General features: G+C 58.1%; 39 protein-coding genes and 4 pseudogenes. 17 read left to right on the forward strand and 26 right to left on the reverse strand.

Annotated features, from left to right (window positions below; translation table 11 throughout):
* A partial coding sequence (locus KUW00_RS10170) for a retention module-containing protein (RefSeq protein ID WP_222568980.1) occupies positions 1 to 3261 on the reverse strand: 3261 nt, incomplete at its 3' end.
* A 494-nt stretch (positions 3262 to 3755) separates the two neighbouring features.
* Positions 3756 to 4796: a dihydroorotase gene (pyrC, locus tag KUW00_RS10175; RefSeq protein WP_045993004.1), complete on the reverse strand. Its 1041-nt coding sequence runs from the start codon at positions 4794 to 4796 to the stop codon at positions 3756 to 3758.
* Between the two features lie 249 nt (positions 4797 to 5045).
* Here pyrC and KUW00_RS10180 point away from each other — a divergent pair, with 249 nt between their 5' ends.
* Positions 5046 to 5588, forward strand: coding sequence for a hypothetical protein (locus tag KUW00_RS10180; RefSeq protein WP_308812456.1), 543 nt, complete (start codon positions 5046 to 5048; stop codon positions 5586 to 5588).
* A 223-nt stretch (positions 5589 to 5811) separates the two neighbouring features.
* On the opposite strand, the gene KUW00_RS10185 is transcribed toward KUW00_RS10180, so the two are convergent.
* Both KUW00_RS10185 and KUW00_RS10190 read right to left on the reverse strand, forming a co-directional pair.
* Positions 5812 to 7053, reverse strand: a complete 1242-nt coding sequence (locus KUW00_RS10185; protein WP_222568981.1) for an NAD(P)/FAD-dependent oxidoreductase — start codon at positions 7051 to 7053, stop codon at positions 5812 to 5814.
* 136 nt (positions 7054 to 7189) lie between these two features.
* The gene (locus tag KUW00_RS10190) at positions 7190 to 7651 is read right to left on the reverse strand and encodes a TerB family tellurite resistance protein (RefSeq protein WP_261392090.1); all 462 of its coding nucleotides are present in this window, start codon (positions 7649 to 7651) and stop codon (positions 7190 to 7192) included.
* A gap of 135 nt (positions 7652 to 7786) precedes the next feature.
* On the opposite strand from KUW00_RS10190, the gene KUW00_RS10195 reads away from it, so the two are divergent.
* Together KUW00_RS10195 and KUW00_RS10200 are read left to right on the forward strand one after the other, a co-directional pair.
* Positions 7787 to 8254: a DUF3592 domain-containing protein gene (locus KUW00_RS10195; RefSeq protein ID WP_108447804.1), complete on the forward strand. Its 468-nt coding sequence runs from the start codon at positions 7787 to 7789 to the stop codon at positions 8252 to 8254.
* A gap of 131 nt (positions 8255 to 8385) precedes the next feature.
* Positions 8386 to 9006, forward strand: a complete 621-nt coding sequence (locus KUW00_RS10200; RefSeq protein WP_045993008.1) for a TetR/AcrR family transcriptional regulator — start codon at positions 8386 to 8388, stop codon at positions 9004 to 9006.
* Between the two features lie 72 nt (positions 9007 to 9078).
* Here KUW00_RS10200 and KUW00_RS10205 read toward each other — a convergent pair whose 3' ends face one another.
* The 3 genes from KUW00_RS10205 to KUW00_RS10215 all read right to left on the reverse strand — a co-directional run bounded on the left by KUW00_RS10205 (position 9079) and on the right by KUW00_RS10215 (position 12317).
* Positions 9079 to 9723 carry a lysozyme gene (locus KUW00_RS10205; protein WP_222517268.1) on the reverse strand — a complete coding sequence of 215 codons (645 nt, stop codon included), beginning with the start codon at positions 9721 to 9723 and terminating at the stop codon, positions 9079 to 9081.
* Positions 9724 to 10129: 406 nt separating this feature from the next.
* Positions 10130 to 11437 (reverse strand): ArgE/DapE family deacylase, encoded by a 1308-nt coding sequence (locus KUW00_RS10210; RefSeq protein WP_222568982.1) that lies wholly within the window; start codon positions 11435 to 11437, stop codon positions 10130 to 10132.
* Between the two features lie 181 nt (positions 11438 to 11618).
* A complete protein-coding gene (locus tag KUW00_RS10215) occupies positions 11619 to 12317 on the reverse strand; it encodes a GntR family transcriptional regulator (RefSeq protein WP_045993010.1) in 699 nt (232 codons plus the stop codon).
* 258 nt (positions 12318 to 12575) lie between these two features.
* Here KUW00_RS10215 and KUW00_RS10220 point away from each other — a divergent pair, with 258 nt between their 5' ends.
* From KUW00_RS10220 to KUW00_RS10245, 6 genes are all read left to right on the forward strand, one after another.
* On the forward strand, positions 12576 to 14273 hold the full coding sequence (locus KUW00_RS10220; RefSeq protein WP_261392091.1) for an ABC transporter substrate-binding protein: 1698 nt from the start codon (positions 12576 to 12578) through the stop codon (positions 14271 to 14273).
* 95 nt (positions 14274 to 14368) lie between these two features.
* Positions 14369 to 15349: an ABC transporter permease gene (locus tag KUW00_RS10225; protein WP_222568983.1), complete on the forward strand. Its 981-nt coding sequence runs from the start codon at positions 14369 to 14371 to the stop codon at positions 15347 to 15349.
* Positions 15346 to 16179 carry an ABC transporter permease gene (locus tag KUW00_RS10230; protein ID WP_045993012.1) on the forward strand — a complete coding sequence of 278 codons (834 nt, stop codon included), beginning with the start codon at positions 15346 to 15348 and terminating at the stop codon, positions 16177 to 16179. The genes KUW00_RS10225 and KUW00_RS10230 overlap by 4 nt, the downstream gene beginning before the upstream one ends.
* A gap of 3 nt (positions 16180 to 16182) precedes the next feature.
* Positions 16183 to 17955: an ABC transporter ATP-binding protein gene (locus tag KUW00_RS10235; protein ID WP_222568984.1), complete on the forward strand. Its 1773-nt coding sequence runs from the start codon at positions 16183 to 16185 to the stop codon at positions 17953 to 17955.
* Positions 17955 to 19385, forward strand: coding sequence for an FAD-binding oxidoreductase (locus tag KUW00_RS10240; protein ID WP_222568985.1), 1431 nt, complete (start codon positions 17955 to 17957; stop codon positions 19383 to 19385). The genes KUW00_RS10235 and KUW00_RS10240 overlap by 1 nt, the downstream gene beginning before the upstream one ends.
* A gap of 103 nt (positions 19386 to 19488) precedes the next feature.
* Positions 19489 to 20610 (forward strand): pyridoxal phosphate-dependent aminotransferase, encoded by a 1122-nt coding sequence (locus KUW00_RS10245; protein ID WP_222568986.1) that lies wholly within the window; start codon positions 19489 to 19491, stop codon positions 20608 to 20610.
* Positions 20611 to 20913: 303 nt separating this feature from the next.
* Here KUW00_RS10245 and KUW00_RS10250 read toward each other — a convergent pair whose 3' ends face one another.
* Entirely contained in the window at positions 20914 to 21741 is an 828-nt protein-coding gene (locus tag KUW00_RS10250; protein WP_222568987.1) for a 2OG-Fe dioxygenase family protein, read from the reverse strand.
* Positions 21742 to 22039: 298 nt separating this feature from the next.
* Here KUW00_RS10250 and KUW00_RS10255 point away from each other — a divergent pair, with 298 nt between their 5' ends.
* From KUW00_RS10255 to KUW00_RS10265, 3 genes are all read left to right on the forward strand, one after another.
* Positions 22040 to 23860: a putative bifunctional diguanylate cyclase/phosphodiesterase gene (locus tag KUW00_RS10255; RefSeq protein WP_261392093.1), complete on the forward strand. Its 1821-nt coding sequence runs from the start codon at positions 22040 to 22042 to the stop codon at positions 23858 to 23860.
* Between the two features lie 155 nt (positions 23861 to 24015).
* Positions 24016 to 24852, forward strand: a complete 837-nt coding sequence (gene waaZ, locus KUW00_RS10260) for a 3-deoxy-D-manno-oct-2-ulosonate III transferase WaaZ (protein ID WP_222568988.1) — start codon at positions 24016 to 24018, stop codon at positions 24850 to 24852.
* A gap of 218 nt (positions 24853 to 25070) precedes the next feature.
* Positions 25071 to 25874: a Wzz/FepE/Etk N-terminal domain-containing protein gene (locus tag KUW00_RS10265; RefSeq protein WP_222568989.1), complete on the forward strand. Its 804-nt coding sequence runs from the start codon at positions 25071 to 25073 to the stop codon at positions 25872 to 25874.
* Between the two features lie 201 nt (positions 25875 to 26075).
* On the opposite strand, the gene KUW00_RS10270 is transcribed toward KUW00_RS10265, so the two are convergent.
* Positions 26076 to 27419, reverse strand: coding sequence for a UDP-glucose dehydrogenase family protein (locus KUW00_RS10270; RefSeq protein WP_108447794.1), 1344 nt, complete (start codon positions 27417 to 27419; stop codon positions 26076 to 26078).
* Positions 27420 to 27578: 159 nt separating this feature from the next.
* Complete coding sequence (locus KUW00_RS10275; RefSeq protein WP_222568990.1) at positions 27579 to 28577, reverse strand: NAD-dependent epimerase; 999 nt, start codon at positions 28575 to 28577, stop codon at positions 27579 to 27581.
* 195 nt (positions 28578 to 28772) lie between these two features.
* On the opposite strand from KUW00_RS10275, the gene KUW00_RS22545 reads away from it, so the two are divergent.
* Positions 28773 to 29879 (forward strand): glycosyltransferase, encoded by a 1107-nt coding sequence (locus tag KUW00_RS22545; RefSeq protein ID WP_222568991.1) that lies wholly within the window; start codon positions 28773 to 28775, stop codon positions 29877 to 29879.
* 3 nt (positions 29880 to 29882) lie between these two features.
* Complete coding sequence (locus tag KUW00_RS10285) at positions 29883 to 30593, forward strand: lipopolysaccharide kinase InaA family protein (protein ID WP_222568992.1); 711 nt, start codon at positions 29883 to 29885, stop codon at positions 30591 to 30593.
* 27 nt (positions 30594 to 30620) lie between these two features.
* Here the strand turns inward: KUW00_RS10285 and KUW00_RS10290 are convergent, their stop codons facing one another.
* The 3 genes from KUW00_RS10290 to KUW00_RS10300 all read right to left on the reverse strand — a co-directional run bounded on the left by KUW00_RS10290 (position 30621) and on the right by KUW00_RS10300 (position 34130).
* Entirely contained in the window at positions 30621 to 31697 is a 1077-nt protein-coding gene (locus KUW00_RS10290) for a glycosyltransferase (RefSeq protein WP_222568993.1), read from the reverse strand.
* 152 nt (positions 31698 to 31849) lie between these two features.
* Complete coding sequence (gene galE, locus KUW00_RS10295; RefSeq protein ID WP_222568994.1) at positions 31850 to 32875, reverse strand: UDP-glucose 4-epimerase GalE; 1026 nt, start codon at positions 32873 to 32875, stop codon at positions 31850 to 31852.
* Positions 32876 to 32990: 115 nt separating this feature from the next.
* On the reverse strand, positions 32991 to 34130 hold the full coding sequence (locus tag KUW00_RS10300) for a glycosyltransferase (RefSeq protein ID WP_261392095.1): 1140 nt from the start codon (positions 34128 to 34130) through the stop codon (positions 32991 to 32993).
* Between the two features lie 252 nt (positions 34131 to 34382).
* Between KUW00_RS10300 and KUW00_RS10305 the strand changes: the two genes are divergently transcribed.
* Both KUW00_RS10305 and KUW00_RS10310 read left to right on the forward strand, forming a co-directional pair.
* Positions 34383 to 35570 (forward strand): glycosyltransferase, encoded by a 1188-nt coding sequence (locus KUW00_RS10305; RefSeq protein WP_222568995.1) that lies wholly within the window; start codon positions 34383 to 34385, stop codon positions 35568 to 35570.
* A complete protein-coding gene (locus KUW00_RS10310; protein WP_222568996.1) occupies positions 35554 to 36849 on the forward strand; it encodes a PIG-L deacetylase family protein in 1296 nt (431 codons plus the stop codon). The genes KUW00_RS10305 and KUW00_RS10310 overlap by 17 nt, the downstream gene beginning before the upstream one ends.
* Positions 36850 to 36862: 13 nt before the next feature.
* Here KUW00_RS10310 and KUW00_RS10315 read toward each other — a convergent pair whose 3' ends face one another.
* The 12 genes and pseudogenes from KUW00_RS10315 to KUW00_RS10370 all read right to left on the reverse strand — a co-directional run bounded on the left by KUW00_RS10315 (position 36863) and on the right by KUW00_RS10370 (position 49516).
* Entirely contained in the window at positions 36863 to 38224 is a 1362-nt protein-coding gene (locus KUW00_RS10315; RefSeq protein WP_222568997.1) for an O-antigen ligase family protein, read from the reverse strand.
* A 21-nt stretch (positions 38225 to 38245) separates the two neighbouring features.
* Positions 38246 to 39520 (reverse strand): sugar transferase, encoded by a 1275-nt coding sequence (locus tag KUW00_RS10320; protein WP_315901123.1) that lies wholly within the window; start codon positions 39518 to 39520, stop codon positions 38246 to 38248.
* A 44-nt stretch (positions 39521 to 39564) separates the two neighbouring features.
* Positions 39565 to 40677 carry a glycosyltransferase family 4 protein gene (locus KUW00_RS10325; protein WP_222568999.1) on the reverse strand — a complete coding sequence of 371 codons (1113 nt, stop codon included), beginning with the start codon at positions 40675 to 40677 and terminating at the stop codon, positions 39565 to 39567.
* Positions 40678 to 40936: 259 nt separating this feature from the next.
* Positions 40937 to 41100 (reverse strand): annotated as a pseudogene (locus tag KUW00_RS22395) (IS3 family transposase); the annotation flags it as partial.
* Between the two features lie 76 nt (positions 41101 to 41176).
* Entirely contained in the window at positions 41177 to 41983 is an 807-nt protein-coding gene (istB, locus tag KUW00_RS10335; protein ID WP_261392096.1) for an IS21-like element helper ATPase IstB, read from the reverse strand.
* A complete protein-coding gene (istA, locus tag KUW00_RS10340) occupies positions 41983 to 43164 on the reverse strand; it encodes an IS21 family transposase (RefSeq protein ID WP_222569002.1) in 1182 nt (393 codons plus the stop codon). Before istA ends, istB begins: the two co-directional genes overlap by 1 nt.
* A gap of 163 nt (positions 43165 to 43327) precedes the next feature.
* Positions 43328 to 43444: pseudogene (locus tag KUW00_RS22655) on the reverse strand (transposase); the annotation flags it as partial.
* 861 nt (positions 43445 to 44305) lie between these two features.
* Positions 44306 to 44947: a haloacid dehalogenase-like hydrolase gene (locus tag KUW00_RS22660; protein WP_222569003.1), complete on the reverse strand. Its 642-nt coding sequence runs from the start codon at positions 44945 to 44947 to the stop codon at positions 44306 to 44308.
* Positions 44937 to 46031, reverse strand: coding sequence for a glycosyltransferase (locus KUW00_RS10355; RefSeq protein WP_222569004.1), 1095 nt, complete (start codon positions 46029 to 46031; stop codon positions 44937 to 44939). The genes KUW00_RS22660 and KUW00_RS10355 overlap by 11 nt, the downstream gene beginning before the upstream one ends.
* Positions 46012 to 47244, reverse strand: coding sequence for an O-antigen ligase family protein (locus KUW00_RS22665; RefSeq protein ID WP_222569005.1), 1233 nt, complete (start codon positions 47242 to 47244; stop codon positions 46012 to 46014). Before KUW00_RS22665 ends, KUW00_RS10355 begins: the two co-directional genes overlap by 20 nt.
* On the reverse strand, positions 47238 to 48476 hold the full coding sequence (locus KUW00_RS10365) for a hypothetical protein (protein ID WP_222569006.1): 1239 nt from the start codon (positions 48474 to 48476) through the stop codon (positions 47238 to 47240). Before KUW00_RS10365 ends, KUW00_RS22665 begins: the two co-directional genes overlap by 7 nt.
* 77 nt (positions 48477 to 48553) lie before the next feature.
* The gene (locus tag KUW00_RS10370; protein WP_222569007.1) at positions 48554 to 49516 is read right to left on the reverse strand and encodes a CapA family protein; all 963 of its coding nucleotides are present in this window, start codon (positions 49514 to 49516) and stop codon (positions 48554 to 48556) included.
* Between the two features lie 314 nt (positions 49517 to 49830).
* On the opposite strand from KUW00_RS10370, the pseudogene KUW00_RS10375 reads away from it, so the two are divergent.
* Positions 49831 to 50073: pseudogene (locus tag KUW00_RS10375) on the forward strand (IS30 family transposase); the annotation flags it as partial.
* A 30-nt stretch (positions 50074 to 50103) separates the two neighbouring features.
* Here KUW00_RS10375 and KUW00_RS10380 read toward each other — a convergent pair.
* A pseudogene (locus tag KUW00_RS10380) lies at positions 50104 to 50310 on the reverse strand (IS30 family transposase); the annotation flags it as partial.

Below are 50310 nucleotides of genomic sequence, written 5' to 3' on the forward strand. Positions count from 1 at the left end.
CTCAGTGAGTTTCTCTTCGCCGCTGAGCGCCTGCACCCGCGGATCGTCGTTGTCGAGCTGATAGGTGTAGCTGCCGTCGCTGTTGAGCGTCAGCGTGCCGTACTCGCCGGCGCCTGTCGGCGCGTCCAGTGCTACGCTGGCCGGATCGGCCTCGGTGGTGTCGGCGCCGGTGGTGTCGTTGGACAGCACATTGCCGGTGATCGACGCGGTCTCCTCGGCAATGGTGTCGCTGTCATCACGTGCCGTCGGCACATCGTCGTTGACGTCGATGGTCAGACGGGCCGAGGCCTCGTCGCCATCGCTGTCGGTAACGACAATGGCGAACAGATCCGCCAGATCGTCGCTGCCGGTGCCCTGGCTGGTGTGATCCTGGGTGCTGCCGTCCAGGGTGTAGCTCCAGCGGTACTCGCCGTCAGACACACTGACGCTCAGGGTGCCGTAGTCGGCTTCCACCGTGCCGCCGCCCGTCACGTTCTGGCCGTTGATCACCAGCGAGGCCAGGCTGTCGCCGCCGGTGGTGATCGGCAGACTACCGCCGGTGCTCTGGCTGCCGTCGCCTGCCGCGCTACCGCCCGCGAGGCCCGCCTCGCTGACGCTGAACTGACCGTCTTCGGCATCGGGCGAATCGTTCGGCACGCTGACGGTCGGCGTGGAGTCCGCCGCCACGGTGACGGTGAACACCGCGTCGCTGGTGTCACCATCGGCATCGGTGATGGTGTAGTCGATGACCGCATCGCCCTCGAAACCCGCCGCCGGGGTGAAGGTCACCTCACCGGTGTCGCTATCGAAGGACACGCTGCCCTGGCTCGGATTGCGCAGGGTGGCGTCAGTAACACTGGCACCGTCCACGCCCTGGGTGTCGTTCGCCAGGACGTTGTAGGTGACAGGGGTATCTTCGCCGGTGTTGGTGGCATCATCCACGGCCACGGGCACATCGTCGTTGACGTCGATGGTCAGACGGGCCGAGGCCTCGTCGCCATCGCTGTCGGTGACGACGATGGCGAACTGATCCGCCAGGTCATCACTGCCGGTGCCCTGGCTGGTGTGATCCTGGGTGCTGCCGTCCAGGGTGTAGCTCCAGCGGTACTCGCCGTCAGACACACTGACGCTCAGGGTGCCGTAATCGGCTTCCACCGTGCCGCCGCCCGTCACGTTCTGGCCGTTGATCACCAGCGAGGCCAGGCTGTCGCCGCCGGTGGTGATCGGCAGACTACCGCCGGTGCTCTGGCTGCCGTCGCCTGCCGCGCTACCGCCAGGCAGTCCGGCTTCGCTGACGCTGAACTGACCGCCTTCGGCATCGGGCGAATCGTTCGGCACGCTGACGGTCGGCGTGGAGTCCGCCGCCACCGTCACGGTGAACACCGCGTCGCTGGTGTCGCCATCGGCGTCGCGGATGGTGTAGTCGATGACCGCATCGCCCTCGAAACCCGCCGCCGGGGTGAAGGTCACCTCACCGGTGTCGCTATCGAAGGACACGCTGCCCTGGCTCGGAATTCGTAAGCTCGCGCCGGTGACACTGGCACCATCAGCGCCCTGGGTGTCGTTCGCCAGTACGTTGTAGGTGACGGGGGTGTCTTCGCCGGTGTTGGCGGCGTCGTCCACGGCCACAGGCACATCGTCGTTGACGTCGATGGTCAGGCTGGTCTGTGCCGTATCGCCATCGCTGTCGGTGACGACAATGGCGAACAGATCCGCCAGATCGTCGCTGCCGGTGCCCTGGCTGGTGTGTTCCTGGCTGCTGCCATCCAGAGCGTAGCTCCAGCTGTACTCGCCGTCAGAGACACTGATGCTCAGGGTGCCGTAGTCGCCTTCGACCGTGCCGCCGCCCGTCACGTTCTGGCCGTTGATCACCAACGAGGCCAGGGTGTCGCCGCCGGTGGTGATCGGCAGACTACCGCCGGTGCTCTGGCTGCCGTCGCCTGCCGCGCTACCGCCAGGCAGTCCGGCTTCGCTGACGCTGAACTGACCGTCTTCGGCATCGGGCGAATCGTTCGGCACGCTGACGGTCGGCGTGGAGTCCGCCGCCACCGTCACGGTGAACACCGCGTCGCTGGTGTCGCCATCGGCATCGCGAATGGTGTAGTCGATGAGCGCCGCGCCCTCGAAGCCCGCCGCCGGGGTGAAGGTCACCTCACCGGTGTCGCTGTCGAAGGTCACACTGCCCTGGCTCGGATCACGCAGGCTCGCGCCGCTGACACTGGCGCCGTCCGCGCCCTGGGTGTCGCTGGTACCGTCTGCATTGACCAGCACGTTGTAGGTGACCGCTGTGTCCTCGCCGGTCGTGGTGGCATCATCCACCGCCTCGGGCGCATCGTCGAGGATCGCGATATCCAGAGTGCCACTGGTGGTACTGCCATCGCTGTCGACAGCACTGATCTCGATGCTGTCGACCACGCCATCGTCGGTTGCGCCATCGACGCTATCGTTGTCGACGTTGTCGGTCAGATCGTAGGTGTAGGCAACGCTACCACCGGTGTCATCGCCGCTATAGCTCGTCAGCGTCAGGCTGCCCAGGGGCGTCTCGATGGTCAGCGGATTGCCGGACAGGCCATTGAGCCGATCCAAGCTGATCGGACCACTGCCGCCAACGGTAATGAACGACAGGCCATCGGGAGCGGATACACCAAAACTGCCACTCGCTGATGTCGCGGCGGTGCCTGATGCACTACCGCCAGGAAGTCCTGCCTCACTGACGGTCTGTTCGGCAGAGGAAAAGCCGATATCGGCACTGCCTGCTGCTCCCGCAGGCCCATCGAGCCCCGTCAGGGTAACGGACTCGTCCTCATCGGCCGCGGTCCCGCCATCCTGCTCCTGAACGTCGTAGACCTCGCGCTGATAGCCGTACTCGAACGACAGCGGCGACACTTCTTCGACAATACGCAAAAGACGCACGAAATCGTGCCCGCCCTCGACGCCGGCGCCCCCCGCAGCGCCAGCGGCAGGAGCTTCCAACGCCTCGAGCAGATCTCCTTCGCCCTCTTCGAGCAGCGCCAGGACCCTGGCGACCTCGGCGTCTTCTATCACCTCGTCATCGGCCGACCCTTGCTCGTTGATCGTCTCGCTAATCGCCACCTCGACTTCGCCACCGAGCTGCGCCAGGCGGGTGCCGTCGGGTTGCACTAGGTTCACTCGAGCGCCGGTTTCGGTGATCACCACCTCGCCCTCAGTCAGGCGGTCGCCCTCGGCCAGGGGCCTCAGATTGCCTTCCGCATCTCTGGCCCAGGCTTGGCCGGTAACTTGTACGACGATGGCGATGATCATAGGGGGCGTCTCTCTTTTTTTGGATGACAGACCTAGGCCTTGTGAACAAAGGGATGACAAACCTAGTCCGGCAGCAACAAAACTGTGCTTATACGCACATTACATGCATGGGGTATAGGTCAATACTGTACTAGAGGACAATGAGCTACCTCTAATCCAACGGCCTAACTTTCCCATGCCTCTGCGCTACCCCTTTGATGCTTCACGTCAGTCCTTGTTGAGCCCTCCTCCAATACAGTGCCTCCTCCCCTGGCATTCCCCTCGCCCGCACCTCGGCGCTGGCCAGGCACCAGATACGAAAACGGCGCGCCCTTTTGGGGCGCGCCGTTTTCGTGGTCAACAAACCCTGAGCCATATCATCAGGGTTAGCTAATACAGATTATCGTCCAGAACATCTCATCCAAGTATGAGGTCCGGGTACCAGGCCGCGGCTCGAGGTCGCCACGTCAGGTCATCGCATCAGGTCATCGCATCAGGTCATCGCATCAGGTCTGTCAGTCCTGGCGCATCTTCCAGCCCAGGGTTTCACCGGCACGCAACGGCACCAGCGTCTTGCCTTCGCCAAACGGCAGTTCCGCCGGTACCTGCCACTCGACCTTGTCCAGGGTGATCGAGTCGCTGTTGCGCGGCAGGCCATAGAAGTCGGGACCGTGGTGACTGGCGAACCCTTCCAGCCGATCCAGCGCGCCGGCCTGTTCAAAGGCGGTGGCGTACAGCTCGATGGCCGTCAGCGCGGTATAGGCGCCGGCACAGCCACAGTCACTTTCCTTGTCGTGACGGGCATGGGGCGCGCTGTCGGTGCCCAGGAAGAAGCTCTTGTCGCCCGAGGTCGCCGCCTCGATCAGCGCCTCGCGATGACGCTCGCGCTTGAGGATCGGCAGGCAGTAGTAATGCGGGCGAATCCCGCCCACCAGCATGTGGTTGCGGTTGTAGAGCAGGTGATGAGCGGTGATGGTTGCGCCGATATTCGACGGCGACTCGGCCACGAAGCGCGCCGCGTCGGCGGTGGTAATATGCTCAAACACCACCTTGAGATCAGGATGACGCGACAGCAGCGGCTTCATGACCCGCTCGATGAACACCGCCTCGCGATCGAAGATGTCGATCTCGTGATCGGTCACCTCGCCATGCACCAGCAACGGCATCCCCAGCCGTGCCATGGTGGCTACCGCTTCCTCGCAGTGACGCAGATCGGTCACGCCTGAGTCGGAATTGGTGGTGGCCCCGGCCGGATACAGCTTGACCGCCTGCACCTTGCCGCTGCCCCAGGCCGTCTCGATGTCTTCCGAAGTGGTGCGATCGGTAAGATAGAGGGTCATCAGCGGTTCGAACTGGCTTTCCGCAGGCAAGGCAGCCAAGATGCGTTGGCGGTAGTCCAGTGCCTGGTCCAGATTGGTCACCGGCGGCTTGAGGTTCGGCATGATGATCGCACGGCCCATCTGGCGGGCGGTATCGGCCACCACGGAGGCCAGAGCGACGCCGTCGCGCAGGTGAAGGTGCCAGTCGTCGGGCCGGGTCAAGGTAATCGCAGTCACTTGTTATCCTGTCGTCGAGTGATCCATGGTCGGGCGCAGTATACCGTAAAGGGCAACGTTTCATGGCCCAAACGGGGTGAGATTTCGCGTATCATTCGAGGGACATGCGCCCGGATCTGATCCGCACCGTCGAGGAGTCGCGGCACGTTACCATCGATGTCCGGGGCGATACGTTGTCAAGGCGCCGACGAGTCCCAGGGCCTCTGGCCGCGCGCAGACTTATTACAGAAACATCCTAGCGAGAGTTACATGCCCAAGGTTCGTCACTACGCCGACCTCGTCGCCACCCTGGCAGGCCTGATGTGGCTGATGCTTTACTGGTCGATCAGCGTGTCGCTGCATATCGGCAGCGCCGAGCCGGCCCTGGCCGCCCTGCTGCTGCTCGGCAGCATGATCCTGGTGAGCTTCGTTCACCGCCCGGTGCGGGTGATGCTGGGCCGCTACCACGTCCGCAAGCGGCGCACGGAGATGTGGATGCACATCCTGGCGCTGCCGCTGAACCTGGCATTTCTGCTGGCCATCGGCATCGACCATCTGATTACACCGATGAGCGGCGCCCAGAAGATGCTGCTGTTCAATGTACTGGCGACGGCCAGCTGGCTGGTGTTCCTGGTGACGCTGCTGATCAAGCTGCTGGCACGCGCCCTGGCCGATCGCCGCGGGTCATCCGGCGCCGAGCCGGCTCTTTCGACCAATAGCTCGACCAATAGCGCGAACGCTACCTTGAACGATACCTCGAACGACGGTAACTCAACCTCCGGCCTTCACCGTCGTGACGCCGACGAGGCCTGATAAAGGCCTCAGATCATGACGGGGCCGATGTCTGGTCACCGACTGGCCCCAGCCTGACCAGCCCCGCCGCCGCCGACAACGGCGCTTGCACGCCGCTTCCCCACCTCTTTCGCCCTCGCTGACGGCCACGCCAGACCGCCCCTTGCAGAGGCGGCATGGCCCCGGACTACCGGCATGGGCCGGCGCTAACGCACTGCCGGCATGGGCCGGCGCCAGCGCGGGATCAGAAGCGGTCCACCCTGAACGGCGCCATGTCGATGTCCGGCTGCTCGCCATCGATGACCTGCGCCAGCAGCTTGCCGGTCACCGGGCCCAGGGTGAAGCCCTGATGACCGTGGCCACAGGCCAGCCACAAGCCAGACTGCCCGGGTACGCCACCGATCACCGGCTTCATGTCCGGGGTACAGGGTCTGGCGCCTTTCCATGGCGTGGGCTCGAGACGCTGCCCCAGCGGAAACAGCTTGCGTGCCTGCTGCTCCGCTGCCTCCAGCTGTTCCAGGTGGGCCGGCGCATCAAGACGCTCGAGCTCGGCCCCCGTGGTCAGGCGAATCCCGCTGCTCATGGGCGCCAGCAGATAGCCTACCTCGGCGTCCATCACCCAGTGGGTCAGCCTGGCGTCATTCGACTGACCATAGTGCATATGGTAGCCACGCTTGACGAACAGCGGAATCGACAGCCCCAGGGCCTTCATCCAGTCCTGTGACCAGGGACCCAACGCCATCACCAGCCCATCTGCCTCCAGGGTGTCGCCCGAAGTATCGATGCGCCAGGTATCGCCCTGCCGGCGCACATCGGTGACGTCCGCCTGGATGATCTCACCGCCATCATCGGAAAATGACTTGGCGTAGGCGGCCACCAGATCGCCCGGGCTTGCCACCGTCCAGGGATCGAGCCAGTGGATCGCCCCGGCAAGTCCGGGTTCCAGGCCCGGCTCAAGGCGCGCCAGCGCCTCGCTGTCGAGGTAGTCGAAGCGGATGCCGAAGCGCTTGGCATCCAACTCGGCCTGGGCCGCTCGCTCGCCCAGCGCCTTGCTGCTGCGATAGACCTCGAGCCAGCCCTGGCGACGTACCAGCGCGTCGGCACCGGAAGCCTCGATCATCGCCGAGTGGGCCTCCAGGCAGCCGCCTATCAGCGAGGCGTACTCCGGTACGATCTGTTCGTAACGGGCGGGCGCCGAGTTCTGCCAGTACTTGAGCAGCGTCCCGGCGCTTGCGAACATCGCGCCCGGACGATAGCGAATGTCGATCTGACGATTGGGTACCACCCGCAACAAGGTCGCCAGATCGCGCGGGAAGGCATAGGGACGCACCGCCTCGCGCTGGATGATGCCGGCGTTGCCGTAGGAGGTCTCGCGACCGGGCTCACGACGGTCGACAAGTGTGACCTGGTGGCCACGGCGCCTCAGATGCCACGCCACCGACACACCGACCATGCCGGCTCCCACTACCACCATCTTGCGCGACATCATTTCCTCCTTGTCCTATAACGCCTGCTAACGTCTGACGACGAGTGATTACCTGGATATGCCGCCCGTCGCCAGTAAAACCATGGCGACCACGGCGTCATATGCAGAAAAACTTATTGTAGCGTCAAGACTTTCGCTACACACCCTCGGCGCGATTCTGTTCGACGATGCGGGTGCGCACGAAGTCCGAGTGGCTGACGTGCAACAGCTCCGCCAGGGCGCGGATACGGTGTTCCTCCAAGGCATCCTTCTCGCCGTCGGCAAACGCCAGCGCCCACATCTGCTGTACCAGCGCTACCCGGTCCTGATAGCCGGTGCGGTCACGCAACTCACGCACGAAGCGGTGATGATCCACCGCACCCTCGGCCTCTTCCCGAGCCAGTGTCATCAGCTCGTCCAGCGCTTCGTCCTCGAGTTCGAACTGTTCCTTGAGCTGGCTGCGCATCAGCTGGATCTCGCTGTCATCCAGTCGGTAGTCCGCACGAATCACCTCGCACAGCAGCACCGCCGTGGCCAGTGACAGGTCCACCCTGGACGACGCATCCTCTTGCTGCGCCACATCATTGATCCAACGCTTCAGGGACGCCATCATCGTCATCGTGTTTTCCTCGTTGTTGCGCCTTCCAAGAGTTGCGCTTTCCAGGAGTTGCGCCTTCCAGGAGGCTCATGAACAGCGCGTGACGGCGCCCCCTGCTTCGCCCTCGACATTCATGGGCTCATTCGGAATACCACCATGCCTCATCCGCTGCTGATCGTCTCCCTCGCCGCTCTGATCGGTGCCGTCATCGCCGGCGTCGGCGCGTACAAGGTCCGCGACGTCAACCGCTGGCCGACCACCGAGGCCACCGTGACCCACGCCGAGGTCCGGCTGGCGGAAGCCCAGCGCCACCAGCGCGAGCGAGACGATCAGCAAAGGCGTTACCTGGCAGTGCTGCGCTTCGAAGCCACCATCGACGGTCGGCGTATTCAATCCGACAACGCGGGCTTCGATGGCGTTCCCTCCTTCACCCGACAGGAAGACGCCGATGCCTACATCGCCGACTACCCCGTAGGCAGCGTCGTGCGTGTGCGCTATTCACCGCGCAAGCCTGAGCTGATGCATGTGGGCAACGCCTCACTGCCCTGGGGCCGCATCGGCCTGGCGGGTTTCCTGCTGGTGGCAAGCCTCGGCGCCTTTGCCCTGTTCTCGTTCAAGACCTGAATCACGCCTCACGCCCACTCGCTGTCGCCAGCCCCCCGTACAACCTGGCGTTGAAACATGGATGTGTAATGCAGACTACAATCGTCCCGACAGCCTGATATCGCCCCCTCCTGGATTGATGGAAAGCCACGATGACGTCCGCAGATTCATGCTCTACACCGAAGGGCGAGGCCCGCCGCCAGCGGCTGCTGGCCGCCGCCCGCGAGGTATTCCTGGACAAGGGCTACGCCGGCGCCAGCGTCAATGACATCGTCGCCCGCGCGGGCGGCTCGCTAAGCACCCTCTACAAGCTGTTCGGCAACAAGGAGGGGCTATTCACCGCGGCCCTGGAAGCCCAGGCGTCCAGTGTCTGGTGTCGACTGGGACAGGCCGGCGAGCGTCCGCCGCAAGAGGTGCTGGAGGAGCTTGCCCGAGACCTGATCGACCTGGCGCTGCCAAACGCCAACATCCGCCTGATTCGTGGCATCGCCGCCGAGGCCGAGCGCGCCCCGGAGCTGGGAGCACTGTTTCTCGATCACGGCCCGGATCGTACCCGCCGTGAACTGGCCGACTACCTGCGCGACCAGCATGCCCGCGGCAAGCTGGTGGTAAAGGACCCGCGCACCTCGGCCGGCTTGTTTACCGGCATGGTGCTCGGGGAATGGATGCTCGATTCGCTGGTCGGGCGCCCACCCTCGCTGACACTGGAGGCGAGAGACCACCGCGCACGCTACGCGACCGAGCTTTTTCTGGCGGGGCATGCACCGACTTGAAGATAGGGCTGACTCCTTGCCCCACCCCGCTTCGGGCACCTCTTCTAGCGGGCTCCCTACAAGAAAACTTGCCTAGATGTCAGGCCCGTAGTCACCCTCTTTAAAGATGCGCCACTCCTCGGCGCGACGCCGCTCCAGTCCTGGCATCACCTCGCCGCCAGCGTACTTCCAGGCAAGCCACGCCTGTTCAAGCGTCGCGTAGGGGGTCACGGTACGGGAATCACACAGCATGGCCACCAGTGAAGAGTTCGAAAATGCCGCCAGTCCGATATTGAAGGCCAGCAACACCAGGGCATCGAACTGGTGCTGACGAAGACCTCGCGCGCCCACCCAGGGACGACAGGCCTCGAGGCGATCGAGCACCCCAAGCTCCACGTGCTGCAGGTCCTGGCGCAACAGTGACTCCGCCCACTGCTTGTCGATGCCATTGGCAAACCACGGCCACTGCTGTCGAATGATCAGATGCCCCACACCGATCGTCGCCCCCTTCTGCCAGTGGTGGATGGGCGCTCCGCTCAGGTCGAGATAGGGCATCAGCCGGCAGCCCTCGGCGTTGATCAACCATCGTCGCCCTCTCGGGCTCAGGCGACCGGGCGGAGGACTGACCTCCGCGTCGATCGCATCGTAGAGCGAAACCGGTCTCGGCCCTGTACGCCTTGTCCCGCTGGCTGCGGGATTCTCCTCGGGGTCATCCTTGCCGCCCACTTGTGTTGCCATGCCACCCTCCCTGCCAATTGACGCGAGCTCTGCATGAAAGGTCGACATTCCTGAGCCCGCTCGTGCAGCACCCGCCGCTCCACTCCATGGAACAACGCTTTTAGAGTGGCAGCCTGCTGACGGCAAAACCCCGACTCAGGACAACAGAAACCGAGTCGTTAGGCGGTCACAGACGAAAGTGCTCGACCCAGTCAACCTTGGCGGGTCGAGCTTGAGGCGAGAAATTTGGCGGGCTGGACTTGCGGGCGGGTCTTTCTGGCGGGTCTTGCAGACAGGCCTGCGTGTCAGGCTTTCGCGCTGAGCGTGCAGCCTGTGCTTGTGGACCGAGCGTGCAGGCCGGGCTTGCACGGCGATCGTGAGGGCCCGGCCAGGGCTGGCCGGACCAGCGCTGGCCGGACTATGGGTATCACTGCGCACAGGAATCGGAAGCGACCTGGCCCTCGGCCCAGCGCCCCCAGCGATACAGAAACAGCGCGTAGGCCTTGAGGGTGTGCTGGATAGAGGCAATCTCGACCCGCTCATCGATGCCATGGATGCGTTCGGCCACGGGCCCGTAGCAGGTCCCGGCGATGCCGTGTCGATTGAGCGCTCGCAGATCCGTGGTGCAGGTCAACGCCACCGAGGGCAGCTCCTCACCGGTCAGGGCACGATGACAATCGGCCAGCAGGGCAACCCCAGGGCTGTCGGTGTCGACGTGGTGGCCCTCGGAGCGAAAACCGTGAAACTCGACGTCAAGTCCGGAGATGCCCGGGCCAAGCGAGGCACTGGCCGCCTCGACGCAGCGCCGCACCTTTTCCATGATGTCTTCCACCCGGACTTCAGGCGCGAAGCCGATACGCCCCTCCAGGGTCGCCCGGGACGGCACGCTGGACGCCCAGTTGCCCCCTTCGATCTTGCCGATATTCAGGTTGAACGGGTGCTCTATCTCGTCATAGGGCGGCTCGCGCCCGGCGTTCAGTTCCGCCTCCAGTGCCTTGAGCGGCGCCACCACCGACTGGATCGCCTCGATGGCGTTGGCCCCGGCGGCGGTATCCAGCACGTGGGCCGGCACCCCGTCCAGCGACACCTTGAACCACAGGGTGCCGATCTGGGCCGTGGTCAGGGTCGCCCCGAAAGGCTCGGGAATCAGCGCAAAGTCGCCGCGGCCATCACGGGCCAGGCAGGCCAGCGCACCATGGCCGGTGCACTCTTCCTCGATCACCGTCTGCAGCGTCAACGGAAAATCGATCTCGAGCCCTGCCCGCTTCATTGCCGCCACCGCCGTCACCATGGCGGCGATGCCGGCCTTCATGTCGCCGGCGCCGCGCCCGTATAGCCAGCCATCCTCCTGCCAGGCTTCCCAGGGCGGACGAGACCACATCGACAGCGGCTCCGCCGGCACCACGTCCAGGTGGCCGTTGAAGATCAGGTGCGGCCTGGACGAGGTGCCGTTGATCACCGAGATCAGGTTGTGTCGGTCGACGCCCCTGGCCACCGGTGCCTGCTCGGCATCTGCGCCTTTCTCGGGCAGTGGGACGCGCTCGACAGGCAGCCCTATGTCCAGCAGATGGCTTTCCATCACCTCAAGTACCCCGGCCTCCGCCCCCAGTACGCTGTACTCGCGCACCAGAGCTCTGGTCAGGGCAAGGGTCTCCGGCATCAGTTCGTCGCAGGCATCGAGCAGCCGCCGTTCGTTGGCGTCCAGGGCATCGGTGGATAGTTGTGGTGTCGTCATTGACGGCAAATTCCGCATGTTAAATGTGTTTTACGCTTACTAGTTATGCACCTTCGAGCACCTGCAACACAAGCCCACCGCACCCGATACAGGCTCTAGCCGCGGCCCTGGGCCCACCGTTCGACCAGGACTTCCTCACTATATTTGAGCCACGACGTCACTCCCGACGCCGCCCACTCGTTCAGCCACGCGCCACCCCGGCGTGATCGGCCAACCGCTCGATAACCGAGTCCCTGGCCACGCCAATATGGTAGTCCACCTCATCCCGGCAGCGCTGAGGATCACCGCTCTTCAGTGCCTCCAGCAGCCGCCAGTGGGAAGCGGCGATGCTTTCGGGGGTCTCGTGGGTACGGGTGATCAGGGTGATGCACAGCCGCAGCTCGAAGCTCAGGTCGTCGAAGGCACGTGCCAGCCGGGCGTTGTCCGCCAGCTCGAACACCAGCCGATGAAAGGCCAGGTCCTCCTCGATCTTGAGCCCCTCGTCATCACCGGCGGCGACCTCGCACAGACGACTGATCTGCCGATGCAGACGCTGCTCGATAGCCGCGTCGAAGCGCGTCATCACACGCTCGAAGGCGTGGCGTTCCAGACCGATGCGTAGATCGAAGACGTCGCTCAGCTCGGCCACATCCAGGGTACGCACGAAGAACCCGCGCCGCGGTCGCGATACCAGCAGGCCACGGCTCTCCATCAGCCTGGCGGCCTCGCGTACCGGGGCCCGGCTGATGCCGAGCTCCGCCGCCAGCCCCGCCTCCGACAACCGCTCGCCCGGTGCGAAGCGCGAGGCCAGGATCGCCTCGGTCAAGTAGTCGACCACCTGGTCCACCAGGTTGCGCTGAACCACGAAGGGCGCGGCTGAGGGGTCCCGAGGATTGGCCATGCTCGACTCCCGTAGTTGGCCTGAAGGGTCATACCCCAGTATGACCGCATCCAGCGTCGAACAACAGTCGATTGCCGACTGTCGACAGTTTGTGCCGAGGCTGCTAGGTTCTAAAGGGCTTACGGAAATCCCCAACAACAACAGTCCCGGAGCTGGCCTCAGCGACGCGGAAGCCCGGCAACAGCGCACTGGCGGCGCTTTCTGCCCCTGGCTTCACGCACCTCTGGCAACACCTCCGGGCCACCAAGGTGCCCTGATATGACCTCGAACTCCCGCCACCCCCGCGTCGCCTTTCTGCCATCTTGCTCGCCGCTGTCCCCCTCGCCCCGGGCAAGCTCGACTCAGGCACGCGCCTCTCGCTTCAACGCCTCCCTGCTGACGCTGGGGCTCGCCGCCCTGCTGCCGCTGGCGGCCACCCCGGCGCTGGCCCAGGACGACGGCCAGGACGCCCAGCAAGAGGCCACCCAGGAACCCCAGCGGGGCGGTGTCATCGACACCATCATCCAGCCGGAGCCGCCGGGCCTGGTGCTGGGCATGATCCAGAACGCCCCCACCCGCACGGTGGCCGGCAACATCTACGAGGGCCTGCTGCGCTACTCCACCGACATGGAGCCGATGCCGCAACTGGCCAAGAGCTGGGAGATCAGCGAAGACGGCCTGACCTACACCTTCCACCTTCAGGAAAACGCCAAGTGGCATGACGGCGAGGCCTTCACCGCCGAAGACGTGGTGTTCTCCGCCGACGTCTTCCACCGCGACTTGAATCCCAGCGCCCGTGCGGTGCTCGAGCACGTCGAGAGCATCGAGGCGACCGACGACCACACCGTGGTATTCACCCTGAAGAAGCCCTTCGGCCCCTTCCTGATCTCGTTCGAGGCCGGCACCTTCACCATGGTGCCCGAGCACATCTACGCCGGCACTGACTTCCGCAACAACGAGGCCAACAACCATCCCATCGGCACCGGCCCGTTCCAGTTCGACAGCTGGGACCGTGGCACCGTCATCAAGCTGACCCGCTTCGATGACTACTACGAGGAAGGCCTGCCCTACCTCGATGGCATCAACTGGCACGTCATCCCGGACGGCGCCTCCCGCGCGGTGGCCTACGAGAACGGTACCGTCGACGTGCTGCCCTACGGCACCGTGGAGAACTTCGACGTCCCCCGGCTGACCGCCATGGACAACACCTGCGTGACCGAGAAGGGCCACGAGTACTTCAGCCCCTTCGCCATGCTGTGGATGAACAATCGTGAAGGACCGACCGCCGACAAGCGCTTCCGCCAGGCGGTGATGTACGCCATGGACCGCGAGTTCGCCCGGGACGTGCTGTGGAATGGCATGGGCCAGGTACCGGCAGGGCCGTTTGGCTCCAACGCCAAGTTCAACGACCCCGACCTCGAGGGCTACAGCTACGACCCGGACAAGGCCGAGGAACTGCTCGACGAGATGGGTTACGACGGCGAGGAGGTCACCCTGCTGCCGCTGCCCTACGGCGAGACTTGGAATCGCTGGGCCGAGGCGGTACAGCAGAACCTCAAGGAGGTGGGCATCAACGTGCGCACCGAGGCCACCGACGTGGGCGGCTGGAACCAGCGCCTGGGCGAGCGAGACTTCGACCTGGCGTTCACCTACCTGTACCAGTACGGCGACCCGGCGCTCGGCATCTCGCGCACCTACCTGTCCACCAACACCGAGAAGGGCTCGCCCTGGAACAACGTCGAGGGCTACCAGAATCCCGAGGTGGATGAACTGTTCAACGCCGCCGCCACTGCCTATCCGGACAGCGAGCGTGAGCGTCTCTACCACGAGGTACAGCAGATCCTGCTCGAGGACGCACCGCTCGGCTGGCTGCTGGAGCTCGGCTTCCCGACCATCTACCGTTGCAACGTCAACAATCTGGTGACCTCGGCGGTGGGCGTCAACGACGGCTTCAAGGACGCCTGGATCGCCGACTGAGCCAAAAAAAGCGATACGGCGCGGCCCAAGGTGGGCCGCGCCAGCCCTGATTTCGCTGCTGCCATCACCACAGGCTTACTGCCCGGGACCTCACCATGCTCTACGCCCGCCTGATCATTTCACGACTGTTGAAGGCCGCCATCGTGCTGCTGCTGATCGTCGTGTTCAATTTCGTGCTGATCCAGCTCGCCCCCGGCGACCCGGCGGCCATCCTGGCCGGGGAAGCCGGCGCCGCCGATGAAGCCTTCATCGCCCAGCTGCGCGAGCAGTTCGGGCTGGACCAGCCCATGTATGTCCAGCTGTGGCACTACGTGTCCGGCATCCTGACCCTGGACTTCGGCTACTCCTACCGCCAGCAGATGCCGGTGCTGGACCTGATCCTTGACCGCCTGCCCGCCACCCTGCTGCTGACCGGCACCGCCTTCGTGCTGTCGCTGGTGCTCGGCATCCTCGCCGGCTCCATGGCCGCGATGCGCGTCAAGAAGGCCTCGGGCTCACTGATCATGGCGCTGGCCCTGCTGTTCTACGCCACACCGCTGTTCTGGGTGGCGCTGATGGCGGTGGTGCTGTTCTCGGTGTACCTGGACTGGCTGCCCGCCTACGGCATGTTCACCGTCGGCGCCAACCTGGAAGGCCTGGCCTACGCCCTGGACGTGGCCAAGCACCTGGTACTGCCGGCCACCACCCTGGGCCTGTTCTTCATAGCCATCTACACGCGCATGACCCGCGCCTCGATGCTCGACGCCGCCCAGCAGGACTTCGTCAAGACCGCCAAGGCCAAGGGCCTGGCGCCGAGGGTCATCCAGCGCCGCCACATCCTGCGCAACGCCCTGTTGCCGATCATCACCCTGGCGGGTCTGCAGGCCGGCCAGATGGTCGGCGGCGCCATCCTCACCGAGACGGTGTTCGCCTGGCCGGGCATCGGCCGGCTGATGTACGAGGCGCTGATGCAGCGAGACTACAACCTGCTGCTCGGCATCTTCTTCTTCTCCGCCGCCCTGGTGATCCTGTTCAACATCGCCACCGACCTGGTCTATCGCCTGGCCGATCCACGCATCAAGGGGGCCGCCGCATGAGTTTCTTCGCCCGTTTCGCCCAGAACCGAGGCGCCCTGGTGGGACTGATCATCCTGTGGGCGATCATCCTGATGGCCGTGCTGGCCCCGGTGCTGTTCCCCGAATCCCCCTGGCGCATGGTGCAGCGCCCCTTCCTGCCACCGCTGGCCCAGGACGGCTTCTGGCTCGGCACCGACACCATGGGGCGCAACGTCGCCGCCGGGCTGATGCACGGCGCCTGGGTGTCGCTGCTGATCGGTCTGGTATCCACCGCCGTGGCGCTGGCCATCGGCGTGCCTTTGGGCGCCATCGCCGGCTACTACGGTGGCCTGGTGGACGACGCTCTGATGCGCTTCACCGAGTTCTTCCAGACCATCCCCAACTTCGCCCTGGCCATCGTGCTGGTGGCGATCATGCAGCCCAGCGTGACCTCCATCGTGCTGGCCATCGCCATCGTCAGCTGGCCGCCGGTGGCCCGCCTGGTGCGCGCCGAGTTCATGTCGCTGCGCCATCGCGAATACGTCGAAGCGGCGCGCCTGGTCGGCCAGACCAACACCCAGATCATCCTGCGCCAGATCCTGCCCAACACCCTGTCGCCGATCATCGTGCTGGCCTCGCTGATGGTGGCTACCGCCATCCTGCTGGAGTCGGCGCTGTCGTTTCTCGGCCTCGGTGATCCCAACGTGATGTCCTGGGGCTACATGATCGGCGCTGCGCGCACCGTGATCCGCCAGGCCTGGTGGCTGTCGTTCTTCCCCGGCCTTGCGATCCTGTTGACCGTGCTGGCGCTGAACCTGGTCGGCGAAGGGCTCGATGACGCCCTCAACCCCAAACTCGCACGGGAGCGCTGAGCCATGAACACCTTTGACAACAGCACCAGCGGCACCAGCGCTTCCACTGCATCGCGCAGCGAACCGGTGAAGGTGCCGAAGGGGGCCACCGCCGGCGATCCTTGCGGCGATCACAGCGGCGATCACAGCGGCGATCCCGCCCCGGAACCGATCCTGCGCATCGAGGGCCTGAGCGTCGCGCTGCCCGCCGGTGCCGATCGCGAATACGCCGTGGAAGAGCTGTCCTATGAGGTCAGCCCCGGCGAGATCCTTTGCGTGGTGGGCGAATCCGGCTCCGGCAAGTCCATGGCCGCCAACACCGTCATGGGCCTTCTGCCCAAGGGCGTGCGCCCGGTGGCCGGGCGGGTGATGTTCGAGGGCGAGGACGTGCTGACCCTCGACGAAAAGCGCCACCGGGCGCTGCGCGGCAAGAAGATCGGCATGATCTTCCAGGAGCCGATGACCGCCCTCAACCCGCTGATGCGCATCGGCGACCAGATCGCTGAGGTGTTCGAGGCCCACGGCGAGCTCAAGGGCGCCGAGCGTCAGGCCCGGGCGCTGGAACTGCTCAAGGAAGTCCGCCTGCCCCAGCCCGAACGGGCCATCCGCGCCTACCCCTTCGAGCTCTCCGGCGGCCAGCGTCAGCGGGTGATGATCGCCATGGCGCTGGCGCTGGAACCGAAGCTGCTGATCGCCGATGAGCCCACCACCGCGCTGGACGTCACTACCCAGGCGCAGATCCTCGAGCTGATCGCCGACCTGCAACGTCGCCACCATATGGCGGTGATGTTCATCACCCACGACTTCGGCGTGGTCGCCGAGATCGCCAACCGAGTGTGCGTGATGCGCCACGGCCGGATCGTCGAGATCGGTCGCCGTGACGAGGTGCTCGACAACCCCCGTCACGACTATACCCGGGCGCTGATCGAGGCCATTCCCAGCGACGCCGCACCGCCCGAGCGCGAGCCGATGGCGCCGACGCCGATCCTCGAGGTACGCGACCTGAATCGGGTATTCCGTTCCCGCGGCGGGCTGTTCAAGCCCTCCCGTGAGGTACGCGCCCTGGATGAGGTCAGCTTCACCCTGTCACGCGGCGAGACCATCGGCATCGTCGGCGAGTCGGGCTCCGGCAAGTCGACCCTGGGGCGCTGTGTCGTGCGTCTGGAGCGCCCCGACAGCGGCGAGATCCTGCTCGGCGGCGAAGACCTGTCCGCGCTCAAGGGCGACGCCCTGCGGCGCCAGCGCCACCGGGTGCAGATGGTGTTCCAGGACCCCTACGCCTCGCTCAACCCGCGCACCCGGGTAGGCATGGCCATCGCCCAGGGCCCCATCGCCAACGGCGTGCCCCGCGACCAGGCATTGGCCAAGGCCGACGAGCTGCTCGAACTGGTGGGGCTTGGCGGCAGCGCCGACCGCTTCCCTCATGAATTCTCCGGCGGTCAGCGCCAGCGCATCGGCATCGCCCGCGCCCTGGCACTGGACCCGGAGTTGATCGTCGCCGATGAAGCGGTGTCGGCGCTGGACGTATCGATCCAGGCCCAGGTGCTGGAGCTGCTCGAGGACTTGAAGCAGCGCTTCTCGCTGTCGCTTCTGTTCATCACCCACGACCTGCGCGTCGCCGCCCAGATCTGTGATCGCATCATCGTCATGCAGAAGGGCCGCATCGTCGAGCAGGGCAGCGCCCAGGAGGTCTTCACCCAACCTCAGGCCGACTACACCCGCGAACTGCTCGCCGCCATTCCCGGCCGCGACAAGACCACCGATAACAAGACCAGCAACGAGGAGACCACCCACTGATGGCCGTCACCTCCCAGCAACTATCGTCATCGCTTGCCACGCTGATCGAGACACTGCGCGAGCGCCTGGGCACAGCCCAGGTGCTGACCGGCGACGACGTGGCAAGCCGCCAGGTGGACTGGCTGAGCGGGGCGCCCTGTCGCGCCGCGGCCATCGTGCGACCCGGCACCCCCGAGCAGGTAGCAGAGGTGCTCGCCCTGTGCCACCAGGCCCGCCAGCCGATCGTCACCCACGGCGGCCTGACCGGGCTGGTCCACGGCGCCGAGGCGGCCCCGGACGAGCTGGCACTGTCACTTGAGCGTCTTGCCGCCATCGAGGAGATCGACCCGGTGGCCGGCACCATCACCGTGCAGGCCGGCGCGCCGCTGCAGAAGGTCCAAGAGGCCGCCCGCGAGGTCGGCATGCAGTTTGCGCTCGACCTGGGCGCCCGTGGCAGCTGCAGCATCGGTGGCAATATCGCCACCAACGCCGGCGGCAACCGGGTGATCCGCTACGGCATGATGCGCCAGCAGGTGCTGGGGCTCGAGGCGGTGCTGGCCGATGGCCAGGTGATCAGCGCCATGAGCCCGATGCTCAAGAACAACGCCGGCTACGACCTCAAGCAGCTATTTATCGGCAGCGAAGGCACCCTAGGCGTGGTCACCCGGGCGGTGCTCAAGCTGCAGCCGGCGCTTGGCGACACCCGCACCGCGCTGGTCGCCTGTCCAGACTTCACCTCGATGACGTCGTTGCTTACGCACCTGCGTGACAGCCTTGGCGGAAGCCTGGCCGCCTTCGAGGCCATGTGGCAGAACCACTTCGCCCTGATCACCGAACAGGAGCGTCATCAGCCGCCGCTGGACACCGACGCGCCCTACTACGCCCTGATCGAGTCGCTGGCCAACGACGAGGACCACCACCGCCAGCAGTTCGAGGCGGCTCTCGAAGCGTCCGTCGAACAGGGCTGGGTGGTCGACGCCGTGATCGCCCAGTCGGAAAGCCAGCGCGACAAGCTATGGGCGATTCGCGATGATATCGAAGGACTGGTGGAGGCGCTTTCGCCGATCATGGCCTTCGACGTCAGCCTGCCGATCGGCGAGATGCAGGACTATGTCGCCGAGGTTCAGGCACGCCTCGAGGCCCGCTGGCCACAGGTGCGCCTGGCGGTGTTCGGCCATCTGGGCGACGGCAACCTGCACCTGTCGGTGGGTGTGGGCAGCGACGATCCGGACACCCGCCACGAGGTCGAGGCCTGCCTCTACGAGCCGCTGGCCCGGGTCAAGGGATCGATCTCCGCCGAGCACGGCATCGGCCTGGAAAAGCGCGACTGGCTGGCTATCTCACGAAGCCCCGAGGAACTCGCGCTGATGGCAACACTCAAGCGCACCCTCGACCCCCATGGCCTGCTCAACCGCCACAAGGTGGTGCCCTGGACCGCGCTACAGACCTGACCTGACCTGACGTGACCTATTAGCATAGGCCGCTGTCGTAACGCTCTCGGACACTCTCTGACACGCCTCCGCCCCCTTCAAGCCAACTCCAACAGGACATCCCATGGCATCCGATACCCCCACCTTCGCCGACCACCTCTACTCCCCGGGACCGGACAACCCCTTCCCTGGCATCTGGGTGCTGAAGCGCCGTATCGGCAAGGAGATCCCCCACCGTCTGGGCTCCAACGAAGGCCTGGACATGCCCCATCGCGCCCTGCGCGAGCACTTCGGTGACGCCATGGTCGAGCACGTCTACTGCTACGGTGACTCCGAAGCCCTGGGAGTGCGCGAGCGCCTCGTCCGGCTGCACGGCTTCGACCTGGACACCCTGCTGGTGGACGCCGGCTGCGACAGCCTGCTGGCGCTGGTGCTGCGGGCCACCGCCCCTGCTGGTACCAGCGTGGTCAGCTCCGCCGGCACCTACCCGACCTTCGGCTACTTCGCCAAGGGCCAGGGCTGCCGCCTGATCGAGGTCGACTACGAGGAGACCGCCGACCACCTGGCGCCGGACATCGACGCCTTGATCGACGCCGCCCACAGCCACCACGCTCGGCTCGTCTACCTGGCCAACCCGGACAACCCCACCGGCTTCGTCCATGACGAGGCCACCGTCGCGCGGTTGCGTGACGCCTTGCCTGATGACTGCTGGCTGCTGCTGGACGAGGCCTACCACGACTTCCGCGACGACGCCGCCAAGCCCAGCTTCACCCGCGCCCTGCCTGGGGTGATTCGCTGTCGCACCCTGTCCAAGGCCCACGGCCTGGCCGGGCTGCGTGTCGGCTACGCCATCGCCGAGCCCGACACCCTGGCGATGCTGATGAAGGTTCGCATCCACTACGCGGTGTCGACCCTGAGCCTGGCCGCCGCCGAGGTGGTGCTGGACCACCAGGACGAGACCGACGCCCACATCCAGGCGGTGCTGGAGCGCCGGGCGCGCCTGGCCGAGCACTTCAAGGCGCTGGGCGCCGACGTGCTGTTGAGCGGTACCAACTTTATCGGCATTCGTCTGGCCCACGCGGAACTGGCCAAGCGGGTCAACGCCGACCTGCTGGACGAAGGCAAGCTGATCGCACGCCCGGCTCACCCTGCCCTCGGCCATGTGCTGCGCATCACCGCCGTGGCCGACGCCCTCGAGCCCGGGCGACTTGCGCGCCTGGAGCAGGCGGTGCGTGAAGGAGTCTGAGGCAAAGGCTGAGACGCTGGAAAGTCAGTTTCCAGGCAAGGTTTCGATGGCGAGCGAGACCTCGATGCCAGACAGGATATTAACGGCAGGCGAGGTCTCAATAGCAGAGAATATCTCAACAAAAAGTACCGCCAGGCGACCGAGGTCGCCTGGCGGTACTGCTGGGGTGAAGTAAGCGCCGTAGGCCCTATCGCATGCCAGCATAGCAAGCGGCTGGCCCGGGCCCTCGACCCGGACCTCGCCACGGACCCTCAACGTCGGTGAAACGCCACCGACGCCATCTTGCCAGGTGGACGCCGGCCTTCAGCTGGCGCTCTCCAGTATCGCTTCGTTCAACACCGCCTGGGGGAAGTGGCGGCGCAACATGCGATTCTGGAACTCGTCCACGAAGCAGGCGTTGATGATGATGATAAAGCGCTCGAAAGGGGCGCTTGGCTCGCACTGGGTGATCGCATCGACGCTATGGAACAGGCGATCGTCACGCAGGTGCAGCACCTCCCCCGGCGCCAGCGTCACCCGGCCGACTTCCTGCTGGCCGGTCTTGTCCCGATACAGGGTGTTCACCGCCCCGCTCACGTTGTCGCGGTTGAGCACCACGATGCTCAGGTACTTGCAGCCGTCGGCGTGGATGCCCTGCCCCTGCAACGGATCCACGGTGCCGTCACCACGTACACCCGTGATCTGAATCAGAATGGGCGCGCGGCGCTCGAGCCCCCATAGCTCCGCCCAGGCCTTGACGAACGCCTTGACGTCCTCGCGCTCGGTAAACTCGGGCAACAGCGGCTCGTAGTAGCGCAGCCGATCCGCCATGCTGGCGGCGTCATTGAAGCGCCCGCCCTGGGCCATGGGACACTCGCCCAGGGTTTCGACCTCTCCCTCGTCGTTCAGGTGCAGCCAGGACATACGCTTCCAGCGGCGATTGACGTAGGGGTCCCGCGGCAGGTCACCAATGAATGACTGCCAGGCGGACAGATCAATATGCGCCAGGCGCGTCTTGCTCCAGGACTGAGAAGCGACCTCCTCCAAGACAGAGAAATCCCAGTACCCGGATTCAGGAATCCGGAGCCCGACGTTGATCGTCTCGATGGCGGCAAGATGCCGACCTTGTGCGACTTTCTGCGCTATTTTCATGTCATTAACCTCGGTTTTGTGCACAACCATGTGCATTTCATGGATGTTGCATATGCAACACCGAGGATCATGTGGAGCGCCCACACAGCGGTCAAATACCGCGAACGAAGAAACTTCGTTGACCAACTTGTTGCCAAAAAAGAGTATCTACGACGTTTATTCCGATAATGGAAAAACTCATTCCGGCGTTTGGTACTCGCTGCTAGCGACAATTTGTACGACACTGCCGATATATGCGGATTCGTTACTTTTGTTCGGCCACACCTATCGGACACGCCTGGCTGGCCCTGCTCAGGACATGACGCCATTGCACATCGGTGACAGATTCCACGCACCGCGCTCGACCGCTGCCGATACCGGCGGCAGCGGCGGGGACAACGCCCTCCCGCTGCCGTCCCTGACGCTCAGCGACTGGCGCTTTCGTGAACTGCTGATGAGCCTTTCACGGGTCGCGGTGCAGGGGTATGACAGGGACAGGCGCGTCATCTACTGGAATGGCGCCAGTCAGGCGCTGTATGGCTACAGCGAGCAGGAAGCCCTGGGCAAGCGTCTGGAACAGCTGTTGATACCGGAGGCCATGGTGGACGCGGTGATCGATGCTCACCAGGCGTGGGTCCACCGGGGCGTGGAGATCCCCGCCGAAGAGCTCGAGCTCAAGCACCGTTCTGGCGCCAGCGTACCGGTGTTCTCCCATTACGTGATGCTGGGCCGGGAGACCGACAATCCGCTGATGTTCTGCATCGACATCGACCTGGCGGGTGAGCGCAAGGCGCGTCGCGATCTGGACTACATGACGCGCTTCGACCGCCTGACCGGCCTGCCCAACCGCCACGCCTTCGAAATCGAGCTCAAGCGGACCCTGGCAGAGTGTCGGCGCCACAACGACAGCCTGTTGATCCTGTTTGTCGACCTCGACCACTTCAACGAGATCAACGACACCCATGGCTACGACTGCGGCGACAAGGTCATCCGTCAGGCGGCCAATCGCCTGCAGGCCTTCCGGCGCAGCGATGACCTGCTCTGCCGCTTCGGTACCGATGAGTTCGTACTGGCCCTGCCCCAGGTGGACATGGCCACAGACGCCATACAGGTGGCAGAGCGCCTGCTGGAAAGCCTCTCCCGCCCGATGCGGGTGGACGGCCGCGAACTGAGAATCCACGCCTCGATCGGCATCAGCACCTTTCCCGACAATGGCAGCGAGGTGCAGGAACTGGTGGGCAGTGCCGACGCCGCCAAGACCCGGGCCAAACTCACCGGCCGCAACACCTACCAGTTCTTCAGCCCCGAGGCCCACGCGGCGATGGTGCGCCAGCACACCATCGCCGAACGCCTGCAGCGCCTGCTCGACCAGGACGGCGGCGGAGAGCTGGGCCTGGTCTACCAACCCCAGGTGGCTGCCGCCAGCGGGCATATCGACTCCCTCGAGGCGCTGCTACGCTGGACGACCCGGGACGGTGAAGCCATCTCCCCCGCGGAGTTCATCCCGGTGGCCGAGCGCAGCGAACTGATCAAACGCCTGGAGAACTGGGTGCTGCACAAGGTGTGCGAGCAGCAGCGCCAATGGCGCGCCGAGGGCAGCCGCCAAGTGCGAGTGGACGTCAACGTCTCCGGGCGTCACGCGGTGATGCCCGGCATGTTCGAGGCCTTCGCCTCCTGCGTTGCGTCATATGGCCTGGGGCCTCGCGAGATCGGCATCGAGCTCACCGAGAATGTGCTGATCGAGGCCGGCCAGGACGTGCTGGACAGCCTGCGCAGACTCTACGACCAGGGTTACAAGATCGCCATCGACGACTTCGGTACCGGCTTCTCATCGATGAGCTACCTCAAGGTGCTGCCGATCACCGCGCTCAAGATCGACCGCACCTTCGTCGCCGAGTGCACCCAGGACCCCCGGGACAGGGCGATCATGGAAGCCAGCATCTTTCTTGGCCACCGCCTCGGTCTCGAGGTCGTCGCCGAAGGCGTGGAAACCGACGAGCAGCAGGCGTTGTTGCACGAAATGCGCTGCGACCTGCTCCAGGGCTTCTACTACCACCGCCCCATGGATGCCGATCTGGCGGCGAGGTTGTTGCGTGCCGACAACGGCGACGTCGTGCAAACCAGGGGCGTGAGTCATTGAAATCAACTCGCCAACGCCGCAACGGCTCCGCTACGTTTCTGGCAAAGATGATTGACATCACATCTGGCACCGTCCAATTAGAAAAACCTTTTTTACTGACGGCTTCCACAGTAGAGTAATGCGCGAATCTGTATACTCGACGAGCACTTCGCGCCATGCCAGCAGCGCCCACCTGCATCCAGAAATCCGACGTTGCCGGACAGCTTGCCCAACTTCAGCAGAATAGAAGCCGGCCAACCGCCATCATCTTCCTGTCTGGCCCGAGCGCTACCCAGGTACCCGTAGAGACGCTGCGTCAACACGACGTCATCTGCGTCAACGGGTCTATTGATTACTTGCTGCTCAACGACGTCACACCCTTCATCTATCTGGTGACCGACCACAACTTCTTCCTGAAAATGAAGCAAGCCTTCTTCACCAACGCCGCCAGGGCCGAGAATCTGGTGGTATCTCGAGAGCTCTATGACAGAGCCTCGGCTGAGGAAAAGCAGCGACTCGCCGGCCTGGACGCCGTCGTCATCGACCGCGCCAGCAAGAGCAAGAAGGGCGGCATTAGACGCAAGCTACGCCTCGCCTGGAAGTACCGCGGCTGCCACCAAGTCGACTACCACGCCCCTTGGCTGAAAAGGCAATCCATCATCGGTTACAGCCGTGATATCAGCCATGGCTATTTTCATTGCCGTACTGTCGCCTACGCAGCGTTGCAACTGGCAGAAAGCCTTGGCTACCAGACAGCTTACCTGGCCGGCTTCGACATGAACGCTGCTGCAGGCAGATTTTACGAAAGTGATAACCAGCCCAGGCTCAGGACCACCCTGGACCAGGACTACGACGTCATCGTTGCTTCGTTGACCTTCATGAAATCAGTCTCGCAAATGAAGGCCTACAATATGTCCCTGCACACTCGGATACCGTACGACGTACTGCCCTTCGCCCGTCCTGCGACACTCCTGCCAGAACAGCGTATTGCCGATCCTGCTGTTACCCTCTGAGAGCAGACCCGGTACCTGCCCGATAGATCTGCTGTAGATCGCGCCCAATCCACGAGCGTTGCTCCTGCCTACGACAACCCGCTTGCGCGAGGCAACGGCTTCTGTATCCTCTGCAAGGCACCTACCAGTGAATGACGCCATCGACTTTCTTCATCACACTGAACACTTCAGCCCCGACTCCTCGGACACGGCGAAGCGCAAGCAAGGACTCCACTGCAATGGCAAACACCCCTACCCAACCTCCGGAGCACTACTACCCAAGGCCCCCGGCGGATGACGAGATATCGCTGGTCGATATCACCCTTATCCTGGTCAGGCGCTGGAAGATGATGGCAGGGGTGTTTGTGGTTATCGTGCTGCTGGCACTCGCCTATGCAATGTCCATGACCGATAGCTATCGCTACGTGTCGATTTACAACGTGGCCGAACGCCAACCCAGCGGTGGCGCCGGCGTCGGCGTGCTGGAATCCCCGGAGAGCGTGGTCGCCAAGATCGACAACTACTACTTCGACGTGGTCACAAGCGAGCTGCTGGAAGAAAAGTCCCTCGACAAGCTCAGCTTCGAGACCACCGCCAAGGCGCCGGACAACGTGGCCTTCCTGACCCTCGCCTCGGAGGCAACCGAGGAAGACGCCGAACTGGTCACCGAGTTTCACCAGAAGCTGCTGGACACGGTAAAGTCTGATCAGGACGAGCTGCTGGCCAAACGCCGTGACGCCCTGGACCAACAATTGGCCAGCACCCGCGAGAGCCTGGAGGCCGCCAAGCAGTCCACCTCCGAGAGCGCTGCCGAGCTGGTGGCCACCTACACCGCCAAGGTGGTCGACATCGAAGAAAAGCAGGCCTACCTGGCCGAAGGCAATATCCAGCGCGTGGCCTCGCAGAGCCAGCAGCCGGTCGGCACCGGCAAGGCCCTGATCATGGCGCTGGCCATCGTGCTGGGTGGTATGCTCGCGGTGATGGCCGCCTTCCTGGCCGAATTTGCCGGCACAGTGCGCAAGGCGTCCGCCCACAAGGACTAAAGTCCTTTCGCTCCCGTCAGGCGGACACCAGCACCAATAGCAAAACGCCCCGAAGGCCAAGGCCTTCGGGGCGTTTTTCTTTCAGGCAACTTGCTTGGGCTACTTGCCTTCGGTCGACCTGCTTTCGAGCGATCAGGCAATGCGGCTCACGCTGCCTCTTGCAATACGCTTTACGGATGGCGCTTTCACCATCAGCGTTCATTACCCAGCGCTTTCCAGCGAATCACCACGACCGACGGCGTAGTACATCAACCCGGCCTGACGCACGCTCTCGGGGTCGTAGAGGTTGCGGCCATCCACCACCACCGGCATCGACAGCTGGTCCTTGAGCCAGGGGAAGTCCAGCGACCGGAACTCCTTCCACTCGGTGCAGATCACCAGGGCGTCGGCGCCCTTGACCGCCTGGATGCGATCCCCCGCCAACATCAGGTCATCACGCTCGCCGTAGATGCGTCGGGTCTCGCCCATGGCCTCAGGATCATAGGCCTGGACCCTGGCGCCGGCCTCCCACAGGGCCTCCATCAGGGTACGGCTGGGGGCGTCACGCATATCATCGGTGTTGGGCTTGAACGACAGCCCCCAGATGGCGATGGTGCGGCCCTTGAGGTCACCGTCGAAGGCGTTGGCCAGCTTGGCGAATAGTGTCTGCTTTTGGCGCTGGTTTACCGCTTCCACCGCCCCCAGCAGTTCGGCCTCGTAGTCCACCTCTCGGGCAGTGCGCGCCAGCGCCTGGACGTCCTTGGGAAAGCAGGAACCGCCGTAGCCACAGCCCGGGTAGATGAAGTGGTAGCCGATCCGCGGGTCACTGCCGATGCCGCGACGCACCTGCTCCACGTCGGCGCCGAGACGTTCGGCCAGATTGGCGATCTCGTTCATGAAGCTGATCTTGGTGGCCAGCATGGCGTTGGCGGCGTACTTGGTCAGCTCCGCCGCTCGCACGTCCATGAACATCAGCTTTTCCTGCAGACGGATGTAGGGCGCGTAGCACTCCCGCATCAGTTGCTTGACCTTGTCGGAGTCGGTGCCGACGACGATGCGCGCACCATGGGCAAAGTCCTCGATGGCCGCGCCTTCCTTGAGAAACTCAGGGTTGGAGCAGACGTCAACGTTCAGGCTGACACCGCGCTGCTCGAGCTGGGACTCCACCATCGCCTTGACCCGATCGGCCGTGCCCACCGGCACGGTGGACTTGTCGACCACCACCTTGTCGTCCTGCATGTGCTCACCGATGGCCTTGGCCACCGCCAACACGTACTGCAGATCCGCGCTGCCGTCCTCATCCGGCGGGGTGCCCACCGCGATAAACTGCAGCACACCATGGTTGACCGCCTTGGCAGCATCGGTAGTGAACTTGAGCCGCCCAGCCGACACGTTGGCCTTGACCATGGGCTCAAGGCCCGGCTCGAAGATCGGGATCTCCCCGGCTTCGAGGCGTGCAATCTTGTTCTCATCCACGTCCATGCAGATGACATCGTGACCGACATCCGCCAGACAGGTCCCTGTGACCAGTCCCACGTAGCCGGTGCCAAAAATGGTGATCTTCATCCCTTGTCACTCACTCACTGAAATTTTTGATCGGCAAAGGATAGCAATCCCGCCCTGCAAATGGCACAGCCGTTTCTTCACCTGGGTCAAATGGGATAGCAAGAGAAGCCCGCAGGCACAACCTATCGCCCATTGTCCCCCCCTTGGCTGACACATGGCTTACACGGCGTAGAACCGGCGATACCAGTCGACAAAGCGCTTGACGCCTTCTTCCACCGGCATCTGCGGGCGATACCCGGTTGCCTGATACAGTGCCTCGGTGTCCGCCCAGGTGCGCGGGACATCACCCGGCTGCATGTCCTTGTAGTGGCAGATCGCCTCTTGCCCCACCGCCTTCTCGATGGCACGAACGAAGTCCATCAGCGACACCGGACTACCACAGCCAATGTTGTAGAGCGCGTAGGGGGCAGAGGCCGTATCGGTGGTGACCTCGGTACTGCCCCGAGGGGTCGGAACCACGTCCAGCACACGTACGACGCCCTCGACGATATCGTCGATGTAGGTGAAGTCCCGGGACATGTCGCCGTGGTTGTAGACGTCCATGGGCCGACCTTCCAGCACCGCCCGGGTAAACTTGAACAGCGCCATGTCAGGACGCCCCCAAGGGCCATAGACGGTAAAGAACCTGAGCCCGGTGGTGGGCAGGTCATACAGGTGGGAGTAGGTATGGGCCATCAGCTCGTTGGCCTTCTTGGTGGCCGCATAGAGGCTGATGGGGTGGTCGACGTCATCGTCGGTGGCAAAGGGCACCTTGTCGTTGGCCCCGTAGACCGAACTCGATGAGGCATAGACCAGGTGCTCCACCCGACCGTGACGGCAGCCCTCAAGAATATTGAGGTGCCCCACCAGATTGGCGTCCGCGTAGGCATGAGGATTCTCGAGCGAATAACGCACACCAGCCTGCGCCGCCAGATGGATAACCCTGTCAAAACCTTCCTCTTCGAACAGGTGTTCTACATTCTCTCGATCAGCGATATCCAGACGCTCGAAGCGGACATCCTCACACCCCTTGAGATCGGCAAGGCGCGCCTCCTTCAAGGATACATCGTAGTAGTCGTTCAAGTTGTCGACACCGACCAATTCGTGTCCCTGACCACTCAACCGCTTGGCAACCGCGTGACCGATAAAACCCGCCATCCCGGTAATAAGAATCTTCATATGTACACCTGTTCCAAACCTGGGCCAATTGTAACGCGATACCACTGAAATTAGGAAAGCCCACGCAACGAACCTTCGCAGCGTAAGCGCCGCCCTCTTGAGCAACAAACAGGTTCCAGGTGCAACGAGACCAACCAAGGCTCTGTGGTAAACTCTGGCGTCCGCAGCCGCCACTGAATCTCAACCGGAGCCGCCGTGAACCATCAGCGAATCGCCTTTGTCATCGAAGACCTCTACGGAGGCGGCGCCCAGAAGTCGCTTTTGTACACGGCGGACCAGTTGCGCCAGCGTGGTCACGCCGTCAAAGTCTTCACCCTGCGCGACAAGGTGGAGCACCGCCTCCCTGATGGCCTCGATATCGAGAACCTGGCGGTGGTCACGCGCCTGACCAAGGCGACCTCCACGGTACTGACCGAAAAGTGGCAGGCCCGCAAGGTCCAGAAGGCCCTTGAAACCTGGCGGCCAGAGGTGGTGATCTCCTGCTCCTGCGACAAGATCACCCGGCACCTGGACTGGCCCAACCTCTACTTCTGGATCAAGTCCGACGTCAGCGCCAAGTTCAGCGACCCGGCCGCCCGCGACAAGGCCTTTGCCAAGGTGCGCCGCTTCTACGGCGGGCGCAAGGTGATCGCGGTGTCCGAGGGCGTCAAGGAGAACCTCGAGCAGGTGGTAGGACTTGAAGCCGAGACGATCATCCCGATCTACAACCCCTACGAGCGGGAGCCCTTCGTCGCGATGGCAGACGAGCCCCTGAGCCTGCCTCCAGGGATCGAAAAAGGCCGCTACCTGTTGTCGGTTGCCGCCATCGAGCCGCGCAAACGCCAGGACCGCCTGCTGCGGGCCTATCGCCAGACCCGAGACGAGCATGGCCTCGATGCCCCCCTGGTGCTGCTGGGCAAAGGCAAGCCAGAGAATGAACAACGACTGAAGGCCATGATCGGCGAGCTGGGGCTCGATGACCACGTCCACTGGCTTGGCTATACCGCCAACCCCTACCCCTACATACTAAACGCCCTGGCCATGGTACTGACCTCGGACGCCGAAGGCCTGCCACGGGTGCTGATCGAGGCGCTGTTGCTGCACACACCGGTGATCAGTGTCGACTGCCCCAGTGGCCCGAAGGAGATCCTGACCCAGGAGCTTAAGGACTTCCTGGTCGCACGCGACGACGAGGCAGGGCTTGCCAGCGCCATGGCGCGCATGGCCGAGGCGCCCGTCACTATCGAACCGCGCCACTACCAGCAGTTTCTCAGGGAAAACGTGCTGCCGAAGTTCGAGGCCCTGCAGTCGGAGACTTCCTGAGTCATGCAGTTGCTTGATATTCCCTTCAACGACCGGCGGCGGCGGTACCTGATGTTCCACACCCGGGACCTGCCGGAGAGTCTTGCGCTGTCTCAGACCACGACCACCGCCGCCTTCGAGGCGGTGGGCTCCAGCCGCTTTTTTGTTTCCCAGGACGGCAGGATTCTGGCCAAGGTGGTGCCGGACAAGTTCTCGAAGACGCTTGAGCCCTTCAAGTGGCTGACCCGGGACTATCTCGAAAAACGCTGGATGGGCCAGTCGGATGCGCGCAAGGAATACCTCAGCATGCGCATCCTCAAGCGGGCGGGACTGCGCACACCACGTTTCCACGGCTGGGGTTTGAGCCTGAATCCGCTGAACAGAAACGCCTCACTTCTGTTGATGGAACGGGTTCAAGACGCCACCGCGGGTGAAGCGTTATTTCTGGAGCAGGACGAGGTTGCGCGCATCGCTCTGCTGGAGACCATCGGCAAGGATGTACTAAGACTCGCCCGGGCCGGCTACCTGCATCGAGACCTCCACCTCAACAACCTGCTGGTTACACCCGCAGGGACACTGATCTGGATCGATGCGCACCTGCGCCCCATGCCCAGCAACCCCAGGCGTCACCTCGGCGCCCTGCTGAGCAGCCTGTCCACACGTAAGCTACAGGGTGAACGGTACCGGACTTGGCTAGCCGACTACCTGACACAGCACTGGGAAGCCGGCGCCTAGCCCCGCACTCCTCCCCAGAGAAGCGCTTCAGTCATCATCAAGTGCCAGGTAACGCTCCACCACGTGCTCCAGGCGGAAGCGGTCGCATTGGTCATCAGCAATAACTGGAGGATGCTCGACCACGCGAACAATGGTATCTGCGAAGGCACCGCGGTCCTGCATAGGTACCAACCAGTCAGACAGGCCATGACTCAGGATTTCGGAAGGGCCAGAAGGACAATCAACGCTAACTACGGGGGTCCGGCAAACCAAAGCTTCGGCCAATACCAAAGCGAAACCTTCGTAGTCAGAGCTAAGCAACAACGCTCTCGCCCTCGCCATGTAGGCATAAGGATTATCACGTGGCCCCAGCAGCTGAACCCTGTCTTCAAGCTTGCGCTCACGAATCATCGCGCTTACCTTCTGCGCTCCGTCACCGCCACCTACCAGCAATAGCGGCAGTGCTACACCACTTTGATGATAGGCATCCAGCAATCGGTCAAACCGCTTTTGGCGTAGGTCCATACGGCCCACATAGAGTAGAAAATTGTCGGGTACGTCGATAACCTCATCCGAAGCCAGCTTTCGTATCCGTTCGATATCCAGCGGGTTGTGAATACCCACGCCACGCTCGGGTTCAATACTGAAGTGCGTCTTGAGTCGTTCCAGCATTCCGTGGGAGACGGTGACAATCCGCCGCCCTTGATAGAGTGCGCGTACCTTGCGCCGCTTCATCCAGCGCCCCAGGCCACGCTTGTTGCCGAGAAAGCCAGTGACCGGATCGGCGTGCAGACAGTACCAGGCGCTCGCCGCAAGGCGTGAGCGTGATACCACCTGGTGGGCGTGGTGAAGGTGAGCATAGACCAGATCAAAGCGCCTACCGTGCTGTACCAGCCAGCGATCAAGTAGCTGCGCATGGCGGCGATAGCGGCACTGCCTCGCCAGTACGCCTTTGGCGACATAGGGCAGCTTGACGACCTCGACACTGCACGGAAGGACATGACGCTGACGATCACTCAGTATCACCAGGGTAACCTCGACACCGGCATCTACCATACCGACGATCAGGTCTCGCGCCACGACGGGTGCGCCCCCCGAGTCCAGATGGTCGATAACAAAAAGCACACGCCTTGTGCTTCCACTACCCTCCCACCTTGCGTTTTGCCCCTGTGTCCTGCTACTCACGTCATCGCCATCCCTGAAAAATCCAGGCGCTATCATAGCACCGGGACAGTCAGTCCAAACCCATTGTCCAGGCCATACTCCTGCCACCGACCTCAAGCCCCGGAATATCCTTCGGGGTTAGCCGACTGCCAACGCCAGCTATCACGTATCATGTCTTCCAGCGTTTTCTCGGCGCTCCAGCCAAGCTCAGACCTCGCCTTAGAAGCGTCTGCCCAGAAGGCAGGCAGATCGCCTTCACGGCGTGAAGCGATGCGATACGGTACCCGCTGCCCCGTCACCTGCTCGAAGGAACGGACCATTTCGAGGACCGTCGTGCCTCTGCCGGTACCCAGGTTATAGGTTGCGACGCCCGACGACGTCATTTCCTCCACTGCCTCCAGCGCCTTGACGTGCCCCACGGCCAGATCCACCACGTGCAGGTAATCTCGCTCGCAGGTGCCGTCCCGGGTCGGATAATCATCCCCGAAGATGGACAGCTCCGGCAGACGCCCCACCGCCACCTGGGAGACAAACGGCAGCAAGTTATTGGGAATGCCCTGGGGGTCCTCACCGATGCGCCCGGAGGGATGTGCGCCGATGGGGTTGAAGTAGCGAAGCAAGGACGCAGACCAGCGACTGTCGGCCCGGGCCAGATCCTCGATCATTTGCTCCACCACGGCCTTGGTCGCGCCATAGGGGTTGGAAGGTCTGCCACGTCCCATGGATTCAACGTAGGGCACCGGTGCGTCCTCCCCGTAGACCGTGGCGGAGGAACTGAACACGATCGATCGGACCCCAGCCTCCTCCATGGCTCCGAGCAAGCGCTGTGTGCCGGTGACGTTATTGTCATAGTAGGAAAGCGGCTGCCGATAGCTTTCGCCAACCGCCTTCAGGCCCGCGAAATGGACCACTGCTTCCGCAGAGTACTCAGCAAAGGCCCTGTCCAGACAGGCACGATCACGAATGTCTCCGCGCACCACCGGCACCTTCTGCCCGACCAACTCTTCGACCCTGGTGATAGCCCTGGCTGAGCTGTTGCAGAAGTTATCGTAGACAACGACCTCATGCCCGGCGGAGATCAGCTCAACCAGGGTGTGGGTCCCGATATAGCCGGCTCCACCGGTGACCAATACCTTCATGACATCTGTCTCCTCAAGAGAGTCTGGCGCCGACTCGACAGACCCACAAAACATGGGCGCACGATGCCTACATCAGCCAGCCTAAATCCACAGGGCCATCACTAACGGGCCTTCATCAACAGGCAACGAAGGCCTGTGCCACCCGCTCAGGTCTGAAGTCATCGAGCCATTGCTCACGCACTTCAGGCTTGGGCCCTTCGAGCGCAGCAGTGATTCCGGCAGCGAGGGCTTCCTCGCTGCGCTCGACCAGGTTGGTCTCGAGCTCACCCTTGAGAATCTCGCGTACTCCCCCCGGGCAGTCCACCGACAATACCGGCGTGCCGCAGGCCAGCGCCTCGAACAGCACAATGCCCATGCCTTCAAAACGCGAGCTGAGCACGAACAGCCGAGCGTGGCGCATCCAAGGGTACGGATTGTGTTGATTGCCGGCGAAGATGACCTTGTCAGCGATGCCAAGCTCTTTCGCCAAAGCCACCAGGTTATCTCGTTGCTGACCATCCCCTACCAGCACCAGAGGCAGGCTCGTACCGGATCGCGCGTAGGCGCGCAGCAGCAGGTCGTGCCCCTTGGCCGGCACCAGACGCGCCACGTTCAAAAGGTATGGCTGGGACGGTATAGCATCATTGGCCTCCAGCATCGCCTCGCGGATCGAGCGCAGCGGGCATGGGTTGGGAATCACCGAGAGAGAGCGTGGGCGAAACTTCCAGAGTGTCTGCGCCTTGCGTAAGCTCTCGGCCACCCCCTGAGACACTGCCACCAGATTCCTGCGATGATAGAGGCAGCGAGCAAACAGCGCCTTGCGACGACTGGCGCCATTGAAGTGGAAGATATTTTCGAGCACGTAGCGAGCACGCTTATCGCGAAAGCTCCAGACCAGCTCAAAGGTGCCGATGCCCCGAAACACGATGCGGTCTACTCTTCCATGCTCTTGCTCGAAGCGCTTCAACCAGTGTCGAAACACGACCCCACCCATTACGCCAAGCCCCAGGAAAAGCGCCCTGCCCATCAGCGGGTTGAGTAACAGGCGGGCCAACACCTCAAGGCCATAGCCGATCAGCGTCAGTCGATTGCGCTGTTGAAGCGGCAGGTGATGCACCTTGACCCCGGAATGCTCTGGCCTCAGGGGACGCTTCCCTTTACGAAAATACACCAGATGGCTTTCATAGCCTGCCTCATGAAAGGCATCTGCCAGATTGACCGCCACCCGCTCCATCCCGCCCATCTTGAGGGATCTCACCACCACCAGCGTTCTCATGATAGGCGCCCTTGTATCCTGCCATCGCAAAAGTGAACAATGAGACCACACAATGCTATGCAGATTCGAGCCGGCTACTCGCGAACCATCAACGACGATGCTTCCTCTCCTCCTCTACCCTTCACTCCATGGGCGCCCGCGCCCCATTGGGCCGACTATGCCGGATCATAAAGTGCGCTATTTCGGCCAAACGCGCCGAGCAATCACCTGCTAAACTAACGAAAAATCGAAGAAAAAGCTGAGACCGGGAGCATGAAGGACAAAAAGCGCGTACTGCTCGTGCTACGAAGAATGGGCATGGGCGGGATAGAGCAGGCCACAAGAACCCTGGCAAGGGCCCTGCAAAACGCCGGCCACGAGGCCCATCTGCTGGTCCTCAAGGGGGACGTCCCGTCCACCGACAGAGAAACCTGCTGGCTCCACCAGTACGATGTTGACCGCGAGAGTCGCCAGGGCCTTGGTCGCTTCATCCATCTTGCCGACAAGGCGCTGTTGTCTCCTCTTATCAAGCAGTCGGGATTCGTCTGGCGCGGCAGGCGCTGCTCCAATGCCTTCAAGCACTATGTGGCAGCATTGGAAGCTCAACATGGTCGTTTCGACCTTATCCTGATTCGAGGCCAGGGCGCCTTCGAAAACCTCTGGGCGTTCGATGACCAACGCACCTGGCGCGTTGTCGAAGCCGTGACGGGGCGATTTAACAATACAGCCAAAGGCCGCTGGCTGACGAGAACCTTGTACCAGGGCAAGCAGCTACTTTGCGTCTCCAGGGGCGTACAGCAGGAAGTCGGGGAGTATCTGGATCGCCAAGGCGTCGAGGTCACCAGAAGCGAGCTCCTCTACAACGCAGTACCGGTCGAAGACATACGCCGCAAGGCAACAGAATCGGCAGAACCAGCCATCCCCCGCCCCTACCTGGTACACGTTGCACGACTCGTTCCAGTGAAAAACCAGCAGCGGCTGCTCAAAGCCTACCACCAGGCGGTGAATCAAGGCCTGGACCACGACCTGGTCATCATCGGCGATGGCTCCGAACGTCGCCACCTTGAAGAAATGACCCTGGAGCTCGGCCTTGCCGCCCGAGTCCACTTCTTGGGCCAACGGGACAACCCCTACCCCTGGATGAAGGACGCAACCGCCCTGGTGCTCAGCTCCGACTTCGAGGGGCTCGGTATCGTCTTGGTCGAAGCCCTGGCCCTCGGCACCCAGTGCGTCGCCTGCAAGGTACCAGGCGGCATCAGCGAAGTGTTGGCGGGCCCACAAGGCAGGCTGCTGGCCGAGCCCAGCGATGCTGGCCTTGCCGAAAAGCTTCTGGAAGCCGTTCAAGAACCTGTCAGCATCGACGAGAAAATGATCAAAGTATTTGAACCGCAAAGCGTTATCGCGCAACTTATGGCACTGACAGAAGCCCCTTCGGAACGCCTCTATGCCCATCCAGCGTGACCACCACTTGCCGCTTGCACCCGATTGGGAGTGCAAGGCCACCATCAACGACAATGGCATCATTCAGTTGGCTGACCCAGCCATTGCCGCACTGAGCGCGGGCGACGTTCGACCCAACACCTGGATGCTGGAGGTACGCTACCGGGCGACGTCACACTGGAAGTTGCCGGCAGTCAGCATCTTGGACCGAAGCAAAAGCCAAGCTACGGAGCTCTTTACCCAGTATCTCGAGCCCAACGAGACCGGCAAGCGCTTGATCAACCTCACAGGCATCGAGTCACTCGACCAACTCCAGCTAACGCTGAAACATCTGACGCTTGAGGCGGACGTCACCCTACTCGGCTTTCGCAATCCGGACCTGGCGAACGGACCAATCCTTATCATCGCGCCCCACCCTGATGACGCTGAACTCGCTGCCTTCGGTATCTATAGCCAGCACCCCAAAAACACCTGGATCGTAACCATCACCGCGGGCGAGCGCCTCAAGCGCCTCGACAAGCAATATTGGCCAGGGCTCGATGATTCACTAGATGAGGCCTCACAGCGCAAAGGCTTTATTCGCGCCTGGAATAGTGCCACCACCCCACTGCTCGCCGGCGTGCCGGCAGAGCAACTGATCATGCTAGCTTACTTCAACGACACCCTTGCAGAGCTGTTTGAGAAGCCAGACACCGTCGTGCCCTCACAGTCTGCACCAACGCTCACGCCCGACGCCTATCGCCAGTGGAACAAACTGTCTCTACCCTCTGACAGTCAAGCGCAAAATACTGGGGAAAATCTTCAGCGCGACCTCACATGGCTTCTGAACAAGATCAAACCGACAGCGATCATCACGCCCCACCCGGACATCGACCCGCACGCCGACCATATCGCCAGCACCCGACACCTGCAGGCAGCCATCGAACAAAGCGGACATGTCCCTGACCACCTTTTGCTGTACGCCAACCATTTGAAGAGCACACGCGGCTTCCCTAGGGGGCCCGCCCACGCCGCTGCGGGCGTATGGCCAACTCACGTCACCACACCATCACCTCGAAACGATAGAATCGCCAGCTTCCCGCTAAGCATCGAAGTCCAGAAACTAAAAGCCCTGGCACTGCACTCCATGCACGATCTTGGAGGCACGCCAGGGCTTGAGCGACAACTGAAACGAAAGTTTAAGAGGTTACTGAGCGGAATCCCCTCTGCAGACTGGAGTGACTACAGCGGTCACGATTTCTTCCAGACCCATATCAAGGCGCACGAAAACTTCGTGTTACAGCACCTGAAAAAGAGTTAACAGTACTGAGCTACTAGAATGAAATCAGCCTCTTTCGACATGAGAAAACCGATTTTCCGGTCTCCAGCTGCCAGCGCCAGATAAAGGTGACGACTACTCCCATCACGACATTCTGGATGTAGGACCCTGTCCAGAAGAAGCTATAGGATTCAAATAGGCTGACGATAAAGTAGTAGACAAAAAATGCCCAACCAAACGCAAAAACTTCCGTTGGCATAACGCCAGCACGCCAAGCCTTCCAGCTCCCCATACCTGTCCATACCACAAGAACAAGAATAACAGAAAGCCCTAAAACCCCATAGCTCACAACGAAATCCAACAGGGTATTGTGAAGATGCCCATACTCGTCCTTCACCGCCTGAGGAAGCCAATCCGTATGGTCAATCACCAACCCTCGGCCTTCACCGCCCCAGCCGACGATCGGACGTTCCGCAAACCACTCGAGGCCAGCGCGCCAAGTGTGAAGACGGTTGCCGATGCTGCTGTAAGGTACGTCTTCCCAGTTACCTTGCCAGGCATTCACCATAACCGAATTTTCGGCCGAAAGACGTTTTTCGAGCGTATCCTTGAAGACAAAACCTCCTGTTCCAAGAAGGGCCAGAATACACACGAGTGCTACGACACCCTGCCTTTTGATACTTCTGGAGACAGTGCCTTTGAAGATCACTATTAAAAATACAAGAATCGCGAGAAACGTGGTTACCGTCAGCGAAAGCCACACCGCACGAGTCTGAGTCACGAAGACACCGAGCAGGCAAACAGCGAATGAAATGACCCAAAAAGGAACGGTCAACGCGGATAAGCGGCCAGGTGAAAAGCAACGACGAGAAAAGCACAACAAGCCAATAACAGCCACGCCAAAAAACATGGCGGTATGTTGGGCATTCCTTATATCCAGGTCAATTCTTCTGCCCTGCAAGCCATGCGACCACTGTTCAATCGAACCTTCAAAAAGAAAGCATGTTGCCATAAATCCGATCAGCGAAAAGATCAACAATGTCAATGCATGCTTACGCATACCACCAAGCCAGAATGCGACACCTACGAACAAAAACCACTTACCAAGTCGATCCAACTCGGGGTTGTCTGGTAACCAGTCCGGATGGTGATAGTACCCTGCCCCCCAGCTTAACAGTTGGGCAATCAGAACTCCTAGCAGACACCAGAAAACCATACTGGTTCGAAGCGCCTTCCCCTTCCATAGAATCAGAACCAATGCCAGCAAGGCTATTACGGTTCCTGCCTTTTGGCCAACATCAGGAAGCCATATACGTAGCCACCCATAGATGAACGTCAGCCCAAGGCAAAAAAAATACATCCACTTCGGTGTAAAAGTGGAAGAGAAAGCAACAGCACAATCTTTTTCTTGAAACATTCATTATCGACCAAGTAAATTTTATCTTGCACCGTCGCCGGTAAATACCGTCTTCACGGTCTTGAACAAAACAAGGACATCCAACCAAAGAGAAAAATGCTTAATATAATAAAAATCGTACTGTAGCTTTTCAATCATACCTTCAACTTCTGCAGCATACCCCTGCTCGACTTGGGCCCATCCTGAAATACCCGGTCTAACAACGTGCCGATAGCTAAAGAAAGGCACATCACGTTCATACCATTCAGATAGTTCCATTGACTCAGGTCGAGGCCCGATAAAACTCATCTCACCTTTTATTACATTGAATATTTGTGGAAGCTCATCAATCCTGTACTTTCTTATAAATCGCCCTACACGAGTGATACGCGGATCATTTTCACCGTCAGTAAACCCTTTTCCACTACTACCGACATACATGCTTCGAAATTTATATACCTTAAATGGCTTCCCTCTATACCCCATACGCTCTTGCAAGAACAATGCAGGACCTTCGCTTTCTTGACGAATACATACACCCGTCAAAATCATAATTGGCAGACAGAGAGGGAGAAGGGTTATTGCACCGATTAGGTCGAATACCCTTTTGACATTTGAATAAAATGAGGACGGCATCAAAGATCCAAACTCGTTTTCTGAAAGGTGATCTATTCTCACTTTTCCAGTTATGGACTCCTGAATCTGCCTAACATGATAAACGGGTATTCGAGATAGAGTGCACTGAGCTATGAATTTTTCCCAATTCGCCCCAAGCTTGTCACTTCTTAAATCTGCGACAATTGCATCGTAGCGAATGCCATCCGGTTCAGGAGACTTCAACCGACGAAATTCTATTTTTGAATGCAACCCTAAATCAAGTGTGTTACCAACTGGAACAACACCGATTTTCAATTGGCGGTACTTTTTCCCTACAAAGTATCCAAAAAAGAACCACAACAAGCAGAATAAGTATCCTGTAAATAGTACTTGCCGAGTATATGCTTCACGAGTAAAAAATAAAACTGCCACAACAACAAGAAAAGCAAGGCTCACAGTAGGCACAACATATGATGCCACTCGCACCCCAGGAAATCGGGAAAACCGCCTAAGGCAAAAAACGATAGCACAGAATGCCAAACCAATAGCCAAAATTGTATTAACTCGATTATCGGAAAGCGCCTCCCAAAACCCCCACCCCCATCTCTCGGCGCCAGGAATCAATGTGACACACGGCAACCCTACTAAGAATTGAAATGGTATACCCAAAAGAAACCGCTCATACCACCTGGAATGGCGCCTTTCATAAGAATTATTCACGTATGGCTCCAAAAATTCATGCCGTGACTGATAATAAAACGTCATCAATGCTTACGTTGTAATACACGCTCGGCAATTTCCAGGTATTTCATAATCACATAATCTTCGCTATATCTTTCTTCTGCTATTTCTCTTGATCTATTTTGCATGGCTAATGCTTCACCTTCATCCAAACTGTTAACTTTGGAAATGCAATTAGAAAGTTCACTTATGGACATTGGTTTTACAAAAAAACCATTTATCCCATTTTCGACAACTTCACGACACCCTGGCGTGTTCGTGGTAATGATTATCTTACCCGAAGCAGCCGCTTCAATCAATATTTTCGGCGTACCTTCTGGATAATATGATGGAAGAACAACACAATCCATTTCATCTAACAGCGATGGCATATCTCTAACATGCCCCAAGAACTCTATTACACCTTTTTTGGAAGACGAGGATAATAGCTTTTTGTCAATGGCTCTACTGGATTCATCTTCCACACCAGCCAAATAAAACTTACACGTTCTGCCAGAGTCAACCATTACTTGAGCAGCGGAAATATATTCTTCCACCCCTTTTTGTCGAATTAGTCTAGAAGCCATCAGGAAATTACTTGTCTTTCCCACTCTACATGATTGTTTATACCTATTTAGATTCACACCAGAACCTGGAAGCACGCAAGACTTATCTTCTTCGACAATATTTTTTCTTATATAATTTTCATAGTCTTCATTATTTTGAAAGAAAACAAACTTAGCACGTTTGTAAAGTTTACTGCATAAAAAATCATAAACACGTCCGACAACTCCTCTCAATTCAGAGGCAACCCCAACACCAGAAACATTAACTACACAGGGTATCTTAAGAAAAAAACAACAAATCAAAGAATAAATATTGGTTTTAGGATTAAAAGAAAACACTAGGTCGGGACGATTCTTCAAAAAACAATAAAAGACAGTAAACAAAGAAAAAAATTCTCTAAACGGATTTTTTCCATGCGGGTTCATTGAAAACGTACAAATCTTTGCTCCAACATCATCAAGATCATTGTTTTTCTTTTCATAAGGAAAAGCACAGTAAGTGTCATAACCACTCTTAAATCTATTAATGGTCGATTCTCTAAAATTTTTCAAGTACCATTCGCTGTTAGCTACAAAAAAAATCTTTTTCATAAACTTTTATACACCAATAGGACATACTTTATATATAGGGCGCAGCACTACGCCCGTTACGCGAGGTTCTTGACGCAAAGTCAACTCGTCATCAGCGGCTTACGCAAGTCAGGCATATCATGGTGTGAAAGCTGCGGGCCGGCTTGTCATAGCGCGTGGCGATTCGCCGTAGCTCCTTGAGCCTGCTAGAGGCACGCTCTACCACATTGCGCCCCCCGATACTTGGTCATTGAGAGCTCCAACCCTCGAGGGAGTCCAGGACGGCGTCCTGGCGATCTGAAGTGCTGATCATTCGTCCTCGTCCCCCCAGATCGCTCGGGCCTTTTTTCGTAGCGCCAAGAGGGCTGCGGTTTCCGCGAGAGCGGCCTCCTTGCGGCGCAGCTCACGCTTGAGATCCTTGTTTTCCTGGCGGTCCGCCTTGCGGGCTTCATTCTGCTGCTTGGAGGTGTCAACGTCAGTGAAGTTTGTCCGGATTTCATCAATTCAGATTGTCCGGTTTTTAGCAGTGCTCTTTCATCGGGACTACGTCAGGGTCGTGTGGGGGCTCGTCCTCCTTCGTGGCGGGGGTTGTGACCAGCCCGGCTCGTCGCTTGTCCTTCAACCGGTAGCTCTCGCCTTTGATGTTCAACGTGGTCGAGTGATGTAGCAGCCGATCCAGAATCGCCGTGGCGATGACCTGATCACCGAAGATCTCACCCCAGTCCATGAACGACTTGTTCGAGGTGAGGAGGGTGCTGGCTCGTTCGTAGCGTCGGTTGATCAGACGGAAGAACAGGCTGGCTTCCTCGCGTGTCATCGGTAGAAAGCCCATCTCGTCGAGCACCAGCACTTTGGGGTAGGTCAGCTGCTGGAGCTGCCGGTCCAGGCGATTCTCCTGCCGTGAGCGCACCAGAGTGCTGACCAGGCGATCCAGGGTCATGAACAGTACCCGATGGCCGGCTTCGGCAGCTTTCACGGCCAGGGCGACGGCGAGGTGGGTTTTTCCCACGCCGGGCGGCCCGAGCAGCACCACGTTTTCGCTACGTTCAACAAAGCCCAGGCCGGCCAGGTCGCGCACGATCTTGTGGTCAATGCTGGGCTGAAAGCTGAAGTCAAACTGCTCCAGGGTCTTGATCCACGGGAGCCGAGCCTGCTTCAGCCGAGACTCCAGACCCTTCTGGTGGCGCCCGCCCCACTCCTGGGCGAGCGCTTGCTCAAGGAACTCGCGATAATTCAGGTCCTGCTTGCTGGCATGCTCGCAGAGGCTATCAAGCGAGGCCTGGAGGTGATCCATCTTCAGACGATGGAGTAGCTGATCGAGCATCATCACAGCACCTCCTCGTAGACCCGCAGGTCACGCTGCTGCACCGACAGGGTCTGCTGCCATAAAGCCGCATGATGCTCCGGCACTGTGCGCCATCCGGCCTGTGGCGCTTGCAGGCGGTGTTGGGCGATGGCATCACCCGCCGGCGAGTAGACGGTCAATTCATCGTCGAGGCTCAGTCGGATGACCACGGCTTGGCCACAGTAGGTCTCCGGGACGCTGTAGCGGTTGCCACGGACCTCAATGTAGCCGTCCCAGCCGACCTGGCGCAGGTCGTGGTAACGGGTATCGAAGTCTGTTGCCGGCAGCGCCTGGAGAGCCGCCACCTCGGCAGCAAAGCGTTCCGCTGGGGTTTGTCGGAACTGCCGTAGTGGCCGTTGATCGGCCACTCGCTCCAGCCATCGCTGGAGCAACTGGTTCAGATGGGAAAGGCTCTCGAACTGCCGGTAACGCTGGAAGAAGTGCTGCTTCACGTAGCCTACCATGCGCTCGGTCTTGCCCTTGGTGCGCGGGCGCTGCGGCCGGCACGCCTTGGGCGCAAACCCATAGTGGTTGGCCAGTTGCAGGAAACCGGCATTAAAAATCACGCGGTGGTCTCGGTCGTGCTTCAGCACTGCCGCTTTCTGGTTATCGACGAGTACCGTCCGTGGTGCGCCGCCAAAGTGGCGGAAGGCCTGCACCAAGGCCTCGTAGGTGTGTTCGGCATCCTGGCTGGTGGCCGCCCAGGCATGGAAACGCCGCGAATAACCCAGCGCGTTGACTGCGAAACTGACCTTGCAACGCTGGCCGGCGATCACCGTCTCGATTTCGCCCCAGTCGTGCTGGAGCTGGAAGCCGGGAGAGGTCTCGAAGCGTACCGTCTGCTTGCTCGGTCGCAGCGCTCGCTTGGGTTGGATGTACATCCGCACGATAGTGACACCGCCGGTATAGCCCTGCTCACGGATGAGCTGGAAGATCACCTCGGCGTTCCAGACGTTGTCAGCCAACAGCTGGTCGATGATCGGCTTGTAGGGATCCAGCTTGCTGGCTCGCGGTCTCACCGGTCGCCCACTGGGAGCCTCATCGCGGGCCAGGTGGCGCCGCACGGTGCGTTCACAACAGCCAATCTGGTGTGCAATGTCCACGAGGTGGGCGCCTCGCTGATGAAGTTGCCTTATCATGAGAAAGTCCTCTCGGCTTAGCATGGCCAGTTCTCTTGGAGGCTTCGTCACCAACAAGAGAAGGCCATGCGGGTCGGGGGGACAATCTATTTTGATGATCTACGGACTTATAGCTCCGGCGTCGACACTCGGGATCATCGCCCTGGTCAGGTAGCAAACGGCCCGCTTGGCGAGCCTTCTTACGTCAGTTGTATAGCGTGGCTAGTGAGATACCTTCTTCTTGGGCCACCTCCGCCACCGTGCGGTTATGTGGCGGGAGCAGCTTCTTGAGGATGGCTTCTCGGCGCTCGTCGGAGTACTTCATTGGAACCTCATCACGCCCCACATGGTTCAGAGTCTAACAGCTGCTGAGGCTCCAACTAGCTTGGCAGTGGGGGCGTCCTACCAATCATAAGACCTATGTTTTTTTCTGTAGCCTACACCTTTAATACTCATTATAAGCGCGATTGATCTAAAAAATAAAAAATAAATAAAAAGTGAAACCTCTTTTATGCTTAAAAAATCTGTAAAGTGATAAGAAATCATGGAAAAAACCACTAAGAAAAGATAGTAGAAAAACCTAAAGAAGTCTGGATTAACAACAATCTTTCTAATAAAATGCATGTCATATTTAGTCTTACACGAATGTTCGATGCTTCGACACAACGGAAAAGACAATATAACAATTAAAAGCTCTAACTTACCTTCTAGCATCACCAATGGGATTAAGTACCTAAGTGACACTAAAGAAAAATATGTAATTATATTGAACCGTGATCTCACAGAATTATGAATATAAAAAATCAGCGACAATACAACCAAATAGAAAAACAACAAGTAGGCATAAAAATATGAAAAATACCACCCCACAAAAATTATGATGGACGCTGATATTATACATCTACAAGCAACTAAAGAAAAAAACCTTCTTTCATAATTTATTGAAGAATTATTGCTTAATCTTAGTGTTGGATCGCGCTCTCCCTTTACAGTCTTCACGTCATTCGATATATAACCAATTTCGTAGCAACACATAACTGCAACAAACGAGACAACAACAAAGACTAGACTTAAATTGTATATCAGTGCACAATATAACAAGAAGGCAGGGAAAAGAAAAATCCAGCTCAACCTTTCCGTTAGTGTTGTTATTCTTGTTTTAAACGTATAGGAAAATGGTATATAGTTAAATTTCGAAAATTTCGTAATCTTTCCCATGGAGCCTCCCCCGCCAGTATTCAATATTCTTCTTTCGAGAAAATATGACACACTTTTCACTTAAACGGCATGCCTCTACGTCATCAAGGTTATCCGTCGCAAAGAACTTAATGTTATAAGAAGTAAAGATTTCCGACTTATTACCTTTTATGTCTTTCGATAACTCGCCAAAACATCTGCCATTTTCGTCAAAGCGTAGCTCAGATGAGACATAACTTACACCTAGCCTGCTTGCCACTACTTTTACAATTTCTGAGAGTGATGCCGAGCAAATCAATATTTTGTTGGAGTCACTAAGTTCTATAAAGTGCTTGTCAAACGCGGTATGGTTTTTCCTATTTAATAAAAATGTATCATAGAAAACTTCCGCAAAGACTTCTAGATCACTTCGGCTTTCACCGGCGAGAGTTTCTATACATCTCTTGCGAATAGAAAATCTAAAAATTCTATTTAATATTTTCCCAAAATAAGAGGTATACACAAGACATTTAAAGTATCGCAGCCAATTTTTTCTATAATTATGGTATTTTTTAATATAGTCGAAGGTTGTATTACTATGGAAAAGAGTGCCACACAAGTCAAAAACAACAATGCTGGTTTTATTTCTCAAGGGCCACCTCTATATATTTTTCAGAAATGCGATTTATATCGAAACTCGAAATGTCATTGCTATTAACTTCAAGATCTACCGCCTTGAGCATTTTTTCATACATTGTTTGGTAGTCTCCCACTTCAAAGAAAAAACCATTTTTCTCCTCGACTACTATTTCTGCGTTTCCTCCGGGACAGTTAGAAACCACAACCGCGGTATTTAGAGCTACAGCTTCGAGAATGACGTTAGAGAAGCCTTCATAAATAGACGATGACAAGAATATTCTACAGCTTTTCATCAACGGATATGGGTTTTCAACATAACCATGAAATACCAAGTAACTTTCCACACTTAGGGACTTTGCATGCTCTATTAGCTCCTTTACAAGCAAGCCTTGCCCAACAATATGGAACTTCGCTCCTGGATAGTTTTCCCTATACATACTAAAAGCGGTAATAGCTGTCTGTAAATCTTTTTGCCGTGACAACCGACCTACTGCAACAACATCATACTCACCAATGTCAACACCTGCATCCATACACGATAGTCTACGTAGCATCTCAACGTTAATAGGATTGTATATCCTATGGATACTACTGTGCCTCTTGAAGGCACCAAATAAAAAGCTTAAAAGATCGTACTTCATGAAATCTGACTGAACAACTATTACGTCAGCTAGAATCAAAACAACCTGATAGAGATACATAGCGACGTATTTTACGCCAGACCAATTCTTGACATCTTCACTTAAAGTATTGCCAATTCTTGCAATACACTTTGTTTTTCTTCGCAACAGAATTGAGTTCAAGGCGACGGCGTGAGCCATTCCCAAGGTTCCAAACATTATGTCGATTTTGTGCATCCGGGAAAGACGATTTATTTTTAGTACAGCGACTGCTCCTCTAGTAGTGCCAATTTCGACGATTTGCACACCACTATCAATTTTTTTTAAATTATCGCCTCTCAACTTACCAAGAAACAACTTTATGTTGTGCCATTTAGACAGATGATTCGCCAACATAATTGTAACATTCTCAGCTCCCCCACCTCTTGCATCGGGTAGTACAAAAGCGATTGTTAACTTATTGGACGCTCGAGACATCTTTATCATTCCTGTTTAAAAAAATCAAGCAGACAGCAAGCAGTGTAAAAAAAATAATTGGAAACGAATTGTATGAAACCAATGATAAATCCAAGAAAAATCTATAAAAAAGCACGCAAGCTGAAAACTTAAAAAAGATATTATATTGATATTTCCACTTTATTGATTTAAACAAAACATAAACTAATGGAGTGTAATATAAAATAAATGAAAAAAGACCTAATGAAAGGAATATCTCCAAGTAATTGTTGTGTGTATACAAACCTACCTCAAGGCTTTCATGCCGCCGCTCAGCTAGCAACACGCGCCACGGCGGAAACAAATAGTGTTTAGAGTTATACAGTCCAATACCAGAAAACCAGTTGCCCCTTGCAAGATCAAAGCCATTTACCAACAACCATAGTCGTTCTGAACCACTACTCATACCACTTAAGTCAAAACTCGCCAAATCATTAAAAAGGCGACTAATTCTTTGCCATAAAAAACTGTTAATCCATAACGCAACAGCAGTAAAAGAACTTATTAACAATAAAAAAATGTACCGCCTTGTTAGTGACAACATTTTATAATAATACAACGACAAAATAATAAAAATCCCGACAAACCCTTTAATCGATGATGTAAGAACGACCAAAATGACTAAAGATGAACAGATGATTGTCTTTTTAAACGATCTGGGGAAAAAGAAAAGACTTATACATAAGAGAAGCGTACAGACAACGGCATAAAGATTTCTGTTTACATACATCGCTGAAAACGTAGTCTTATAACTCCAAATACCAATATGATATAGAAATAAAAAAATAAAAGAAACGAGTAACCATATTTTTATAACAACACTAAAAACAGCTTGAATTCTGGTATAACCACCTTTCGCGAGCCATAACACCAATGGAACCGACGATATTACATACAAAAATGATTCAAGCATCATCTTTACGTGTATAATTTTGTCAGCATACAATGGTGTAAATGCAATCCCGGGGATCAACCACGCGGAAAAAAATAAAATCAAGACTATTGACGTGACACTTATAACAGGCAAGCGCTCTATAAGTGTTAAAAAGAACGCTACAAGAACATATAGCGACAATGTTATCCATGTGACCCAAGGTAACGCACCACTTGTTCCATAGAAAAGGAGCGCAATAGCTAATACGCTAGCTACTAAATACTCGACCACGAGTCGCTTATCAATATTAAACGCTAACATTCGGAAACCACATATTGATATTTCCCACTGCTATTTTTTGGAATATCTTCGACAAGGTTGATTTTTACATCTACTTCACCAATAACCAAACTGACTATTTTTCGAATTGATTCGCTAACTTTACAATACCACTCTCCGTCAAAATCGTCTTTTTTTACTATATTAATAGAAAAAGACAAATCGACATGCTGAATGACTTGGAATTTATCTACGTCAAAATCTCTCTCGACCACCCCGAACATATGAATAAAATATGCTGGAAGAACTTTGTTTTTATTTTTATCGTACAACACACTAGTGCTTCTTCCTTCTATAGAGCTGAAACTAGAAACGCCTCCGTTTTTATTATAGCCATGTACAACTCCAACATCACCGATCTTATATCTTACGAGCGGCATACTATAGTTCTTCAAGGTCGTTATATATATATCACCAAACTCTCCAACCCCAACAGGGTTCAAATTTTCGTCTAAGACCTCAACAAAATGAACGGGGTCGAACACTTTGAGCGCATCTGACTCATAGCCAGAACAAGCGATATCACCGATTTCTCTCGAACCATATCTGTTAAAAACCCTACATCCAAAAGCCTGTTTAATTTCTTCTTCCATTTGTGGAAACAACGTACCAGCACTGGTTAGTAGCGTTCCATCAAAATTTATTTTTATTTCCTCTTTGTTCGCAAATTTAGCAACTTCATATGCAGTGTCGACATATGATGTAATTTGCACAGGATTATTTTCATTAATCCAATCTATTATATCTTTAATTAGAATGTCCGTAAGAACGAATGTATTCACCCATTTTTCATTTTTCAACCATCGAACCAGCCTTTGTTTGTGGCTTGCACCAATACCAAGAACGTCTCTCTCAGATCCCCAAAGTCTTAATTGTTTATCACCTGGTTCTAGACCACTCCAATGATCATATAGAGACTTCACCGCTCGCCCCCAGCGGGCATGCTCTTTGTCTTGAATAACTTTTAGCGGTTCTCCAGTAGAGCCACCTGTAAAATTTACATAGGGATGTCGTCTCTCCGCATCCCTAGAAGTCATCGCGTCGAAGTTCTGCTGTATTGTTTTTTTATCTATAATCGGAAGCCGAGAAAAAACCTCGTAACTAAAGACCTCTCGTTCTATAATTTTTTTATAATATGGTATATCACTCTTAAGATGACCTAACATCTGGTTTAGGTTTTTCTCCTGTAGATCTTCCATCTCTTTGAAATTCATTTTTTTTATTCTTTTTAGGATTTGATAGGAACCCTCGACCCTCAAAAACGTGTCCCATACAATTTTTCTAAGCATTGCTATCCACCAAAAAACCTTTTAAATTGAGAAAAAGAGGGGATTCTCGGGTTTTTGAGAAATCTATCCATCATGATTATCATCGTATTCTTCCTATTTATCAAAGTATGCATAACACTAAAACTAGGAAGCCCAAAAACCCTGACCTTATAAGTTTCCGAGACAACTCTGTCTCTATATTTAACGCCCCTTGCAGCGATCCCGTCTATGGAGACATCTACTATTAATCCGACTTTGTTATTTTTTCTTTGTTTTTTCTTATACCTATTTTTATACTTATAGCCGTCCCAACTTGCTGGAACATCTAAATCATCGAACGCAAAATTGCCCACGTTATAGTATATATTCTTCCCCTTATAAACTTCATGCGACTGTATAACGTGAGCGTGATGCCCAATTACCACGTCTGCCCCAGAATCAATTATATGTCGCGCTAAAGAAATATCAGATATCGCCGGGTATTTATTTTCTTCATCACCCCAGTGCAAGCATACGATTTTTTTATCTGCCGAAGAGCACCTTAGATCACACTTTATTCTGTCAATTCTAAGAGGAGAAACTTTGTTTCTTGTACCGTTTGCGGGAGTAGTAGAATCGTCACAGTAGCCAAATACTTCAATCACACAGTTTTGTTCTTCATACCGGAAAGGATTATTAAAGTTATTTGATTCGTCCCCGACACCAAAATATGATACGCCAGCTTTATTGAGATGTCTCAATGTATCTTCTAGCCCTACATCACCAAAATCGAATATGTGATTGTTTGCAAGGCACACAGCTACGGGGGCTGGAGAAAAGGTACTGAAAAAATTATCTTCCCGCATCCTTAGATTAACTTTATCCAATGCGGGGGAAATCGTATTATCTGTTAGAGGACTTTCAAGATTGACAACAAACCTCCCTTTAGCGTTTATTTTTACATGTATTGGATTTTCCGTATAGAAATCACCAGTAAAGCTTAGCACTATCTTTTCCCCTCTCGTTCAGACCAATTATCTCAGCCATCTTCGATCCAAGTGATCATTCAGGCCTTGAAGACCTCAGCGCTAATTATGGCAATCGTACTGTGCAGGCGTAGCCGATTGTAGTCCTTCTCGATGTCCATGAATACTTATTTATGCGAGGCTCCGCAGGCCTCGAATTGTTTCGGCCTTAAAGGTAGAAAGGAAATTGCGGAAGCAACTTCTGAGAGCAACACCGTTAATACCGGAGCCTCGTGGTACTGCGCCATCAGTTCGTTCATCATTTCAATGGTGCACTTGCTCATTGAGACCGCCCAGCCATCTACTTCGCCGATCCACACAGCCCGTGGCAACGTGGGTCTAACGAGAATACCAATGGTCTGCTTCGACCGTATCTGCCCAAAGGAACGGACCTATCGACCTACACCCAGGAGGAGTTCGATGAGATCGCAGACTCACTCAATACCAGGCCTAGAGAGACGTTGAACGCCAAGACGCCTCTGGAGGTATACGCGGAGGTTCTCCAGAAGTCAGTGCCCGGATCTCAGGCACTCCAATAGTGTTGCGCTTGTAGGTTGAGACCGCCCTGTCCCGGTACGTTGGGTTATTTCGGCATGCTTGACCATCTCGCTCCCTTGGTCGTAGGTCATCGACAGCCGTAGTGAGCGTGGAACAAGTTTCAATTTGTCACTAAAGCCGACCATCGCATCCGTCGCGGTCGTACCGTCCATTTTCACCAGGATGACGAAGCGTGTCGTGCGCTCAACCAACGTGCCTACGGCAGAACGGTTGCTGGC

Origin of the sequence: Halomonas sp. DP5N14-9 (assembly GCF_019802175.1) — a bacterium.
Lineage (GTDB): Bacteria > Pseudomonadota > Gammaproteobacteria > Pseudomonadales > Halomonadaceae > Halomonas > Halomonas litopenaei.

Bases quoted from the DNA above. Each gene is read 5' to 3' on its own strand.
- KUW00_RS10230 (WP_045993012.1), top strand. From the start codon at position 15,346: ATGAGTTTCTTCGCCCGTTTCGCCCAGAACCGAGGCGCCCTGGTGGGA.
- KUW00_RS10220 (WP_261392091.1), top strand. From the start codon at position 12,576: ATGACCTCGAACTCCCGCCACCCCCGCGTCGCCTTTCTGCCATCTTGC.
- KUW00_RS10205 (WP_222517268.1), bottom strand. From the start codon at position 9,723: ATGGCAACACAAGTGGGCGGCAAGGATGACCCCGAGGAGAATCCCGCA.
- KUW00_RS10325 (WP_222568999.1), bottom strand. From the start codon at position 40,677: ATGAAAAAGATTTTTTTTGTAGCTAACAGCGAATGGTACTTGAAAAAT.
- KUW00_RS10235 (WP_222568984.1), top strand. From the start codon at position 16,183: ATGAACACCTTTGACAACAGCACCAGCGGCACCAGCGCTTCCACTGCA.
- KUW00_RS10250 (WP_222568987.1), bottom strand. From the start codon at position 21,741: ATGAAAATAGCGCAGAAAGTCGCACAAGGTCGGCATCTTGCCGCCATC.
- KUW00_RS10315 (WP_222568997.1), bottom strand. From the start codon at position 38,224: ATGTTTCAAGAAAAAGATTGTGCTGTTGCTTTCTCTTCCACTTTTACA.
- istA (WP_222569002.1), bottom strand. From the start codon at position 43,164: ATGCTAAGCCGAGAGGACTTTCTCATGATAAGGCAACTTCATCAGCGA.
- KUW00_RS10225 (WP_222568983.1), top strand. From the start codon at position 14,369: ATGCTCTACGCCCGCCTGATCATTTCACGACTGTTGAAGGCCGCCATC.
- KUW00_RS10270 (WP_108447794.1), bottom strand. From the start codon at position 27,419: ATGAAGATCACCATTTTTGGCACCGGCTACGTGGGACTGGTCACAGGG.
- KUW00_RS10190 (WP_261392090.1), bottom strand. From the start codon at position 7,651: ATGACGATGATGGCGTCCCTGAAGCGTTGGATCAATGATGTGGCGCAG.
- waaZ (WP_222568988.1), top strand. From the start codon at position 24,016: ATGCCAGCAGCGCCCACCTGCATCCAGAAATCCGACGTTGCCGGACAG.
- KUW00_RS10255 (WP_261392093.1), top strand. From the start codon at position 22,040: ATGACGCCATTGCACATCGGTGACAGATTCCACGCACCGCGCTCGACC.
- KUW00_RS10215 (WP_045993010.1), bottom strand. From the start codon at position 12,317: ATGGCCAATCCTCGGGACCCCTCAGCCGCGCCCTTCGTGGTTCAGCGC.
- KUW00_RS10180 (WP_308812456.1), top strand. From the start codon at position 5,046: ATGCCCAAGGTTCGTCACTACGCCGACCTCGTCGCCACCCTGGCAGGC.
- KUW00_RS10310 (WP_222568996.1), top strand. From the start codon at position 35,554: ATGCCCATCCAGCGTGACCACCACTTGCCGCTTGCACCCGATTGGGAG.
- KUW00_RS10200 (WP_045993008.1), top strand. From the start codon at position 8,386: ATGACGTCCGCAGATTCATGCTCTACACCGAAGGGCGAGGCCCGCCGC.
- istB (WP_261392096.1), bottom strand. From the start codon at position 41,983: ATGATGCTCGATCAGCTACTCCATCGTCTGAAGATGGATCACCTCCAG.
- KUW00_RS10245 (WP_222568986.1), top strand. From the start codon at position 19,489: ATGGCATCCGATACCCCCACCTTCGCCGACCACCTCTACTCCCCGGGA.
- KUW00_RS10275 (WP_222568990.1), bottom strand. From the start codon at position 28,577: ATGAAGATTCTTATTACCGGGATGGCGGGTTTTATCGGTCACGCGGTT.
- galE (WP_222568994.1), bottom strand. From the start codon at position 32,875: ATGAAGGTATTGGTCACCGGTGGAGCCGGCTATATCGGGACCCACACC.
- KUW00_RS10210 (WP_222568982.1), bottom strand. From the start codon at position 11,437: ATGACGACACCACAACTATCCACCGATGCCCTGGACGCCAACGAACGG.
- KUW00_RS10240 (WP_222568985.1), top strand. From the start codon at position 17,955: ATGGCCGTCACCTCCCAGCAACTATCGTCATCGCTTGCCACGCTGATC.
- KUW00_RS22665 (WP_222569005.1), bottom strand. From the start codon at position 47,244: ATGTTAGCGTTTAATATTGATAAGCGACTCGTGGTCGAGTATTTAGTA.
- KUW00_RS10300 (WP_261392095.1), bottom strand. From the start codon at position 34,130: ATGAGAACGCTGGTGGTGGTGAGATCCCTCAAGATGGGCGGGATGGAG.
- KUW00_RS10285 (WP_222568992.1), top strand. From the start codon at position 29,883: ATGCAGTTGCTTGATATTCCCTTCAACGACCGGCGGCGGCGGTACCTG.
- KUW00_RS10355 (WP_222569004.1), bottom strand. From the start codon at position 46,031: ATGTCTCGAGCGTCCAATAAGTTAACAATCGCTTTTGTACTACCCGAT.
- KUW00_RS10265 (WP_222568989.1), top strand. From the start codon at position 25,071: ATGGCAAACACCCCTACCCAACCTCCGGAGCACTACTACCCAAGGCCC.
- KUW00_RS10185 (WP_222568981.1), bottom strand. From the start codon at position 7,053: ATGTCGCGCAAGATGGTGGTAGTGGGAGCCGGCATGGTCGGTGTGTCG.
- KUW00_RS10305 (WP_222568995.1), top strand. From the start codon at position 34,383: ATGAAGGACAAAAAGCGCGTACTGCTCGTGCTACGAAGAATGGGCATG.
- KUW00_RS10195 (WP_108447804.1), top strand. From the start codon at position 7,787: ATGCCTCATCCGCTGCTGATCGTCTCCCTCGCCGCTCTGATCGGTGCC.
- KUW00_RS10365 (WP_222569006.1), bottom strand. From the start codon at position 48,476: ATGAATTTCAAAGAGATGGAAGATCTACAGGAGAAAAACCTAAACCAG.